The organism is Shimia sp. R9_2, from assembly GCF_017743735.1.
Classification (GTDB): Bacteria; Pseudomonadota; Alphaproteobacteria; order Rhodobacterales; family Rhodobacteraceae; genus Shimia.
This window is the reverse complement of the sequence record NZ_JAGHRO010000002.1, coordinates 791,008-847,282: the sequence shown is the minus strand read 5'-3', so window position 1 is coordinate 847,282 and position 56,275 is coordinate 791,008. Positions and strand designations below refer to the sequence as shown.

57 protein-coding genes, 1 pseudogene and 1 riboswitch (2 of these 59 running past the window's edge) are annotated in these 56,275 nt (G+C 59.5%); of the genes and pseudogenes, 37 read left to right on the top strand and 21 right to left on the bottom strand.

Features of this window, described 5'->3' with window-relative positions; genetic code table 11:
• The 7 genes in view from J7400_RS08630 to J7400_RS08600 are tightly spaced (at most 24 nt apart) and all read left to right on the top strand, a layout consistent with a single transcriptional unit that may run on beyond the window.
• Positions 1-1,394, top strand: partial view of a GMC family oxidoreductase gene (locus J7400_RS08630; protein ID WP_209061967.1) — the 3' portion only. It extends 100 nt beyond the left edge of the window; the window shows 1,394 of its 1,494 coding nt (coding positions 101-1,494); its start codon lies beyond the left edge, outside the window; it ends in the stop codon at positions 1,392-1,394.
• The gene (locus tag J7400_RS08625) at positions 1,391-2,149 is read left to right on the top strand and encodes a 3-ketoacyl-ACP reductase (protein WP_209061966.1); all 759 of its coding nucleotides are present in this window, start codon (positions 1,391-1,393) and stop codon (positions 2,147-2,149) included. The genes J7400_RS08630 and J7400_RS08625 overlap by 4 nt, the downstream gene beginning before the upstream one ends.
• Positions 2,150-2,158: 9 nt before the next feature.
• Positions 2,159-3,751 (top strand): GMC family oxidoreductase N-terminal domain-containing protein, encoded by a 1,593-nt coding sequence (locus J7400_RS08620; protein ID WP_209061964.1) that lies wholly within the window; start codon positions 2,159-2,161, stop codon positions 3,749-3,751.
• Entirely contained in the window at positions 3,748-4,056 is a 309-nt protein-coding gene (locus J7400_RS08615; RefSeq protein ID WP_209061962.1) for a Dabb family protein, read from the top strand. The genes J7400_RS08620 and J7400_RS08615 overlap by 4 nt, the downstream gene beginning before the upstream one ends.
• 24 nt (positions 4,057-4,080) lie before the next feature.
• Entirely contained in the window at positions 4,081-5,241 is a 1,161-nt protein-coding gene (locus tag J7400_RS08610; protein ID WP_209061960.1) for a dihydrodipicolinate synthase family protein, read from the top strand.
• Between the two features lie 12 nt (positions 5,242-5,253).
• Complete coding sequence (locus J7400_RS08605) at positions 5,254-6,261, top strand: LacI family DNA-binding transcriptional regulator (protein WP_209061958.1); 1,008 nt, start codon at positions 5,254-5,256, stop codon at positions 6,259-6,261.
• A 3-nt stretch (positions 6,262-6,264) separates the two neighbouring features.
• A complete protein-coding gene (locus J7400_RS08600; RefSeq protein ID WP_348540149.1) occupies positions 6,265-7,512 on the top strand; it encodes a glycerate kinase in 1,248 nt (415 codons plus the stop codon).
• A gap of 38 nt (positions 7,513-7,550) precedes the next feature.
• Here the strand turns inward: J7400_RS08600 and J7400_RS08595 are convergent, their stop codons facing one another.
• Positions 7,551-8,906 carry a hypothetical protein gene (locus tag J7400_RS08595; RefSeq protein WP_209061954.1) on the bottom strand — a complete coding sequence of 452 codons (1,356 nt, stop codon included), beginning with the start codon at positions 8,904-8,906 and terminating at the stop codon, positions 7,551-7,553.
• Between the two features lie 347 nt (positions 8,907-9,253).
• Between J7400_RS08595 and J7400_RS08590 the strand changes: the two genes are divergently transcribed.
• From J7400_RS08590 to folD, 17 genes are all read left to right on the top strand, one after another.
• A complete protein-coding gene (locus J7400_RS08590) occupies positions 9,254-9,940 on the top strand; it encodes a D-lyxose/D-mannose family sugar isomerase (RefSeq protein WP_209061952.1) in 687 nt (228 codons plus the stop codon).
• Positions 9,941-9,949: 9 nt separating this feature from the next.
• A complete protein-coding gene (locus J7400_RS08585; RefSeq protein WP_209061950.1) occupies positions 9,950-10,879 on the top strand; it encodes a carbohydrate kinase in 930 nt (309 codons plus the stop codon).
• A gap of 162 nt (positions 10,880-11,041) precedes the next feature.
• Positions 11,042-11,668, top strand: a complete 627-nt coding sequence (locus J7400_RS08580; RefSeq protein WP_209061948.1) for a hypothetical protein — start codon at positions 11,042-11,044, stop codon at positions 11,666-11,668.
• 74 nt (positions 11,669-11,742) lie between these two features.
• Positions 11,743-12,129 (top strand): tol-pal system-associated acyl-CoA thioesterase, encoded by a 387-nt coding sequence (ybgC, locus tag J7400_RS08575; protein WP_209061946.1) that lies wholly within the window; start codon positions 11,743-11,745, stop codon positions 12,127-12,129.
• A gap of 112 nt (positions 12,130-12,241) precedes the next feature.
• Positions 12,242-12,919, top strand: a complete 678-nt coding sequence (tolQ, locus tag J7400_RS08570; protein ID WP_209061944.1) for a protein TolQ — start codon at positions 12,242-12,244, stop codon at positions 12,917-12,919.
• Between the two features lie 3 nt (positions 12,920-12,922).
• A complete protein-coding gene (gene tolR / locus J7400_RS08565; RefSeq protein WP_209061942.1) occupies positions 12,923-13,423 on the top strand; it encodes a protein TolR in 501 nt (166 codons plus the stop codon).
• Between the two features lie 9 nt (positions 13,424-13,432).
• Complete coding sequence (locus tag J7400_RS08560) at positions 13,433-14,536, top strand: energy transducer TonB (protein WP_209061940.1); 1,104 nt, start codon at positions 13,433-13,435, stop codon at positions 14,534-14,536.
• Entirely contained in the window at positions 14,533-15,858 is a 1,326-nt protein-coding gene (tolB, locus tag J7400_RS08555) for a Tol-Pal system beta propeller repeat protein TolB (RefSeq protein ID WP_209061938.1), read from the top strand. Before J7400_RS08560 ends, tolB begins: the two co-directional genes overlap by 4 nt.
• 113 nt (positions 15,859-15,971) lie before the next feature.
• The gene (pal, locus tag J7400_RS08550; RefSeq protein ID WP_209061936.1) at positions 15,972-16,481 is read left to right on the top strand and encodes a peptidoglycan-associated lipoprotein Pal; all 510 of its coding nucleotides are present in this window, start codon (positions 15,972-15,974) and stop codon (positions 16,479-16,481) included.
• A gap of 6 nt (positions 16,482-16,487) precedes the next feature.
• Entirely contained in the window at positions 16,488-17,327 is an 840-nt protein-coding gene (locus J7400_RS08545; RefSeq protein ID WP_209061934.1) for a tetratricopeptide repeat protein, read from the top strand.
• Positions 17,318-18,532: a tRNA lysidine(34) synthetase TilS gene (gene tilS, locus J7400_RS08540; RefSeq protein ID WP_348540144.1), complete on the top strand. Its 1,215-nt coding sequence runs from the start codon at positions 17,318-17,320 to the stop codon at positions 18,530-18,532. The genes J7400_RS08545 and tilS overlap by 10 nt, the downstream gene beginning before the upstream one ends.
• Before the next feature lie 124 nt (positions 18,533-18,656).
• The gene (ftsH, locus tag J7400_RS08535) at positions 18,657-20,576 is read left to right on the top strand and encodes an ATP-dependent zinc metalloprotease FtsH (RefSeq protein WP_209061932.1); all 1,920 of its coding nucleotides are present in this window, start codon (positions 18,657-18,659) and stop codon (positions 20,574-20,576) included.
• A gap of 204 nt (positions 20,577-20,780) precedes the next feature.
• Positions 20,781-21,380 (top strand): MOSC domain-containing protein, encoded by a 600-nt coding sequence (locus J7400_RS08530; protein ID WP_209061930.1) that lies wholly within the window; start codon positions 20,781-20,783, stop codon positions 21,378-21,380.
• Positions 21,381-21,563: 183 nt separating this feature from the next.
• Positions 21,564-23,240 (top strand): formate--tetrahydrofolate ligase, encoded by a 1,677-nt coding sequence (locus J7400_RS08525; protein ID WP_209061928.1) that lies wholly within the window; start codon positions 21,564-21,566, stop codon positions 23,238-23,240.
• A 62-nt stretch (positions 23,241-23,302) separates the two neighbouring features.
• Complete coding sequence (locus tag J7400_RS08520; RefSeq protein WP_209061926.1) at positions 23,303-23,599, top strand: chorismate mutase; 297 nt, start codon at positions 23,303-23,305, stop codon at positions 23,597-23,599.
• 11 nt (positions 23,600-23,610) lie between these two features.
• A complete protein-coding gene (locus J7400_RS08515) occupies positions 23,611-24,504 on the top strand; it encodes a bifunctional 5,10-methylenetetrahydrofolate dehydrogenase/5,10-methenyltetrahydrofolate cyclohydrolase (protein ID WP_209061923.1) in 894 nt (297 codons plus the stop codon).
• Positions 24,505-24,516: 12 nt separating this feature from the next.
• Positions 24,517-25,419 (top strand): bifunctional methylenetetrahydrofolate dehydrogenase/methenyltetrahydrofolate cyclohydrolase FolD, encoded by a 903-nt coding sequence (gene folD, locus J7400_RS08510; protein ID WP_209061921.1) that lies wholly within the window; start codon positions 24,517-24,519, stop codon positions 25,417-25,419.
• Between the two features lie 47 nt (positions 25,420-25,466).
• Here folD and J7400_RS08505 read toward each other — a convergent pair.
• The 15 genes and pseudogenes from J7400_RS08505 to J7400_RS08435 form a co-directional block, all read right to left on the bottom strand.
• A pseudogene (locus J7400_RS08505) lies at positions 25,467-25,895 on the bottom strand (PaaI family thioesterase).
• 55 nt (positions 25,896-25,950) lie between these two features.
• Positions 25,951-26,613, bottom strand: coding sequence for a ligase-associated DNA damage response endonuclease PdeM (gene pdeM / locus J7400_RS08500; RefSeq protein WP_209061919.1), 663 nt, complete (start codon positions 26,611-26,613; stop codon positions 25,951-25,953).
• Positions 26,614-26,690: 77 nt separating this feature from the next.
• A complete protein-coding gene (locus J7400_RS08495; RefSeq protein ID WP_209061917.1) occupies positions 26,691-29,108 on the bottom strand; it encodes a ligase-associated DNA damage response DEXH box helicase in 2,418 nt (805 codons plus the stop codon).
• 6 nt (positions 29,109-29,114) lie between these two features.
• Positions 29,115-29,405 carry a metalloregulator ArsR/SmtB family transcription factor gene (locus J7400_RS08490; protein ID WP_209062105.1) on the bottom strand — a complete coding sequence of 97 codons (291 nt, stop codon included), beginning with the start codon at positions 29,403-29,405 and terminating at the stop codon, positions 29,115-29,117.
• A 114-nt stretch (positions 29,406-29,519) separates the two neighbouring features.
• Complete coding sequence (locus J7400_RS08485) at positions 29,520-30,749, bottom strand: mandelate racemase/muconate lactonizing enzyme family protein (protein ID WP_209061915.1); 1,230 nt, start codon at positions 30,747-30,749, stop codon at positions 29,520-29,522.
• 135 nt (positions 30,750-30,884) lie between these two features.
• Positions 30,885-31,256: a hypothetical protein gene (locus J7400_RS08480; RefSeq protein WP_209061913.1), complete on the bottom strand. Its 372-nt coding sequence runs from the start codon at positions 31,254-31,256 to the stop codon at positions 30,885-30,887.
• 24 nt (positions 31,257-31,280) lie between these two features.
• Positions 31,281-32,369: a Zn-dependent alcohol dehydrogenase gene (locus tag J7400_RS08475; RefSeq protein WP_209061911.1), complete on the bottom strand. Its 1,089-nt coding sequence runs from the start codon at positions 32,367-32,369 to the stop codon at positions 31,281-31,283.
• Positions 32,370-32,457: 88 nt separating this feature from the next.
• Positions 32,458-33,660 carry a TCR/Tet family MFS transporter gene (locus J7400_RS08470; protein ID WP_209061909.1) on the bottom strand — a complete coding sequence of 401 codons (1,203 nt, stop codon included), beginning with the start codon at positions 33,658-33,660 and terminating at the stop codon, positions 32,458-32,460.
• A 223-nt stretch (positions 33,661-33,883) separates the two neighbouring features.
• Positions 33,884-34,663, bottom strand: a complete 780-nt coding sequence (locus J7400_RS08465) for a hypothetical protein (RefSeq protein WP_209061907.1) — start codon at positions 34,661-34,663, stop codon at positions 33,884-33,886.
• Positions 34,663-35,397 (bottom strand): alpha/beta fold hydrolase, encoded by a 735-nt coding sequence (locus J7400_RS08460; protein WP_209061905.1) that lies wholly within the window; start codon positions 35,395-35,397, stop codon positions 34,663-34,665. The genes J7400_RS08465 and J7400_RS08460 overlap by 1 nt, the downstream gene beginning before the upstream one ends.
• Entirely contained in the window at positions 35,390-36,178 is a 789-nt protein-coding gene (gene pcaD / locus J7400_RS08455; protein WP_209061903.1) for a 3-oxoadipate enol-lactonase, read from the bottom strand. The genes J7400_RS08460 and pcaD overlap by 8 nt, the downstream gene beginning before the upstream one ends.
• A gap of 5 nt (positions 36,179-36,183) precedes the next feature.
• Positions 36,184-37,377, bottom strand: coding sequence for an endonuclease/exonuclease/phosphatase family protein (locus J7400_RS08450; protein WP_209061901.1), 1,194 nt, complete (start codon positions 37,375-37,377; stop codon positions 36,184-36,186).
• Between the two features lie 169 nt (positions 37,378-37,546).
• Positions 37,547-38,521, bottom strand: coding sequence for a threonine/serine dehydratase (locus tag J7400_RS08445; protein ID WP_209061892.1), 975 nt, complete (start codon positions 38,519-38,521; stop codon positions 37,547-37,549).
• The gene (locus J7400_RS08440; protein ID WP_209061890.1) at positions 38,518-39,363 is read right to left on the bottom strand and encodes an alpha/beta hydrolase; all 846 of its coding nucleotides are present in this window, start codon (positions 39,361-39,363) and stop codon (positions 38,518-38,520) included. Before J7400_RS08440 ends, J7400_RS08445 begins: the two co-directional genes overlap by 4 nt.
• Positions 39,363-40,049 (bottom strand): haloacid dehalogenase type II, encoded by a 687-nt coding sequence (locus J7400_RS08435; protein ID WP_209061888.1) that lies wholly within the window; start codon positions 40,047-40,049, stop codon positions 39,363-39,365. Before J7400_RS08435 ends, J7400_RS08440 begins: the two co-directional genes overlap by 1 nt.
• Positions 40,050-40,189: 140 nt before the next feature.
• Between J7400_RS08435 and J7400_RS08430 the strand changes: the two genes are divergently transcribed.
• Entirely contained in the window at positions 40,190-40,618 is a 429-nt protein-coding gene (locus tag J7400_RS08430; RefSeq protein ID WP_209061878.1) for a peptidylprolyl isomerase, read from the top strand.
• A gap of 60 nt (positions 40,619-40,678) precedes the next feature.
• Here the strand turns inward: J7400_RS08430 and J7400_RS08425 are convergent, their stop codons facing one another.
• Positions 40,679-41,005, bottom strand: a complete 327-nt coding sequence (locus J7400_RS08425; RefSeq protein WP_209061876.1) for a hypothetical protein — start codon at positions 41,003-41,005, stop codon at positions 40,679-40,681.
• A 248-nt stretch (positions 41,006-41,253) separates the two neighbouring features.
• Between J7400_RS08425 and J7400_RS08420 the strand changes: the two genes are divergently transcribed.
• Positions 41,254-42,309 carry a nitronate monooxygenase gene (locus tag J7400_RS08420; protein ID WP_209061874.1) on the top strand — a complete coding sequence of 352 codons (1,056 nt, stop codon included), beginning with the start codon at positions 41,254-41,256 and terminating at the stop codon, positions 42,307-42,309.
• On the opposite strand, the gene J7400_RS08415 is transcribed toward J7400_RS08420, so the two are convergent.
• Both J7400_RS08415 and fabB read right to left on the bottom strand, forming a co-directional pair.
• Positions 42,306-43,097 carry an enoyl-ACP reductase gene (locus J7400_RS08415; protein WP_209061872.1) on the bottom strand — a complete coding sequence of 264 codons (792 nt, stop codon included), beginning with the start codon at positions 43,095-43,097 and terminating at the stop codon, positions 42,306-42,308. The genes J7400_RS08420 and J7400_RS08415 overlap by 4 nt on opposite strands.
• Positions 43,098-43,101: 4 nt before the next feature.
• A complete protein-coding gene (fabB, locus tag J7400_RS08410; RefSeq protein WP_209061870.1) occupies positions 43,102-44,331 on the bottom strand; it encodes a beta-ketoacyl-ACP synthase I in 1,230 nt (409 codons plus the stop codon).
• 175 nt (positions 44,332-44,506) lie between these two features.
• Here fabB and J7400_RS08405 point away from each other — a divergent pair, with 175 nt between their 5' ends.
• Complete coding sequence (locus J7400_RS08405) at positions 44,507-45,484, top strand: hypothetical protein (protein WP_209061868.1); 978 nt, start codon at positions 44,507-44,509, stop codon at positions 45,482-45,484.
• Positions 45,485-45,629: 145 nt separating this feature from the next.
• On the opposite strand, the gene fabA is transcribed toward J7400_RS08405, so the two are convergent.
• Positions 45,630-46,139 (bottom strand): bifunctional 3-hydroxydecanoyl-ACP dehydratase/trans-2-decenoyl-ACP isomerase, encoded by a 510-nt coding sequence (gene fabA / locus J7400_RS08400; RefSeq protein ID WP_209061866.1) that lies wholly within the window; start codon positions 46,137-46,139, stop codon positions 45,630-45,632.
• A gap of 190 nt (positions 46,140-46,329) precedes the next feature.
• On the opposite strand from fabA, the gene irrA reads away from it, so the two are divergent.
• The gene (gene irrA / locus J7400_RS08395) at positions 46,330-46,776 is read left to right on the top strand and encodes an iron response transcriptional regulator IrrA (protein WP_247738676.1); all 447 of its coding nucleotides are present in this window, start codon (positions 46,330-46,332) and stop codon (positions 46,774-46,776) included.
• Between the two features lie 134 nt (positions 46,777-46,910).
• Positions 46,911-47,894 (top strand): NADPH:quinone reductase, encoded by a 984-nt coding sequence (locus tag J7400_RS08390; protein WP_209061864.1) that lies wholly within the window; start codon positions 46,911-46,913, stop codon positions 47,892-47,894.
• Between the two features lie 234 nt (positions 47,895-48,128).
• Here the strand turns inward: J7400_RS08390 and J7400_RS08385 are convergent, their stop codons facing one another.
• Complete coding sequence (locus J7400_RS08385; protein ID WP_209061862.1) at positions 48,129-48,998, bottom strand: hypothetical protein; 870 nt, start codon at positions 48,996-48,998, stop codon at positions 48,129-48,131.
• A gap of 143 nt (positions 48,999-49,141) precedes the next feature.
• On the opposite strand from J7400_RS08385, the gene miaB reads away from it, so the two are divergent.
• The 8 genes from miaB to metK form a co-directional block, all read left to right on the top strand.
• On the top strand, positions 49,142-50,482 hold the full coding sequence (miaB, locus tag J7400_RS08380) for a tRNA (N6-isopentenyl adenosine(37)-C2)-methylthiotransferase MiaB (RefSeq protein ID WP_209061860.1): 1,341 nt from the start codon (positions 49,142-49,144) through the stop codon (positions 50,480-50,482).
• Positions 50,483-50,752: 270 nt separating this feature from the next.
• On the top strand, positions 50,753-51,292 hold the full coding sequence (locus tag J7400_RS08375; protein ID WP_247738675.1) for an OmpA family protein: 540 nt from the start codon (positions 50,753-50,755) through the stop codon (positions 51,290-51,292).
• A gap of 11 nt (positions 51,293-51,303) precedes the next feature.
• Positions 51,304-51,603, top strand: coding sequence for a hypothetical protein (locus tag J7400_RS08370; RefSeq protein ID WP_209061849.1), 300 nt, complete (start codon positions 51,304-51,306; stop codon positions 51,601-51,603).
• A gap of 246 nt (positions 51,604-51,849) precedes the next feature.
• Positions 51,850-52,890: a PhoH family protein gene (locus J7400_RS08365; protein ID WP_209061847.1), complete on the top strand. Its 1,041-nt coding sequence runs from the start codon at positions 51,850-51,852 to the stop codon at positions 52,888-52,890.
• Between the two features lie 64 nt (positions 52,891-52,954).
• Positions 52,955-53,461: an rRNA maturation RNase YbeY gene (ybeY, locus tag J7400_RS08360; RefSeq protein WP_209061845.1), complete on the top strand. Its 507-nt coding sequence runs from the start codon at positions 52,955-52,957 to the stop codon at positions 53,459-53,461.
• Between the two features lie 54 nt (positions 53,462-53,515).
• Entirely contained in the window at positions 53,516-54,412 is an 897-nt protein-coding gene (locus J7400_RS08355) for a hemolysin family protein (RefSeq protein WP_209061837.1), read from the top strand.
• Positions 54,405-55,919 carry an apolipoprotein N-acyltransferase gene (lnt, locus tag J7400_RS08350; RefSeq protein ID WP_209061835.1) on the top strand — a complete coding sequence of 505 codons (1,515 nt, stop codon included), beginning with the start codon at positions 54,405-54,407 and terminating at the stop codon, positions 55,917-55,919. Before J7400_RS08355 ends, lnt begins: the two co-directional genes overlap by 8 nt.
• Before the next feature lie 35 nt (positions 55,920-55,954).
• Positions 55,955-56,004: riboswitch (SAM-SAH riboswitch) on the top strand.
• 4 nt (positions 56,005-56,008) lie between these two features.
• A protein-coding gene (gene metK / locus J7400_RS08345) for a methionine adenosyltransferase (protein WP_209061833.1) crosses the window boundary here: on the top strand, positions 56,009-56,275 show its 5' portion. 915 nt of this gene lie beyond the right edge of the window; 267 of the gene's 1,182 nt are visible here — the first part of the coding sequence; it begins with the start codon at positions 56,009-56,011; its stop codon lies beyond the right edge, outside the window.

The window sequence follows — 56,275 nt, the reverse complement described above, 5'->3', positions numbered from 1 at the left end:
GCGAAAGACTGTGCCCGAGCCCGCAAGACCGAGACGCCAAGGCCATCTTTGGTCAGGGGTACTTTCGGCCGGATGAAACCTGGCTGGATGGCGCGGGCTGCGCCTTCTCGCCGGGGAACTACTACAATGTGGGTGGCAATTCGAAGTTTTATGGCGCGGTGATGCTGCGCTATCGGGAGGCAGATTTCCGCCCCATTGTGCACATGGAAGGCACCACGCCGGGATGGCCGATTTCTTATGCGGATCTGGCGAAAGACTATGCCGCAGCCGAAGCGCTTTTTGAGGTGCGCGGGGCGGCAGATGAAGATCCAACGGATCCGGCGCGCTCAGGTAAGCTGCCCTATGGAGCGGTGCCGGACGAAGCTGACATTGCCGATTTGCGCCGCCGCCTGAAAGGCGTCGGGTTGAAGCCGGCTTCGTTGCCGTTGGCGGTGGATATTGAGACTTGGCTGGCCCATGGGCAGACCACTTGGGATGCCTATCCCAATACCTGCGCGGGCAAGCAGGACGGTGAGACCGTGCTGATGAAGGCCAGCGCTAAGGGGCGTATTGCGCTTTGGACGGGTTGTGATGTGCAGCGACTGGAGATCGGCACGGACGGCCGCGTTTCAGCCGTACACTATCGGCAGGAGGGCAGAGACAAGCGGATCGCCGCGCCGTTGGTTGTGCTGGCGGCAGGTGCCGTGCGCTCGGCGGCGCTGTTGCTTTCGTCTGCCAACGACAATTGTCCCACTGGCGTGGCGAACCGATCTGATCAAGTTGGACGTAATTTTATGAACCACAATTGCAGTGCGGTCTTGGCATTGCATCCGCTGCGCCGCAACCGGTCGATCTATCAGAAGACGTTGATGGTGAATGACTACTACCATGATGACGGGGAAGGGGGGGCGCCTCTGGGCAATGTGCAGTTGCTTGGCAAAATCACTGGGCCGATTTTGTCGGCGACGTCGGGGCTGCCCAATCTTCTTGCCAATTGGATCGCCACGCGGAGCTTTGATTTCTATGCGATGAGTGAAGATCTGCCGCGTTCTGATAGCCGCGTCACGGTCAAGAATGGGCAGATCAGTCTGGTGTGGCAACGCTCCAACTGGGCGGCACATGAGGCTTTGGTGAAGCAATTGAAAGCGAAACTGCGGCAAGCAGGGTTTCCCGTGGTGTTGAGCCGCGCTTTTGACCGGTCTAACCCATCCCACCAATGCGGCACAGCCCGCATGGGCACTGACCCGGCGAAATCCGTTGTGGACAGCTTTGGGCGCAGCCATGACCATCCCAATCTCTTTATCACGGATGCCTCCATTCTGCCGACCTCTGCGGCGGTGAACCCGGCGCTGACGATTGCGGCCCTTGCCCTGCGTGCCGGTCGGTATATCGCGGAAACGGAGTTTGCGGCATGAGTGGCCTTGCGCTGATAACAGGTGGTCAACAGGGTATCGGACTTGGCATTGCTCAAGCGTTGCAGGGGGCGGGCTTTCGCATCGCTATTGCGTCTCTGCCTGAACCGGATGCGCCTGCAGTGCAGGCTGGACTTGCGGCGCTTGATGGAGAGGCTGTTTATTTCCCTCATGATGTCAGTGACATCGCGGCCATCCCGCGACTGCTTGATCAGGTGGAGGTGGCGCTGGGACCGGTCACCGCATTCGTGAACAATGCGGGCGTTGGGGCTCCCGTGCGCGGTGACTTGCTCGATTTGCAGCCAGAGAATTGGGATTTTGTGCAGAACATCAACCTGCGCGGGGCGTTCTTTCTCGCGCAAGAGGTTGCGCGCCGCATGGTGACACAAGGCGGAGAAAGCTATCGCTCGATCAGTTTTGTCACCTCGGTAAGTGCCGAAATGGCCTCTCCTGAGCGGGCCGAATACTGCGTGTCCAAAGCGGGGGCGTCGATGGTCGTGAAGTTGTTTGCGGCCCGTTTGGCGGCAGAGAACATCGGCGTTTTTGAGATACGCCCAGGCGTGATTGCCACGGAAATGACGGCGGGCGTGAAAGACAAATACGACGCGCGGATCGCAGATGGGCTGATCCCGGCGGCGCGCTGGGGCAAGCCTGCAGATGTCGGCCAAGCGGTGGTGCCGCTGGCGACGGGGCAGATGGCATATTGCAGCGGATCGGTGATCGCCGTGGATGGCGGTCTGTCGATTGCGCGGCTTTGAGGAACGGACATGAAGACGGACTTTGATTTCATCGTTGTGGGCGGCGGCTCCGCCGGGTCGGTGATTGCTGCGCGGTTGAGTGAGGTGGCAGACGTGTCGGTGCTGCTGCTTGAAGCAGGCAGGACGGATCGCCATCCGTTTTTTCACCTGCCAGCCGGATTTGCCAAGATGACCAAGGGCATTGGCAGCTGGGGATGGACGACCGTTCCTCAGAAACACATGAAAAATAAAGTGTTTCCCTACACGCAGGCCAAAGTGATTGGTGGCGGGTCTGCCATCAATGCGCAGATCTATACCCGGGGTGCGGCGCAGGATTATGACGATTGGCGTCAGATGGGATGCGAGGGCTGGGGCTATGACGATGTGCTGCCTTACTTCCGAAAGTCTGAGGACAACGACACCCACAACAACAAGTTTCACGGGCAAGGTGGCCCGCTTGGCGTAAGCCAGCCCGCCGCGCCGCTGCCGATCTGTGATGCGTTTATCGCGGCGGGTGGTGAAATGGGTATCCCGGCAGCGGGTGACATGAATGGCGAGAAACAGGATGGGGTGGGCTACTACCAGCTGACACAGCGCAATGCGCGGCGCTCTTCTGCTGCGATGGCCTTTCTGGCGCCCAATCGCAATCGGCCGAATTTGACAGTGCGCACCGGGGTTCAGGTGCGCCGGCTGTCGGTCGAAAAGACGCGGGTGACCGGTGTCGAGTTGATGGATGGCACCAAGCTGCGCGCGGCGCGCGAGGTTGTTCTGTCTTCAGGTGCCATAGGGTCGCCGCGATTGTTGCAGCTGTCAGGGATAGGAGCGGCAGATGCGCTGTCTGATTTGGGTATTGAGGTGCAGCTCGACCAACCAAACGTGGGCGCGAATTTGCAGGATCATCTTGATCTCTATGCGATTTGCGAGGTGAGCGGACCACACACCTATGATCGCTTTGCCAAGCTGCATATGTCTGCCTTCGCTGGGCTGCAGTATCTGTTTGCGCGCAAAGGGCCGGTAGCGAGCAGCCTGTTTGAGACCGGTGGATTTTGGTACGCCGATGAAAACGCGCGCTCACCTGATATTCAGATGCATCTCGGGCTGGGCACAGGCATTGAGGCGGGTGTGGCGGCTATGCCAAACGGCGGTGTAACGCTGAACGCTTGTTTTCTGCGGCCCCGCTCGCGCGGATCGGTGCGCCTGCAGAGCGCTGATCCGACCGATGCACCGTTGATCGATCCGAATTACCTGGCCGACCCTTATGACCGGGAAATGTCGCTGCGCGGTTTGCAGCTGGTGCGAGACATCCTCGCGCAGGATGCGCTCAAGCCATATATTCTGGCGGAGCGTTTGCCGGGGCCGGAGGTGCGTACCGAGCAGGACGCGTTTGAATTCATCTGTCAGCATTCCAAAACCAGCCACCATTGTGCGGGCACGTGCCGCATGGGGCCGGATGAGGCGGCTGTGGTGGATATTCGTCTGCGATTTAACGGGCTGGAGGGGCTGCGTGTGGCGGATGCCTCGATCATGCCAACCGTCAACTCATCCAACACCAATGCACCATCCATCATGATCGGCGAGAAGGCCGCCGATATGATCAAAGAAGATCAAGGGCTTACAACATGATCAAACATATCGTTCTGACCCGGTTCCGCTCCGACGTGTCTGAGGACACCATTTCGGAGATCTATGCGGGGCTTGCAGGTGTGACTGTGCGGCTTGAAGGGGCCTCAGGCTTTCATGGAGGCCGGTCAACCAGCCCGGAGAAGATTGAACGTGGCTACATGCACGGTTTCACCATCGATTTCGACAGCTTTGAGGATCTGGCAGCTTATTCCGAAGATGAAGAACACAAGCGTTGGGGCGCGGAGATTGTTGCGCACGCTGAGGGCGGGCTCGATGGGGTGCTGGTGCTGGATGTGGAGGCCTGAGCCGATGATCGGAGGAGTGATGTCATGCTAAAGCTGCCAACGCAGGATGGGAGCATTGAGGATTATCGTCTGCACGGAAAACCGCTTGTGCCGCGTGCGCCCAAAGTTGCGCTGACCCGCACGGCCTTTGCAGCGGCGCATGTGGTGCCAGATCCGGTCGCGGAGCGAGATCCCTGGACAGGCCGTCCGGCGGTGGATTGGGACACCACTTTGGCGTTTCGCCAAGGTCTCTGGGATCAGGGACTCGGTCTGGCGGAGGCCATGGATACGGCGCAGCGTGGCATGGGCGTTGACTGGGCCACTGCACGTGAGTTGATCGAGCGCACAATGGTGGCAGCCAAGGCGCATTCGCAAAAGCCGCGCGTGGCCTGCGGTGCCGGGACCGACCATTGTGAGCTGTCTGAGCTGACCACTTCGGAGGCCATCACCGCCGCTTACGAGCATCAGGCAGAAGTCATTGAGGCGGCCGGCGGGCAGTTGATTTTGATGGCGACCCGGGCGTTGCCGGCAATCGGTGCGGACAAAGAGGTTTATCACAAGGTTTATCGCCGCCTGATCGATGGGGCTGCGCAGCCTGTCATCCTGCATTGGCTGGGAGACATGTTTGATCCCGCGCTCAAAGGCTACTGGGGCTGTGACTCTGTTGAGGCTGCCAGTGACTTTGTTCTGGAGCTGATTGGCGAAAATCACAGCCAGGTTGATGGCATTAAGATCTCTCTGCTGGATCAGGCGCATGAGGAGGCCTTTCGGGCGCGGCTGCCTGAAGGCGTGCGTCTGTATACAGGGGATGATTTCAACTACGCACCACTGATTGAGGGGGATGGCACACATCACTCCCATGCGCTGTTGGGGATTTTTGCCGCCATCGCTCCGGCGGCCAGTCAGGCGCTTGAGGCTTTGGCGATGGGCGACATGCACCGTTACCATGCTTTGTTGGCACCGACAGTTCCTTTGTCCCGCGAAATCTTCCGAGCACCAACGCGATTTTACAAGGCCGGCATCGCCTATCTTGCCTGGCTCAATGGCGCGCAGAGCCATTTCATTATGCCGGGTGGGTTTCAGGGGAGCAGAGATATCACGCATTATGCAGAGGTGTTTCGCCTGGCCGATGCTGCAGGGCTGCTTTCGCAGCCGGAATTGGCGGAAACCCGCATGAAAGCCTTGCTTTCCCTGCATGGTATCTGACACCTAGCGGCCATGGAGCGCAGACCGACGATCAAAGATGTGGCCCGCGAGGCTGGGGTGTCAAAATCCACCGTCAGCCTCGTGTTGCAGGGCAGCAGTTTGGTGAAGTCCGAAACGCGTGAGCACGTGCAAAAGGTGATGGCCGAGATCGGTTATGTTTATAACCGTGCCGCGGCGAAACTGCGTTCCGGTTCAACCGGTCTGATTGGTCTCGTGATCAATGATCTGCGCAACCCGTTTTTTTCTGAGCTTGCAGCCTCCTTGCAGCGCAGTCTGAGTCAGCAGGACTATGCGGCTGTGGTTGCCAATACCGAAGAAGATCCAGCCCTGCAGCAAAAGATGATCAATGCGTTGATCGAGCACGGTGTGTCTGCCTTTGTGATCTGCCCCACCTATGACGACAGTGGGCAGGCCTTGGAGCCGATCGCGCGGGCAGGGCTACCTGCGATGCAGGTGTTTCGGCGCGTGGATAATCGCTTGGATCAGTTTCCCTTTGCCGCTCCGGACTATGCCGAAGGCGGGCGGCTGGCGACCGAGCATTTGCTTGCGCAGGGGGCGAAACGGATTGCGTTTGTCGGCGGGCTTGACGGGCGGCCTGTCACGCAGGAGCGCGTGTCAGGATATCTCAAAGTGATGGAAGAGCGTGGCCAGCAGCCGGTGGTCTTGACCGGGGCTGCCACAAGACAGTTTGGACGCGAACAGGCACAGGTGCTCAAAGAACGGTTTCCCGAGGTTGATGGGGTCATTTGCTTCAATGACTTGGTCGCGCTTGGGCTCGTCGCATCTGCCTCAGCGCAGGGACGTGTGATTGGAGCGGGATTAAGGGTTGTCGGCGTCGATGACATCGAAGAATGTGCGCATAGTGCACCGCCGCTGAGCTCGGTGAGCTGCCGTATCCCCGAATTTGCCACCCATATCAGCGATGCGCTGCTGGGGTGGCTGACCCAAGGTCCGGCGCCTGCGCCTGACGTGCGCACACCCGTGTCACTGATGGTGCGGGCCTCCAGTGGAGAGAGCTAAGTGATTGATGACCCGAATGACTTCCTGAGAGCGCTTTTTGCCAAAGCTGTGGCTGTTGCCGATCCTATGGCGGCGCTGCCGGACGCATTGCCCTCCAAACCGTCAGGTCGGTTGATTGTTGTAGGTGCTGGCAAGGCGAGCGCGCGGATGGCGGAGGCTTTGGAAGCGGCGTGGGGTCCCTGCGAAGGGCTGGTGATCACGCGCTACGGATATGAGCGCCCTTGTGCAGGCATTCGGATCGCCTCGGCCGCCCATCCGGTGCCAGATACCGCCGGGGAAGCGGCGACGCTTGAAATGCTGGAGCTGATGCGTGGACTTGGCGCCGAGGACACGGTGATCTGTTTGGTTTCGGGAGGTGCGTCCTCGCTCTTAACAGCGCCTGTTCCGGGTGTGACCTTGGACGAGTTGAAACAGGTAAACGCGGATTTGCTGGCGTCAGGTGCGCCAATTTCAGCGATGAACGCGCTGCGCAAGCATTTGTGCCAAGCCAAAGGTGGTCAGTTGGCCGCGGCGGCATATCCTGCCAAGGTAGTGTCTTTCCTGATCTCGGATGTGCCGGGCGATGAGCCGGGCATGATCGGTTCTGGCCCCACGGTTGGAGAACCCTCGGATTTGGATGCCGCACTGGCAGCGGTTGCGCCCTTTGGTGTGACTTTGCCCAAACATGTTGAGGCGGCGGCACGTGCGCATGCTGGCGTTGTGGCGCTGGATGATGCGCGTCTTTCGACCACGGAAAATGTGCTCTTTGCCTCGCCGATGCAGTCGCTTCTGGCAGCCAAGGCGGTGGCGGAAGACGCCGGTTGTACAGTGGAGATTTTGGGCGATGCCTTGGAAGGCGAAGCGCGTGGGATTGCCGCAGAGCATGCTATTCTGGCGAAAGAGCGAGCCGCGACAGTCACGGAGCCTTTGCTTTTGTTGTCTGGTGGGGAGCTTACGGTGACGCGACGGGGTGACGGCGTGGGTGGCCCAAATGCGGAATATGCGCTGGCACTTGCCGCAGCTTTGGATGGCGCGCCACAGATTCACGCGCTGGCTTGTGACACGGATGGTGTCGATGGGGCAGCGGAGGTGGCCGGGGCGGTCATTTCGCCGAGCACTTTGACAGAGGCAGAGGCGCGTGGTGTTGATGTGGCAGAGGCCTTGGCGATCAATGATGCGCATGGGTTCTTTGCCAAGCTGGATACACAGGTTGTGCCGGGCCCGACATTGACCAACGTGAATGATTTCAGGGCGATTTTGATCACCCCGTAATGTAAATGCGCCGCAGAGAGGTCTTCGGCGCTTTCTGTTTACTTGAGGTAGTCCAGCCAAGGGCTTTGTTCAGCAATCATATGATCCACCAAGGCTCCCATGCCTTTGGATTTGGTCACTACCGGATCAACGAGCAGAGCCTGCACCACGAGATCCCGACTGCCTTGCAGGATGGCTTCGGCGGTCATGTCGTGGATGCCAATCTGGTTGGACAGAAGGCCGCGCACACCGGCTGGGATATCGATCGAAATGCCGTGCAGCCCGTTGGTGTCGATCATCGCCGGAACTTCAACGCAGATCCACTTTGGCAAGTTGGTGATGAAGCCCTTGTTTGGGATGTTGACGGCGGCCTCTTCGTAGGCTGGCGCGCCTAGCAGGGCTTCCATGATGGGGACCACGCGCTCTTTCAGAACAGGTTCGATCACCGGGTCTGTTTTGCCGAGGAAGTTGCGGTAGTAGGTGTAGAAATCCAAAATGCCCTGATGGTCAGAGCAGTCATGTGCCCACTGGATGTATTCGCCAAAGTGGCTGTCATAGGTGATTGGCAGCGCGCCGAATTTCTCAAGGATTTCGGCAAACAACCAGCGGTCAGACCATGGGCGAACAGTGTCGATCATGCTCAGGTCGATGTCCATCCAACCCTCTGTTTCAATCGACGTGCCGGTTTTGCGCGAAGCTTGCAGAATCTCTGAGTAGCCTGGCATTTCACCGAAGTAGTCTTCAGCCTTGGCGCGGACATCCTCATAGGCGTCCGAGCCATCTTTGACATAGGTGCAATCCGTCATCACCGAGAAGTGGTTTAGTCCACCTGCTCGATAGGCAATGTCAGCGCGTTCAACGCTCAATAGCGGCGCGAGGTGACGCTCCAGAGACGCGATTTCGTGGCACATGCCCACAAAGGTGAGCTCTGGGAATTTTCGGTGCACTGTCGTGCAGATCCGGCTCATGGGGTTGGAATAGTTGAACACCGTGGCGTCAGGACAGATGTCCATAACCTGCTGGCAGATGTCGAGAATTGGCGGGATGATGCGCAGGCTGTGAAACAGACCGCCGGGGCCGCCGTTTTCACCGTAGACCTGTTGAATGCCGTATTGTTGCGGGATCTTCCAGTCCATGTCCCAAAGGGCAAAACGGTCGCCAACCTCGATAGAGATGACGACAAAACGTGCGCCTTTGAGCGCTGCGGGAAGATCTGTGGTTGCGGTGAGCGCATGCTTGAGATTGTTGGCGGCGACATAGTCCTCAGCTATTTTCAGCGTGCGTTGGGCAGCGTCCAGATTGATGTCATGCAAGACAATCTCGGCTTGCTCCAAATGAGTGCTTTGGAAAATATCGCCCAGCATCCCGGTGCCAAATTGCAGGCTGCCCGCCCCCACGAGTACGATTTTGGTCATGCGTTTATGTCCTTTGAGATGCCTCAGGAGGCTTGGGTTGGTTTTGCAATATGAGAAATGCCAGCGTGACCTTTCGGGAAAGCCCAGTTGGTCGCACAGGCTGGTCGGCGAATGGCCGTTATCGGTAACATGTGCGGCGAAATTGGTTTCGGCAAGCGTGTTTTTGAACGCGCATGCTGCGAAACAAGTTTCGGGCGGGTTTGGAGCGGAGTGAAGCATGCAAGCGCGTGATTTCAGTTGCCACAAGGGCGGCCTTTTGCCATAGCATATTGAGAAATGTTAGCGCTAATGGTCAGCTTTCTTGGGGCATCCCATGCGTAAGAGGCCAGTTTGCGAGGGAGATTGCGATGAAACGCTCAACCATCAATGAGATCATGGCTGCTGCGGACGAGATGATCCGTTCTTATGGTTTCAAGCTGCCACCATTTGCCTATTGGACGCCAGAAGAGTTCGTGGCGCGCAAGCAGGCTGCCAAAGCGCTGGTTGATGCGCGCTGCGGGTGGGACATCACCGACTACGGCGCTGGCAATTTTGATGAAATGGGCTTGTTCCTCTTCACGCTCCGCAATGGCCGGTTGGCTGATCTTCAGCGTGGTGGTGGCATGTGCTACGCGGAGAAGCTCCTGATTTCACGTCAGGATCAACTGTCTCCGATGCACACGCATGTGATCAAGGCCGAGGACATTATCAATCGTGGTGGGGCGACCATGGTGGTGGAGCTTTATGGCTCTGATGATGAAGGGAACTTTGCCGAAGATCGCGGTGGTATGATCATGTGTGACGGTATCGCGCGCGAGTTTGCACCGGGTGAGAAGCTTAAGTTTGCGCCCGGGGAAAGCCTCACGCTGATGCCCGGCGATTGGCATGCCTTCTGGGGCGAAGGGGGCGATGTTCTGATTGGAGAGGTCTCGACGGTGAACGACGATGAGACTGACAATATCTTTCGTGAGCCGATTGGGCGGTTTGCTGATATCGAGGAAGATGTGGATCCGACGCATCTGCTTGTGAGCGACTATGCAAAGTGGCTTGGGTGAGGAAACACCATGATCCTGTGTTGCGGAGAAGCGCTGATTGATATGATCCCGGAAGCGACGGTGGGCGGAGCGGAAGGTTTTGTGCCACATGTCGGAGGCGCGGTGTTTAACACAGCGGTTGGGCTGGGGCGTCTTGGCGCTGATGTCGGGCTTTTGAGCGGTATCTCGGAGGATCGATTTGGCGCGCAACTGATTGCGCGGCTTGAACAAAGCAAAGTTGCAACAGGCGCTGTTGCGCGCTTGGATCGCCCGACAACGATGGCCTTTGTGCACCTCGAAGACGGCCATGCCACCTATGATTTTTATGATGAAAATACGGCAGGCAGGATGATCGCATCTGAGGATGTTGCGCCGGTTTCGGACAATGTGCGGGCGCTCTTCTTTGGGGGCATCAGCCTCGCGGTTGAGCCTTGTGCTGATACATATGCAGATGTTTTGGAGCGTGAGGGCCAAAGCCGTGCGGTGATGATTGATCCCAATATCCGCCCGGGGTTCATCCGTGATGAGGCAACCTATCGCGCTCGTTTGGCCAAGATGTTTGCCAAAGCGGATGTGGTTAAAGTCTCTGATGAAGACTTGGCGTGGTTGATGCCAGAGCTTGCCGATATGGATGCGCGCGCCGCGCAGCTTCTGACGCAAGGGCCAGCCTTCGTGATTGTCACTTGTGGCGGCGATGGCGCGCGCGGGTATTTGGCTTCTGGGGAAGTGCTGTCTGTGGCGGCGGAAAAAGCCAACGTGGTGGACACCGTGGGCGCGGGCGACACATTCAACAGCGGTGTACTCGCGAAGCTCTCGGAAATGGGTGTCTTAGGCAAAGACCGGGTGCGGGCAGTCACGGCTGCCGAAGCTCAGGCGGCGATGGCATTCGGCGCTAAAGTCGCGGCCGTGACGGTGGCCCGTGCTGGGGCCAATCCGCCTTGGGCAGAAGAGCTAAGTTAGTGCTCGTCTAGCTTCAGAGCCAACACGCCATGTGGACGGCAAGACCGCAGGAGGCGGCGTTGGTATCTTCTGAGTACACGGCGCGAGATAGAAGGCGTGGTGAGCTCTTGTCTTCCGCGGGGTTGCGCGGCATGAAGCGGTGATGGTTTCAGGAGGCTGAAAATGACACCGCAGGATGTTGAAACGCTCTTTACCCGTGCCGATGGCAGCTATGGTTTTGCTCGCTGGGGACGCCCGATTGCCCCCGTGGTGTTCGGTGTGGAAGACGCGACCCTGCGCACAGTCAAAGGCGCTCTGGAGGCAGTGGCCACGCTGGTTGGCCATCAAATGGCGGAGACAGATCCGGAACTTGGCAGCAACCTGATGATGTTCTTCTTCCGCGAGTGGGAAGAACTGTTGGCTGTGCCGGATCTGGATCGCCTGATCCCCGATTTGCCAGCTTTGGTTGCGCGTTTGCGGGCGGCAGATGCGACTCAGTACCGCGCATTTCGTTTTGACAACGACGGGGCTATTCAGGCGGCCTTTGTGTTTTTGCGCATGAGCGGCGAAATGGCGAAACTGCCTGCAGAGGCGCTCGCGCTTGGGGAAGCGGTGCAAACCATCGTGACCTGGGGGCCCGCAGCCTTTGCCGAGACATCACCGTTGGCGGTCGTGCCAGAGAGCGGAGCCACAGTGCTTCGTCCTGAGGTGGCGGCGGTGATTGCCGCAGCCTATGACCGGATGATGCCGGCAGCAGCCGAAGATCCAAGTCATGCCCTGCGCCTCTTTGCTCGGTTGCGATTGGAATAGGCACCGCTTTGTTCCGCTTGCATTGAACACGTCTGCGGCCTACCCATAGAGCAGCCGAATTTGGAGTAAGTTCAATGATCTACACCCTGCCAGTCCGCATCTACTACGAAGACACCGACATGGCGGGGATTGTCTATTATGCCAACTACCTGAAATTCATCGAGCGCGGGCGCAGCGAGTGGGTGCGCGAGATTGGGCTTGATCAAAAAGAGATGAAAGACGAAGGCATCGTCTTTGTCGTGCGTCGAGTCGAAGCGGATTATCTGGGGTCTGCTGTTTTGGATGACGAGCTGACCGTTGAGACCGAAGTGCGGAGCGTGACCGGCGTGCGCCTGACAATGGATCAGCGGGTGAAACGAGGCGAAGAGCTTCTGTTTCAGGCTGTGGTGACCGTGGTTTGCATGAATGAGGCAGGGCAACCGGTGCGTTTGCCGGCAAATATTCGCCAAATGATCCACTAGGGCGCGCAATTTTTCGCGATTGACGCCAATTCATTAGATTTCCCAGTGGAAACCCGCTAGGTTTGCTCTCAAACAAGGCTCCAAAAGAGGGCCTCAGAAAAGAGCAGGCAAAATGGAACACGCAGCAGTCGATTTTTCGATGTGGGCGCTTTTCGCGCGCGCAACCCTCACCGTAAAGCTGGTCATGGTGATGCTTATTGTAGCGTCGTTCTGGTCTTGGTCGGTGATCATTCAAAAGCACATCATGTATCGCAAAGCCCGCCGCGAGGCGGCGCGGTTTGATCGTGCGTTCTGGTCCGGCGAGCCGCTGGATCAGCTCTTTGAAGAACTCGGGCCTGAGCCAAGTGGGCGGTCTGAGCGTGTGTTTGCCTCAGGCATGGTGGAATGGCAGCGCAGCCACCGGCAGGATGGCGGGTTGATTGCGAATGCCACAAGCCGGATTGACCGGTCGATGGATGTGGCGATTGCCAAGGAAGCCGATGAGCTGCAGCATGGCTTGCCGATCCTCGCCACGGTGGGTTCCACTGCGCCTTTTGTCGGGCTGTTTGGGACGGTCTGGGGCATCATGAACGCCTTTATTGAGATCGCGGCTCAACAGAACACCAATCTCGCTGTGGTCGCGCCGGGCATTGCAGAGGCGCTGTTGGCCACGGGCCTTGGCTTGTTGGCGGCGATTCCGGCCGTGATCTTCTATAACAAGCTCAGTGCGGACAGCGATCGGATCGTTTCAGGCTATGAAGCCTTTGCTGATGAGTTTGCCACCATCCTTAGCCGCCAGCTGGACGCGTAAAAGATGGGCGCGGGTGTGATGAAATCAGGCGGAGGAGGCGGCAAACGCCGCCGCCGCAATCGCCGCAGCAGCCAGCCGATGAGCGAAATCAACGTGACGCCGTTTGTGGATGTCATGTTGGTGTTGCTGATCATCTTTATGGTGGCGGCCCCGCTGCTGACTGTGGGCGTGCCGGTGGAGCTGCCAAAGACAGCAGCCAATCCGCTTCCCGGTGAACAGGAAGAGCCTTTGACCGTGACCATCGACAAGGATCTTGGCATCACCATTATGACGACGCCCGTAGCGGCGGAAGAACTGGTCCCCAAGCTTCGCGCGGTTGCTGCCGAACGCAGCTCTGAACGGGTTTATCTGCGCGCAGATGGCGCTATTCCTTATGAGGCTGTGGTGCAGGTGATGGGCGCGCTCAATGCGGGTGGTTTCAGTGATGTCGGGCTTGTAACCGATGTTGGCGGGCCGACGCTCAGCGGTGCGGAGCCCTCAGCGGCCGCTGGTACGGACAACTAGGACGCAGGCGTGCATATCGGCCACTATATCTCCGGCATCGTCCACACCGGTTTGATTGGTTGGGTGTTGTTTGGCGGGGTTCTGAACCCTGATCCACCTCCGGTGGAGGTGACGGATGTGTCAGTGATTTCCTCTGCGGAGTTTGACGCCTTGGTGCGCTCTCAGGAGTCGCCGGATACGGTGACGGAAGTTGCCTTGCCCACGCCACCTGAAGAGTTGGAGCCGACACCGGAGCTGACATCTCAAGCGGACGACACGCCTGAGCAGGTGACGCCGCCTGAGGCGCTGCCCACAGAGCCGGATGTGACACCTGAGCTGACAGAGGTCACGCCACCAGCGCCAATTGAGCCGGACGATGTTGCGCAAGAGGCGCCTGAGTTGCCGACGCCGGAGAGTGACAGCGCGGTGATCATCCCCGATGCACCTGTCCGTCCGGCCGCCCCGCAGGCAGAACGGGTGGCGCCGGAACCTGTGGCCCCGCCGGAGCCTGAAACAGCCATTGCGGATACATTGCAGGAAGCGACACAGCCGGACGAAAGTGCTGAGGTGCAGGACGAGGTGCAAGAAGAGACAGCGCCAGAAGCCGCCAGCACTGAAATAGCGACGGAACCCAAACAAGAAGAACTCGCCAGCGCAGCGCCAAGCCGATCGTTACGTCCACGTGTGCGCCCAACGGCGCAGCCAACACCAGCGGCCGAAGCTCCGGCAGCTGAGGCAACCGATGACGCCATTGCCGCGGCATTGGCAGAAGCCAGCGCGTCTGAGGCAGCAGAGACCACCGCTGCGCCTTCCGGTCCGCCCTTGAGCCAAGGGGAACGAGATGGTCTGCGAGTTGCCGTGCAGCAATGCTGGGTCGTGGATGTAGGCTCGCGCGCTGCAGATGTGACGGTGGTTGTCGGTCTTTCCTTGGACCGCAACGGCAAAGTGCAGGGCGACATTAAGTTGCTGAGCGCAGAGGGCGGCGATGACGCTGCCACACGCACGGCTTTTCAGGCCGCAAGACGCGCGGTTTTGCGCTGTCAGAAAGACGGATATGACTTGCCAGTGGAAAAATATGACCATTGGCGAGATGTTGAGATTACATTTAACCCAGATAATATGAGGCGCCGATGAGCAGACTTTTTGCCACAGTGATGATCGGGGTGATGGCCCTGACCCCTTGGGCGCATAAGGCAGAAGCCCAAAGCACCCCTCTGCGCATCGAAATCACGGACGGGGTGATCGAGCCTCTGCCTTACGCGGTGCCAGATTTTGTTGCGGAAACGCAGGGCTCCAATCAGGTGTCACGCGATATCAGCCAGGTGATCGCCGCAGATCTGAATGGCACGGGGCTGTTCCGGCAAATCCCGGCCAACGCGCATATCTCCAGCATCACCAACTTTGACAGTCCGGTGCAATACGCCGACTGGAAAGCCATCAACGCTCAGGCCTTGATCTCCGGGGGCGTCTCTGTGAGCGGCAATCAGCTTGAGGTGCGCTTCCGTGTATATGATGTGTTTGCAGGGACCGAGCTGGGCAGCGGCCTGCGGTTCAAAGGCACCCTCGACGGCTGGCGGCGCATGGCCCACAAAGTGGCGGATGAAGTCTATGCGCGCATCACCGGTGAAGGTGGATACTTTGACAGCCGCGTGGTGTTTGTAAGCGAGACAGGCCCCAAGAGTGACCGCAAAAAACGACTGGCGGTGATGGACTATGACGGCGCCAATCTACAGTTTTTGACCGACAGCCGCGCGATTGTGTTGGCACCACGGTTCTCTCCGAAAGGAGACCGCGTGCTCTACACGAGCTACGAAACGGGCTTCCCGCAGGTGTATGTTCTGGATGTTGGCTCTGTGCAGCGCCGGGTGCTGTCCAATGAGAGCGGCACCATGAGCTTCGCGCCGCGTTTTTCGCCAGATGGCTCAAGTGTTGTTATGTCCGTGACCGAAGGCGGCAACACTGACCTCTACAAAATGAATATCGCGAGCGGGCAGCGCCAGCGTTTGACGTCGACCCCGTCGATTGAAACCGCACCGAGTTACAGCCCCGATGGCAGCAAGATTGTGTTTGAGAGCGACCGTTCCGGCACACAGCAGCTCTACATCATGAACGCCAATGGTGGCGAGGCGACGCGTATCAGCTTTGGCAAAGGGCGTTATGGCACGCCTGTCTGGAGCCCGCGCGGCGACCTAATTGCGTTCACCAAGCAGAACAAGGGACGTTTCCATATTGGCGTCATGCGCACCGATGGCAGCGAGGAGCGCCTGCTGACGGCTTCTTTCTTGGATGAGGGGCCAACATGGTCGCCCAATGGACGTGTGATTATGTTTACACGCGAGACCAAAGGCTCCGGCGGTGTGTCGGCGCTCTATTCGGTGGATGTGTCCGGACGGAACCTGAAGCCGGTAAGCGTAACGGGGGGCGGTTCTGACCCAAGCTGGTCGCCACTCCAATAACGCTTGAGCGAGCAAAGCACGGCGGCGTTTTCTAAAACGCAGGCTTGTGATACACGAATGGCACAACAGGCAAGAGACGAAAGAACTTTCGGGATAAAAGGCGAGGCGATTTCATGAAAACTTGGACAAAAGCGGCGTTTTTGGTGGCCGCGGTGGCGCTTGGCGCTTGTACGGATGCCGATCGGTTTGGTGGCGGATCTGGTGGTTTTGGCGCGGATGGCACTGGCGGCGTAGCGGGAAGCAGCGCGGACCCGACCTCCATCGCCTATTTCCAGGAAGCTGTCGGAGATCGTGTACTCTTTGCTGTCGACCAGTCTACCCTGAGTGAGCAGGGCCGCCTGACGGTTCTGTCGCAGGCAAACTGGCTGCTTGAGAACACAGACTATGTGGCGGTTGTGGAAGGTCACGCCGATGAACAGGGCACGCGTGAATACAACCTCGCGCTTGGTGCGCGGCGCGCAAGCGCGGTGAAAGAACTGCTGGTGTCTCAGGGTGTTGCCTCCAATCGCGTGCGTACTGTGAGCTACGGCAAAGAGCGCCCGATCGAAGTTTGTTCGCAGGAAAGCTGCTACGCGCAGAACCGTCGCGCGGTGACCGTGTTGACGGCAAATGTTTCGGGATAAGTCACGATGCGAGCGCAGGTATTTGCAGGACTAAGCGCACTTGCGCTTGTATTGGCTCCGGTGATGGGCAGCACGCAGACGCGTGAGGAAACTCTGGCGGATGTGCGCCAACAACTTTCGGTGCTCTACGTCGAAATTCAACAGCTCAAACGAGAGCTTTCAACAACCGGTGCGCCGGGCACTGTAGTGGCGGGGGCCTCTACGTTGGAACGGGTCGATGTGATTGAGCAGCAGCTTCAGGTGCTGACCAACAAAACCGAAGAACTGCAATATCGCGTAGCGCGCATTGTGGAAGATGGCACCAATCGCATTGGGGATCTGGAGTTTCGTCTTGTGGAGCTTGAAGGTGGAGACCTGAGTCAGCTTGGAGAAACCACCACGCTGGGTGGGGATATCGAGGCTGTGCCCGATGTCACCGAAGGTGAAGATGATGGATCGGGTGATGGTGAGCCGACAGAGCTGGCTGTAGGGGAAGAAACGGATTTCAATCGCGCGATGACTGCTTTGGACAACGCAGAGTATGCGTCTGCGGCAGATCAGTTCGCGTCATTTGTACAGACCTATCCGGGGAGCCCGCTTGAATCTGAAGCGCATTTGCGGCGCGGGCAGGCGCTTGAAGGCACAGAAGACAAAACCGGCGCTGCGCGTGCGTTCTTGGAAGCCTATTCGGGTGCGCCTGTGGCGGGCACAGCCCCAGAAGCGCTGTTTCGCCTCGGAAAATCCCTTGGCGCGCTTGGTCAGGTCAACGAGGCCTGTGTGACGCTGAACGAAGTTGGTGTGCGCTTCCCGGGTGGTGTGTTTGTCTCTGAGGCGCAGGCCGAGATGGCCAACCTGCAGTGCCACTGATTGCGCCAATTGATGCCTTGTCAAAGGCGCTTGATACGGCTTTCGGACAGGAACTCCCTGTAAAGATCGGCGTCGCCGTCAGCGGTGGCGGAGACTCCATGGCGCTTCTGGATTTGCTGCGCGCATGGGCCAAAGCAGAAGTTTTTGTCGCGAGCGTAAATCACGGGCTTCGGCCTGAGGCGCGGGATGAGGTTGCCTTGGTCGCAGAGTACACGGCGTGCCATGGGCTGCACCACAGTGTTCTAAATTGGCAGTGGGATCAGCGAGGCAATTTGCAGCAAGCGGCACGAGAGGGGCGACGCACGGCTTTGCGCAAATGGGCTGAAGAGTGCGGGTTGACCTGCGTTGCTCTGGGGCACACCGCTGATGATCAGGCGGAAACGTTTCTGATGCGGCTTGCGCGTGGATCGGGTGTGGATGGGCTTTCTGCCATGGAGCTGACACGTCATGACGGAGAATTGACGTGGTTGCGCCCTCTCTTGAACGTGCGCCGTCAGGCACTTCGTGATCATCTGCGACAGGCTAATGTGTCTTGGGCGGATGATCCCAGCAACGAAGATCCAACGTTTGATCGCGTCAAAGCGCGGCAAATGATGGAGACATTGGAGCCATTGGGCCTAAGCGTTGAGCGCCTGGCCCAAACCGCTGATCATATGAGAGAACAGCGGGCGCTGGCGGTTTGGGCCGCAGAGCGCGCCTCAAAGGATTTGGTGTCACGGGATGCAGGCGACGTGATTTTTGATCACGCAGGGCTAATGGGCCTGCCTGGCGCTTTGAAGTCGAGATTGCTCGCCGATGCTTTGGGGACGGTGTCCGGAAATCCGTATCGGCCGCGTTTCAAGACGCTTTCGGGTGTTTGGAACATTGAGGTCCCCAAGCCCTTGCACGGATGTTTGGTGATCCCGAAAGCCGGACAGCTGCGTATCACCCGTGAATGGCAGGCTGTAAAAGGCTTGCGCACCTCGACAGACTGCCTCTGGGATGAACGCTGGAGATTGACCTCAGTTGCAGACAATAGCGAGCCGGGCCTTGAAATTGCGGCGCTTGGCGAGGCGGGGCTGGCAGACGTTCCAGATTGGCGCGACACCGGGCGACCACGCCAGAGCCTGCTGTCTTCACCTGCGATCTGGCAGGGTTCAAAACTGATCGCGGCCCCCATCGCAGGCCTTTCTAACGGATGGGATGCGCAGGTTTTGGCGCTTTAGTTACAAAATGGCGCGACTTGCGAGTGTGTTTGCCAAATATCGCATTGATAACGAGGTAGCGATCTCTATTTAACTGTATACGCGCCCGTGATAGGGAACGGGCGTACTTAAAGGGAGACTTGCCTTGGGCAATGCGCGAAATGTAGCTTTCTGGGTCGTGCTTTTTCTGCTGATCCTTGCCTTGTTCAATCTGTTCAGCGGTGACAGCAGCACTCTGCAAAGCCGGGAAATCAGCTATTCTGACTTTGTTGCGTCTGTGCAAAGTGACCAGGTGGCCAGCGTGACGCTTGATGGCGAGAAAGTGCGCTATGCCACGAAAGATGGCTCCAACTATGTGGCAGTGATGCCTGCGGATGCCGAAGTCACGGGCCTGCTGATCGAGCAGGGTATTCCGGTGCGCGCTGAAAGTCAGGAAACCTCTGGGTTCCAAGCCTTCCTGATCAGTCTTCTGCCCTTCCTGCTTTTGATCGGCGTCTGGGTCTATTTCATGAACCGCATGCAGGGCGGTGGCAAAGGTGGCGCAATGGGCTTTGGCAAATCCAAAGCCAAGATGCTGACGGAAAAGCAGGGCCGCGTGACCTTTGACGATGTGGCCGGCATTGATGAAGCGAAGGAAGAGCTCGAAGAGATTGTTGAGTTCTTGCGCAACCCTCAGAAATTCTCTCGTCTTGGCGGCAAGATTCCAAAAGGTGCGCTGCTTGTTGGCCCTCCCGGCACCGGTAAAACACTGCTCGCGCGTGCCATTGCAGGCGAAGCGGGTGTGCCTTTCTTCACCATCTCCGGTTCTGACTTCGTTGAGATGTTTGTGGGTGTTGGTGCGTCACGTGTGCGCGACATGTTTGAGCAGGCCAAGAAAAACGCGCCTTGTATCGTGTTTATCGACGAGATCGACGCGGTCGGTCGCCATCGTGGCGCGGGCTACGGCGGTGGCAACGACGAGCGTGAGCAGACCCTCAACCAGCTGCTTGTTGAAATGGACGGCTTTGAAGCCAACGAAGGCGTGATCATTCTGGCGGCAACCAACCGACGGGACGTGCTCGACCCTGCGCTTCTGCGTCCGGGCCGCTTTGACCGCAACGTGACCGTGGGCAACCCGGACATCAAAGGTCGTGAGAAAATCCTTGGCGTGCACGCCCGTAAAACGCCGCTTGGCCCTGACGTTGATCTGCGCATCATTGCGCGTGGTACGCCGGGCTTCTCTGGTGCGGATCTTGCCAACCTCGTGAACGAAGCTGCGCTGATGGCGGCACGTGTTGGCCGTCGCTTTGTGACCATGGAGGATTTTGAATCCGCCAAAGACAAAGTGATGATGGGCGCGGAGCGCCGCTCTATGGTGCTGACGCAGGACCAGAAAGAGAAAACAGCTTATCATGAAGCCGGTCACGCACTGGTGGGTCTCAAGTTGCCAGAATGTGATCCGGTCTATAAGGCAACCATCATTCCGCGCGGTGGTGCGCTGGGTATGGTGGTGAGCCTGCCGGAGATGGATCGTCTGAACTGGCACAAGGCTGAATGTGAGCAGAAGCTTGCTATGACCATGGCCGGCAAAGCGGCTGAGATCATCAAATACGGCGAAGACCATGTGTCCAACGGCCCTGCGGGCGACATTCAGCAGGCAAGCCAGTTGGCGCGCGCGATGGTCATGCGTTGGGGTATGTCGGAGAAGGTCGGCAACATCGACTATGCCGAAGCGCATGAGGGCTATCAGGGCAACACTGGCGGCTTCTCTGTCTCCGCGCATACAAAAGAGCTGATCGAGGAAGAGGTGAAACGCCTGATCCAGGATGGCTATGACAAAGCGCACCAGCTGCTCACCGACTTCAACGATGAATGGGAGCGTCTGGCGCAAGGGCTTCTGGAATATGAAACCCTGACCGGCGATGAAATCAAACGCGTGATGGATGGCGAGCCGCCACAATCGGGCGATGATGACAGCAATGACGCAGATGAGGGCAACGCGCCAAGCGTCACTGCGATCCCTAAAACCAAACCGCGCAGCAAACCAAGCGGTGATGGTGGGATGGAGCCGGAGCCGTCGGCCTGATCTGACCTTACTTACAAGATATGACCCCGGAGCGATGAAACGCTCCGGGGTTTTTCGTTTTGTGCGCTCTATTGTCTGCTCAGTTAGGGGTAGGCCATAGACGAGTCGCGTCACCCAAATTGATGTTTGCCATCAAAGCTCGTCGTTTGTTGTGGTACCCGCCTGTTGTTAGAGTCGCCGGACAGATACTCAGGAGACGACCCAATGCCCGCGCTCAAACCCACCTCTTTTGAAGCAGAGATCACCTGGTTGGGGCGCGTTGCTCCTGCTGGAAAAGATTTGCGTGCGACTGCTGCGGAAACACTTACATTGTCGATTGGTGGCGCGGTCGGCGAGGCGCACTCAGGCGTGACGCGGAAATCCTGTGTGCGAGTGAAGGCGCTTTATGAGAAAGGCACAGAGATTGCCAATGTGCGCCAATTGTCAGTGCTGTCACACGAAGAGCTGGATCTGATTGCGCAAGAAATGGGGCTGGAGACAGTGGACCCGGCGTGGCTCGGTGCCTCTATCGTGGTCAAAGGCATTCCGGATTTCACCCATGTGCCTCCTAATGCGCGGCTTCAGGGGCCGGATGGCGCGACCATTACGGTTGATATGGAGAATCGCCCCTGCGTGCTGCCGGGGCGCGTGATCGAAGGTCACCATCCGGGGCATGGCCCGAAATTCAAGGCAGCGGCAGAAGGGCGTCGGGGCGTGACCGCCTGGGTCGAGCGGGAAGGGCATTTTGCGGTGGGTGACAAACTGCGGCTGTTTGTGCCTGATCAGCCTGTTTGGGCGCATTTGGAGGCCGCGCGGGCGGATTGACCGCCGCATCGCAGCGTGTGGCGGTCCGTTGAAGCCTATATTGACGTAACGTTTCCTAAAAGAAACCGCCGCCACGATCGCCGACGCAACAAGCGCGGGAAATGTCGGAATTGCATCCCTCGGGCGACGTTGTGAGCGCTAGAAGTGGGGCAGAACGTCAACATCCTTGTGACAGGGACCGCCATGAGTTTCAAAACCGACATCGAAATCGCCCGTGAAGCCAATAAGAAACCGATTCAGGAAATCGGTGCAAAGCTGGGCATCAGCTCTGATGACCTGCTGCCATATGGCCACGACAAAGCCAAAGTCAGCCAGCAGTTCATCAACTCCGTCAAAGACAAAGAAGACGGCAAACTAATTCTGGTGACTGCCATCAACCCGACACCTGCGGGCGAAGGCAAAACCACCACCACCGTGGGTCTGGGCGACGGCCTGAACAAGATCGGCAAAAACGCCATGATCTGTATCCGCGAAGCGTCTCTCGGCCCGAACTTCGGCATGAAAGGCGGCGCAGCGGGCGGCGGCATGGCACAGGTTGTGCCTATGGAAGAAATGAACCTGCACTTCACAGGTGACTTCCACGCCATCACCTCTGCACACTCCCTGCTGTCGGCGATGATCGACAACCACATCTACTGGGGCAATGAGTGCGAAATCGACATCCGTCGTGTTGCATGGCGTCGTGTGGTCGACATGAACGACCGCGCTCTGCGTCAGATCACAGCCTCCCTGGGCGGCGTGTCCAACGGCTTCCCACGTGAAACCGGCTTTGACATCACCGTGGCTTCCGAAGTTATGGCGATCCTCTGCCTGGCAAACGATCTGGAAGACCTGGAAAAGCGCCTGGGCGATATCATCGTGGCTTACCGTCGCGACAAGACCCCGGTTTACTGCCGCGACATCAAAGCAGAAGGCGCAATGACCGTCCTGCTGAAAGACGCGATGCAGCCAAACCTCGTGCAGACTCTGGAAAACAACCCAGCGTTTGTGCACGGCGGCCCATTCGCCAACATCGCGCACGGCTGTAACTCTGTGATCGCAACCAAGACCGCTCTGAAAGTGGCGGACTACGTTGTGACCGAAGCGGGCTTCGGTGCCGACCTCGGTGCTGAGAAGTTCATGAACATCAAGTGCCGCAAAGCAGGCATCGCGCCTTCCGCGGTTGTTCTGGTGGCCACCGTGCGCGCCATGAAGATGAACGGCGGCGTTGCCAAAGCTGATCTGGGTGCAGAAAACGTTGAAGCTGTTCAAAATGGCTGCGCCAACCTTGGCCGTCACATCGAGAACGTGAAGTCCTTCGGCGTGCCGGTTGTTGTGGGCATCAACCACTTTGTGACCGACACCGACGCAGAAGTGCAGGCCGTCAAAGACTACTGCGCAGAGCACGGTGTGGAAGCGGTACTGTCCCGTCACTGGGAACTGGGCTCTGAGGGCTCCGCGCCGCTGGCAGAGAAAGTTGTGGAAATCGTGGAAGGTGGCTCCGCCAACTTCGCACCGATCTACCCAGATGACATGCCGCTGTTTGAGAAGATCGAAACCATCGCCAAGCGTATCTACCGCGCGGACGAAGTTCTGGCGGACAACAAAATCCGCAACCAGCTGCGCGAGTGGGAAGAAGCGGGCTACGGCAACCTGCCGGTCTGTATGGCAAAAACCCAGTACTCCTTCTCCACGGATCCGTCCCTGCGCGGCGCGCCAACAGGCCACTCCGTGCCTGTGCGTGAGGTGCGTCTGTCTGCCGGTGCTGGCTTCATCGTGGTTGTCTGCGGTGAGATCATGACCATGCCGGGTCTGCCCCGCAAGCCTGCGTCGGAAAGCATCCGTCTGAACGACGAAGGCTTGATCGAAGGCCTGTTCTGATCCGGATTGCGGTTTGGGCATAGGCAGGGTAGGGCATGCGCGACACGTTCTGGAGAACAGCGATGCTTGCCCCTGCCGATTGCCCCGACATGCCAACTTTGCGAGAGCAAATCGATATGCTGGACCGCACATTGGTCCAGCTATTGGCCAAACGGGCGACCTACATCGACCGGGCGGTTGAGATCAAACAGGGGGTCGGTCTGCCGGCCTCCATTCCGGCCCGCATCGAAGATGTGGTGGCCAAAGTCCGCGCCACAGCCGAGGCCGAGGAACTGGATCCAGACCTCATTGAAACCTTGTGGCGTCAATTGATTGATTGGTCGATTGCGCGCGAGGCGCAGACCATAGAATTCGAATAGCGGAGCACGACATGCGCGCAGCAGTGATTGATGGGAAAGAGATTGCAGCGACGCTGCGCTCAGAGGTCAGGGCAGAGGCGCAAACGCTGAGCGAACTGGGGTGGGCCCCACGCTTGGTGTCGATCTGCGTTGGCGATACAGCCGCCGCCGAGATCTACGTCCGCAATCAGCAGAAACAAGCCGAGAGCGCAGGTGTTCAGTTTGAGGCACGCAGCTATCCGGCAGAGACCTCGTTGGAGCAGCTCATTGGCATCCTGCAGGGGCTCAACCATGATCCACGCGTGAATGGGATCATCATCCAGCGCCCATTGCCAGAGCATATTCCGGTGAAAGCGCTGCAGAAAACGGTGCATCCACTGAAGGATGTTGAAGGCATGCACCCGGCCTCTATTGGCAACATCGTTTACAACGATCTGGCGCTTGGCCCCTGTACGGCGGTGGCCGCGGTGGAGATCCTGAAAACCCTGCCTTTGCAGATGGAAGGTCTGAACGTCACCGTGATCGGCCACAGCGAGATCGTGGGCAAGCCAATTGCCTTCTTGATGATGGGCCTTGGTGCAACAGTCACCGTGTGCCACCACATGACACGCTCGGTTGCCATGCATAGCCGTGCCGCAGATGCGGTGTTTGTTGCGGTGGGTAAGCCAGGTCTGGTGACCGGCGACATGATCAAGCCGGGCGCAGCTGTGATTGATATCGGCATCAACCGTGTGGAGACGCCGGACGGCCCGCGCACGGTTGGGGATGCAGATTTTGCCAGCTGTTCAGAGGTGGCAGGCTGGATCACACCGGTGCCCGGCGGCGTCGGCCCTGTGACGGTGGCCACACTGATGAAAAACGCCGTGTTGGCGACACGGATGCAAATGGATCATTACCGGGCGTCTTATGCCCGGGCGGATGCGTAAGGGGAGACCAAGATGACTGCGCAAGTGATTGACGGAAAGGCCTTTGCGGCCACTGTGCGCGAGAAAGTGGCGGGCCATGTGGCACGCCTGAAAGAGGAGCATGGGATCACCCCGGGCCTCGCGGTTGTGCTGGTGGGCGAGGATCCTGCAAGCCAGGTGTATGTGCGCTCAAAGGGCAAGCAGACCGTGGAGTCGGGCATGAACAGCTTTGAGCACAAGCTTGACGCAGACACGTCTGAGGCCGATCTTCTGGCGCTGATCGATCAGCTCAACAACGATGAGACCGTACACGGCATTCTGGTGCAGTTGCCGCTGCCTGGTCATCTGAACGAAGATCTGGTGATCAACTCCATCGCGCCGGAAAAAGACGTGGATGGCTTCCACATTTCCAACGTGGGTCTGCTGGGCACTGGTCAGAAATCCATGGTGCCTTGCACCCCGCTGGGCTGCCTGATGATGCTGCGTGATCATCACGGGTCGATCTCCGGCATGAATGCTGTGGTGATTGGTCGTTCCAACATTGTTGGCAAGCCTATGGCACAGCTTTTGCTGGGGGACAGCTGCACCGTGACCATCGCGCACAGCCGCACCAAAGATCTGCCCGGTGTGGTCAAACAGGCCGATATCGTTGTGGCCGCTGTTGGCCGCCCTGAAATGGTGCCGGGCGACTGGATCAAAGAAGGCGCAACCGTAATTGATGTGGGCATCAACCGCATCGACGCCCCGGAAAAGGGCGAAGGCAAAACCCGCCTTGTGGGCGACGTTCACTATGAAAGCGCTGCCAAAGTGGCCGGTGCGATCACACCGGTTCCCGGTGGCGTTGGTCCGATGACCATTGCTTGCCTGCTGGCCAATACCGTGACCGCGTGTTGCCGCGCAAACGGTTTGGAAGAGCCTGAAGGGCTGACAGTGTAAGCCTTTGGCGATACGAGATTTTGAGGCGGTCCTTCGGGCCGCCTTTTCTATTTGGGCAGGGTCGGCACCATCGTGCCCGTGAGCAGAGCAATTTGCGTGCGCAGGCCCTTGTCTAAAGCAAACACTTCGGCTTGCACGATCACCAGACGGCGGCCGGGTTTGACCACGCGACCAATCGCTTCAAGGTGGTCCCCCTGCGCAGGGGCCAGCAGGTGAATTTTCATTTCGCTTGTGAGAACCTCTGCCTCTTAAGGCATCATGGAAAGCGCCGCATAGCCCGCTGAGCTATCGCCCAGCCCAAAGGTCAGCGCGGCGTGGCCGAAACCATGCTGTTGCGTGCAAGTGGGCAGAATAGGCGCGCTGAGCGTCACCGTGCCTGCATCCAGGTTGGTCAGCTCTGCACCCAGAGTTGTCATCATGGCCTGCTTGGCAAAGCTGTGGTGGATTTTCTGCGCGATTGGTTCTGATGGTGGCATTTGTTTTCCTCTCCCACAGGCAGAAGAGGGTAGACAAACCCGAGCGTCAACCTTTTCAGCGCGGCACGGTGACGAGCCGAGGCGTGTGACCCGTGATCACCGCCATCGCCTCTGGCCGCATCAACTCTGAAAGCGCCTTGTTGTCGCTGCGCAAACCTCCGGTATAGGTACCAAAGGCGGGCAGGATGATGCGGTCGCTGTCAAAGAGAAAGGCAGGACGTGAGATTTTGCGCAGTCGGGTCTGGACCGTGACCTTAGGGTGGTAATGCCCTGAGATCTCGCCACTTTGTCCAGTCTGCGCGAAATGGCGAAACGTCAAAGGCGGCAAAGGGAGCTCTGACAAATGTGCGCCGCCTAGATCGACGGGGCCGGGATCGTGGTTGCCCTCAATCCAGACCCAACGCCTGCCAGCTTGCAATCGTGCGATCCAGAGGCGTTCATCCTCTGAAAGCGCACGGGCAGCTTCTACATCGTCAAAACTGTCGCCCAGACACACCACGGTGCTGGCCTCTGTCGCTTCAAGGGCCTCTTCCAAACGCAAAAGCGTATCGCGTGTTTCATAGGGCGGAATGGCAGGTCCGCCGCGCCGCAAAACGCGTTCTGATTTGCCCAGATGCAGGTCAGAGACCACCAATAGCCGCTGATCTTCCCACCACAATGCGCCGGATCCCAGCGCGGAAAGCGTGCAGCCTGCAAGAGTGATCGAAACGCCGTTCATGGTACGTTCTTATGGGCTGAAGATAGCCAGATCAATGGGTATCTCTTTGCTTCTTCGACGCTTTGCACAAGTTCCGTTCAAACGCTGGCGAGGCCACTGTCTTGCATAAGCGCTGCGGTTTCTTCTGCGAGCAGGCGCTCTTCGGCGCTGCCACTCTGCACGGGGACTTTGCCCACTTCCAAAAGCAGAGGCGCGGCGAGGGGCGTGACATGCGGTGCGCGCACGTGGTCGATCCGGTCTCCGACTTGGGACAACATCGCCTCGATCCGCGCAAAGTCGACGAGCCCGCGCATGGCCTCCATCCGCGTGACCTCCATCAACAAATGATCTGGGTCGTATTTTAGCAGGGTGTCGTAGAGGATGTCTGAGCTGAAGGTGGCTTGGCGCCCGGACTTTTTTGCACCCAGTGTGTTGCGTTCGATCAACCCTGCAATCGTGGCTGAGGCTCTGAACGTGCGTTTCATCAGCGCGTTGCCCGCCAGCCAACCGTCCAGACCGTCGCGCAACACGTTGAGATCAAACAGAGGTTTGGGTTCTATCACCTCATCCAGCCCCCAGATCAGAGTGGCATAGTCTGAGGCGACAAACCCCATAGGTGCGAGGTCCAAGTCTTCCATGCGTTTGGTGAGAAGCAATCCGAGTGTTTGCTGCGCATTGCGCCCGGCAAACCCATAGACGCACATGTTCTGCCGCCCGTCCCGTTCAAAGGTTTCGACCAATAACCGGTCAGGTTCCGGCAGCTGAGAGATCTCCCCTTGCAGCCGCAGCCAGTCGGCGGTGTGCTCTGGCAGGTCCGGCCAATGCGCTTGTTGTAAATAGCGCAGGGTGCGTTGTGAGAGCTGTGTGGATGTTGAGAATTTGGTGCCGGAGAAAACGGCCACGCGCGGCTTGCGTGCGGCATTGCGCGAGACTTGCACCGTCATGTCGCGCAGGCCCTCATAGCGCACGATCTGCCCGCCGATGAGGAAGGTGTCTCCTGCGGAAAGTGTCGCGGCAAAAGCTTCCTCGACCTCTCCAAGCGGCTTGCCACCCCGATTGCGTTTCAACTGCACCTTCAGGGTGTCGCTGTCCTGAATGGTGCCTGCGTTCATACGGATGCGCGCGGCGGCGCGGGGATCGCGCAGCTGCCACAGTCCATCAGGGCGCTGTTGCAATCTTTGCCAACGATCATAAGCCTTTAGCGCATAGCCGCCCGTGGCACAGAAATCGAGGCAGGCGTCAAAATCTGTACGGGTCAGGTCTGTGTATGCGCCTACACTGGCGACCTCAACGAAGAGGGCGTCAGCCGCAAACGGGCCAGAGGCCGCCGTGAGCAATATGTGTTGGCACAGCACGTCGCGCGGACCGGGACCGCGGGGATCGCCATCTAAGTCGCCTGCACGGGCTGCTTCCAGCGCATTGACGCACTCCACCACCTCCCAGCGGTTGGCTGGCACCAGAAGCGCCTTGGAAGGCGCGTTGTAGCGGTGGTTAGCGCGCCCTATACGCTGGATCAGGCGTTTGACGTTTTTGGGGGCACCGACCTGGATCACAAGGTCCACATCGCCCCAGTCGATACCCAGATCCAGGCTGCCGGTGCAGACAATGGCGCGCAGGTCGCCGCGCACCATGGCGGCCTCAACCTTCTCCCGCTGCGCGCGGTCGAGGCTGCCATGATGGATGCCGATTGGCAGGCCCTCATCATTGGCAAGCCACAGATTATGAAAGAAAATCTCTGCCTGTGCGCGGGTGTTGTGAAAGATCAGCGTGGTCTTATGTGCTTTGACTTGCTCAAGCACTGCGGGGATGGCGTAGGCGGCCCCGCCGCCGGACCAAGGCGGGGCCTCCTCGGTTGTGAGCACGGCGATGTCCGGCGCGGGGCCAGGGTCTGCATAGAGGATGTCGCAAGGGGCAGGATTTCGCGCGAGCAGGCGGGCGATTTCCTCGGGGTGGTCGACGGTTGCGGACAGGCCGACGCGACGCAGATCCGGGCAGAGCGCTTGCAAACGGGAGAGGGCTAGGAAGAGTTGATCCCCGCGTTTGCTTTCTGCAAGTGCATGAATTTCATCAACAACTACGCGCTTTAATCCCGCAAAAATGCGCGGGGCATCTTCGTAAGATGTCAGGAGCGCAAGGCTTTCGGGGGTGGTCAGCAGAATGTGGGGCGGGTCGACCCGCTGGCGTTTCTTCACGGTTTGTGAGGTGTCGCCGGTGCGATCCTCTATGCGAATCTGAAGACCGATCTCATCGACGGGGGCGCGGAGATTGCGCTTAATGTCGGCGGCTAAGGCCTTGAGAGGAGAGACATAAAGTGTGTGGAGCCCCGCGTGATCACTGCGCGCGAGGTCTGCGAGAGTGGGCAGAAAACCGGCGAGGGTCTTGCCGCCACCTGTGGGAGCGATCAGCAGTGTGCAGGGGGCGTCAGCGCGCTCCAGCATGGCGCGCTGGTGGGGATGGGGTTGCCAGCCGCGCGCTGCAAACCAATCCTCAAGGGCGGTTGGAAGCGCTTCAACCAATCAGATCTACTCCGGCTTGGGGGCGCAAAAGATGTTGTAAAGCAACGATATAACCTGAGAGGTGTTTGAATCCGCCAGACTGTAGAAGATGGTTTTACCCTCGCGCCGGGTGGCCACCAAGCCCTCTTCGCGCAGGCGGGCGAGCATTTGGCTGACCGCCGCTTGGCGCACTTCCAACAGGGCTTCCAATTCGCCGACCGATTTTTCTCCACCCTCCAGATGACACAGAATCATAAGACGCCCGGAGTGGGCCAGGGTTTTGAGGTAAGTCGCTGCAGCATCGGCGTTTTTCGCCATTTCGGACTGCGGCGCGGTGGGGTCTTGAAGGGTCACGTCTGTTGGTTCCGGTATGGCAGAAAGTTCGTTGTCCACTTCTCATATAACATGTGTAGCATCCGGTTGCGAGATGGCTCAGACTTTTGGTGGTGCGCCTCCTTCGAAGCTGTTCCCATTGACATAGTCGCACGGCGCGTCCTGCATCTGGAGATGTAAGCCTTTGCCATCAAAGGGATTTGCGCGGGCCAGAGCCTCGTCCACGTCGATGCCAAGGCCGGGTGCGGTTGGCGGGGTTACATATCCGCCTTCAACTTTGAGAGTAGATTTGATCAACGCATCGTGGAACGGCGTTTCGATGGTTTCGATCATCAACAGGTTGGGAATGGAGGCGGCCAGATGAATATTGGCGACCCATTCTATCGGCCCGGCATAAAGATGCGGTGCCATTTGGGCGTTGTAACACTCTGCAATTGCAGCAACTTTTTTCATTTCCCAGATGCCGCCCGCGCGGCCCAGAGCGGGTTGCAGGATCTCGGCGCCGCCGGTGCGCAGGACGGTGGCGAACTCGGTTTTTGTGGTCAGGCGTTCACCGGTGGCGACGGGAATGCGGACGTTGCGGGCCACCCGTGCCATGTCTTCGATGTTGTCGGGCGGCGTGGGTTCTTCGAACCAGAGCGGGCTGTAAGGTTCCAGCGCCTGGCCCAGTCGAATGGCGCCTGCGGTGTTGAATTGGCCATGGGTGCCAAAGAGCAAATCCGCTTTGTTTCCAACGGCTTCACGGATCGCTTTGCAAAAGGCCACGGACATGGAGATGTCGCTCATCGCGGGCATGTGGCCACCGCGCATGGTATAGGGGCCAGCGGGGTCGAACTTGACGGCGGTGTAGCCTTGATCCACGGCGGCCAGAGCACTTTCGGCGGCCATCTCTGGTGAGGTCCAGAATTCAGAAATCTTATGATTTTCAAGAGGGTAGAGATATGTGTAGGCGCGCAGGCGTTCGTTCATCAAACCGCCCAGCAGTGCATAGACAGGGCGGTCGCGGTCTTTGCCGAGGATGTCCCAGCAGGCGATTTCCAGACCGGAAAACGCGCCCATCACTGTCAGGTCGGGGCGCTGGGTGAAGCCTGAGGAATAGGTGCGGCGGAACAATCGTTCAATGTTTTCAGGGCTTTCGACCAAAAAGTAGCGTTCAAACACATCGCGGATGACATGGGTCATCGCGTCGGGGCCAACGGAGGAGGCATAGCATTCGCCCCAGCCGATGATGCCGGTGTCTGTGGTGAGCTTCACCAAAATCCAGTAGCGCCCGCCCCATCCGGGGGCTGGGGGGGCGGTGATGATCACGTCCAGATCGGTGAGTTTCATGGCGCAGCTCCTCAATGCAACGGGCAAAATTAACCATAAAATTGCACGTCGGTATCGTGTCTGTATCGCGACTGTATTGCGACGGTGCGAATTTTGGCGAGCAAAAAACCTTACCGCACCGTGCGTTGCGTGGATTTACAGCCCTTTGGCGGCGGCGAAAGCCTCCAGTTCCTGCTCGATCTCCTGCACCGCCTCCAGCGTACTGAAGAAGGAGAGATCCGGGGCGTTCACATCATCCATGAAGGCTTCGATTTCCAGATGGATCGGCTGACGGTCGAGATCGCAGGTCAGCTTCCAGCGCCGGGTTTCCTCGACCGCCATTTCCTGCAGATCCTGCTGCACCAGCTGGGCCACGCCTTCGGGAAAGACAAACCGGGGGTTGTTGGCGAGCTGGATGAGGAAGGGGGTGACTTCCTCGGTGTCAAAATTCATGGAGGTCTGCGAGGAGATCGGTGCTGGCGGTTTGGGCGCCGAAGGTTTGAAAAGATCGGTGACAAATTTCAACACAGGGGGTCTCCTCGCAGTGAGTGGTCAGTCGTCAAACACAATCACATTGCGCTTGGCGCTGCCGGTTTTGGTGTCCGCAATGGCTTCGTTGATCTGATCTAACGTCCAACGGCCAGAGATCAACTCATCAAGTTTCAATCTGCCCTGCTGATAGAGATCGACCATCCATGGGATGTCGCGCTTGATCACCACATCGCCCATCTTGGAGCCTTGCATGCCCTGACCGATGGCGGCGAGGATCACCGGCTCATAGCTCGACCTCTCACCGGAATGCGGCATGCCGACCATGATGACTTTGCCACCCGGAGCGAGGTAGCGGGGGGCCTGATCATAGGCCGGGATCGCGCCCACGGTGACGATCACCGCATCTGCGCCGCGGCCCATGGCGCGGATCGCTTGCACAAAAGGTTTTTTGTCGGTGGCTAGCACGCCGTCGGTGGCACCAAACTCTTTGGCGATTTCGAGTTTCTCTTCGCTCATGTCCACGGCGACGATGCGGCGGGCACCGGCAATGCGCGCGCCCTGAATGGCGTTGAGGCCAACGCCGCCTGCGCCGATCACCACCACATCCTGACCGGCCCGGATCTGAGCGGCATTGACCACAGCACCGACGCCGGTGATCACGCCGCAGGCGATGAGGCTGGCGGCCTCCATGGGAATGTCATCGGAGATTTTCACCACTTGGGACTGATCCACCACCACCTTTTCGGCAAAGGCGCCACAGGCCATGGCCTGATGCAGCGTGCCGCCATCGGCGGTGGTGAGCGGACCTTTGTCGCCATCATAAGGCGTGCCGCAGATGGTGGGCTTGCCTTCGGCGCAGCTTGGGCAGCTGCCACAGGCACGGATCAGGGTGACCACCACCGGGTCGCCTTCAGCCAGGCCCACCACGCCATCGCCAACAGAGGTCACATGACCCGCCGCTTCGTGCCCGTAGACAGCGGGCAAGCTGCCGCCCCATGCGCCTTCGGCAAAGGAGATGTCGGAATGGCAAACGGCCACAGCTTTGAGGGTGACCTCAATCTCGCCCATTTGCGGTGCGCGCAAAGTGATGTCTTCGACCACTAGGGGCTCGCCAAACGCATGGCAAACGGCGGCTTTGACTGTGCTCATGTGGATCTTTCCTCCTCCGGTCCCTGTCACTCTGGCAGCTTAGAGGTGATCGGTTGGTCAGTTCCAGACAAAGCACGTCGTTTTCAGGTTAAGTTCCCCTACGTGAGTTCATGAAGACACCAAGGGAGAGGACCATGAGCACGGCGGCCAGCAGGAAGGGCGCGCCGGGCAGGTAGAGCGGGGCGTGATCGGCGGAAAAATAGGCAAATGCCTGCGTCATCACCAAAGGCGCAAGCACATGCGCCAGTGAGGTCAGGGACGAGGAAATGCCCTGCAGCTCGCCCTGCGCATCATCGGCAACGCGGCGGCTCATGATGCCTTGCAGCGCGGGCAGACCCACAGAGGCGAGCGCGGCGATGGGGATGCCCATCAGGAGCAGCATGCCGGTGGGGACAAAGCCGATATAGATCAGCGCAAAGACCTCCAGCGCGAGGCCGATGATCACGGCGCGGCGGTTGCCAAACCATTTGATGGTGGGGGCAATCAGCGCCGCCTGCACGATGGCGTAGCAGAGCCCGTAGGTGGAAAGAGAGAGGCCAATCATGCCCTCTTCCCAGGCAAAGCGCTCGGTCACGAAATAGGCCCAGATGGCGGGGTAGACGGCGGCGGCCACCTGATAGAGGAAAAACACCACCAGCAGTTTGGTCATCGTGGGCAGGTGGTTGAGTGCATAAAGCGCGCCCAGCGGGTTGGCGCGGCGCCATTCAAAGGTACGGCGGTTGGCGGCGCTGACGGTTTCTTTGAGGACCATGTAGCCGAGGAGGGCGTTGCCGCCCGCAAGCAGGGCGGCGGCCCAGAAGGGCGCACGGGTGCCGAACTGTCCAAGGATGCCGCCCATGGCGGGGCCAAGCACAAAGCCGATGCCCACACCTGCGCCGACGATGCCAAAGGCGCGGGCCTTGTCCTGCGCGCTTGAGATGTCGGCCATATAGGCCATGGCGGTGGCATAGGTGGCAGCGGTGATGCCGGCGACGATGCGGCCGATCACCAGAACCCAGATGTTTTGCGCCAGCGCCATGATCACATAGTCAGCGGACATCACGGTCAGCGATATCAACAGGACCGGGCGGCGGCCAAAGCGATCGGACAGGTTGCCCAGAAGCGGGCCGCAGAGAAACTGCATGAAGGCAAAGACCGTGGAGAGCACGCCGCCCCAGATCGCCGCCGCGCCGAGATCGCCTCCGGTGACCTCTCGGATGAGATCAGGCATGACCGGCAGGATGAGCCCGATGCCCATGGCATCAATGATGACGGTGGCGAGGATCAACAAAACGGGAAGCCGGTTTTTCATAGGTCTGCTGTCTGTCCTGCGGATGGCCGGGGCCGGGTTTCTGGTGTGAGTACGCAGGGAGCGAGCCTCTGGATGTGCCGCTCTTTGACGTGCCTCCCCACAGCTCCAAAAGTTGCGGGCAGGCTGGCGCAAGCCTTTGAAGGGTGCAATGTTTCCCTTACGGCACCTTTGGCGCGAGTGGGGTTTTTCTTACTCTTTCGGCCCTAGTGGCACTCCGGTCTCGTCAGGTGTTGGGCGCGGCCATCAAGAGGAGCGACAGGCTGCCCAGAGCGATCTGTGGCAGATGCAGGGTTTCGGCCATGGCGGCGTGGGGCTCGAGCGCGCTGAGCTGCAGGGTGCCGTTGAGGGTTTGCAGCTGTTGCAGCAGGGCTGCTGTGGCTGTGCAGTGGGGCATCTGAGTGGCGGCGGCCTGCGCGGCGGCAGTGAGCCATTGCGAGATGCTGCGCGTGCTCTGCTGGACATCTCCCGTTGCCCCCAGCGAGAGGGCTTTGGCGATCTCATCGCCGAGCTCCGCATCCTTGGCAAACGCCGCGTGGATGCTCTCTGCGCGCAGCGCGGGCAATTCCGCCAGGGCGGCCACGGTTTGATTGGTTTCGGGCAGGGCCTTGAGGGCGGTTTCCGCGAGGCCCAACAGTTGGCGCAGGCGCAGCATCAGGGCGGTGTCTGCGATGTCTTGCGGGTCTGCGTTTTGACCGATGAAGCGGCTGTGCTCCGGCGCTTCCATGGCTTTGTCAAAGGCGGCAATCAGCGCAGGCACGTAGGTTTGATCGGTGGCGAGACCGTCAGACAGGCCCGCGGGATCCACCTGCACCTCCATCGCGCTGCGGTGGATGAAAAAGCCGCTGTCTTCGGGAATGTCGCCACGGGTGGCCTGAACCTTGGCCAATGTGCCAAGCACCAGCAGGGCGGCGCGCAGCTCGGCGCTATGTGTAAAAAGACGCCCGGCCTCGCCCACAGGGAAGCGCTTGGTGAACATCGGGCTGTCAAAAACGGAGGCGGTCATCAGTTGGCTTTCAGAATGCGGTCGATCAGCGCGGCGAGGCCTGCGGGATCGGCGAAAAACGGAGAATGGCTTGTGGGCATCTCATAAACATCTGTGCTGGGCCAGTCCTGCGTCATTGTGACCTGAAATTCGGGCGGAATGGTCTGATCATCAAGGCAGCGGATGTAGCTGCGGGGCATGGCGCGGTGGCCTTCGCCAAGAGTGATCGGATCAGACTGCGCGCGGATCGACTGGAGGCATAGGTTGGCGTTGGCAAAATCCTCGGTGCCTGCGGGGCAGTCGTGATAGAAGGCCGCGCGGGTTTGTGCGGGGTCAATGGTGTAGCTGGCGCCGTCTGCGGATTTGACGACGGCTTTCATCAAAGGCTGGCGCGGCGCGGCGCGGCGCATGTCAGCGAGGGCGTGGCCGTCCCAAGGGGTGTAGGCACAGAGGTAGATCAGGCGCGCGATCTGTGTCGGTGCCATGTCGGCGGCGCGGGTGATCGGGAAGCCGCCCCAGCTGTGCCCCAGCACCACGGTGTTGTCGCCAAGCGCATCCACAACAGCCTGCGCGCAGCTTTCCAGTGTCACCTCGGAGACGGGTGTTTGATCCTCGCCATGCGACGGTAGGTCGATGGCGCGGGGATGGTGGCCAAGCGCCTCCAGCGCGGGGATGAGGTCTCGCCAGCACCATGCGCCGTGGCAGGAGCCGTGTACCAGAAGAATGTCAGCGCCAGAGGAAGAGGTGTCAGACATGGCCGGTTTCTTTCATGAAGTCGGTGAGGAGTTGGGCGTATTCGACGGGCTTTTCCACACAGGGCAGATGGCCTGCGCGGCGCAAAAGCTCCATACGCGCGCCGGGGATCAGCTCGACGGTTTCGCGCACCAGATCGGGGGGCGTTGTTTTGTCCTCCGGCCCCGCGATACCAAGCGTTGGCAGGCGCAGCCCGGAGGTGGGCGTATAGAAGTCTGTGCCCTTTATGGCCGCGCAGCAGCCGATATAGCCCTCTGCCGGGGCGGCCGCCAACATCGCTTGCCAATGGGCCATTTCGGGACGTGCCTGAAAATCGCGGCCAAACCAGCGGGTCATGATCTCCGGCGCGATGGCGGGGAGCCCTTTGGTCTGAACCGCCTCGATGCGCTCATCCCACATCTTGGGGGAGCCGATCTTGGCGGCGGTATTGGAGATCACCATGGCGCGCACCAGATCGAGCCGTTTGACCGCCAAACCCTGCGCAATCATGCCGCCGATGGAGAGGCCGACCACCAGCGCGTCTTTGACATTCAGATGATCAAGCAACGCCTCGGTGTCTTTGACCAATTGGCCCATGGCGTAGGGCGCGGGCGGCACGTCGGTCTGCCCATGGCCGCGCATGTCGGCGCGCAGGATGCGCAGACCGCTGGACAGATGCTGCAGGACCGGATCCCAGAGCTGCAGGGTGCTGCCCAATGAGTTGATAAACACCACTGGCGCGCCGGTTGGGTCTCCTTCGTCGCGGTAGTGGATTTGAATGCCGTTGAGCGTGGCAAAAGGCATAGCTGTTAGTCCTTCAGGCGCATGTGGGCCATGATCTGCCCGTGATCAGACGCGAGCTTGTTGTAGGGCGCTTCGGCGTGGCTGCCATCGGTGAGATGGTCGTTCAGAACGCTGAAGTATTCCATATCGCCCAAGCGCTCGGGGTTGTCCGGGTGGAAATGGCGCGAAAGGTAGATTTGGTCAATGCTTTCATAGACCCCGCCAAAGGCTGTTGTGTAGACCATGTCGCGCAGGGATTTGCGGGTGAAAAGCGCCTCGGCTGAGGTGAGGCGCACCGCGCCAACGGCTTCCTGAATGGCGTCGTTTTCGCCGCGCGTGTAGCGGTCGTTGGCGTGTTTGGCGTCATGGCGCAGCATCCAGCTGTAGTTGCGGAAGGGCACCTCGCCGGAGATGATTTCCGAGCTGACCGCATGTTCGCCATCGTTGAAATCCCCGAGCACCATGACAGGGCGGCCAAGGTTCAACTCTTCGACAATGGCGCGGCGTAAAACCCAAGCCTCGGCCATGCGGCGCAGGCTGGCGCGGATCGCCCCCATGGCGCGGCCAAGTGGGTCATAGGTGGTGAGATCAGCCTCAGGCGCGGCACCGGTTTCGGGATCGCGTGGGAACTCCCCCAGCTTGGATTTGAGGTGGCAGTTGAAGACGGTGATGATCTGATCGCCCACCGGTATGCGCGCCTTCAGGATCGGGCGTGAGGTGCGGGTGAGCGTGAAATGGCCAGCCTCGCCACCGCCCAAGGCCGCAAAAGGGATTCTGATCGGTTCGGAAAGTTCCTGAATGATCTCAGGCGGTTCCGCAAAGCCGAAGCGGGACAGGATGGCGACGCCGGGGCGGCGGTTGCCGGGTTCTCCTGTGTCATTCACGTTGGGGGCCACAAACAGGCCCTCGGTGCCATAAGGCGTGTAGCCCAGTTTGCGGAAGATCGCCTTGCGGTGATAGCGCTTGGAGCGGTCGGGGATGACGGCCTCATTAGAGGCGGCCCCGATGCGGTCGGCCTCTGCCACCACATCGCGCAGCGCGCTTTCCTCAAAGATTTCCTGAAACCCGATGATGTCGGCGTCCATGGAGAAAAGCTGGGAGGCGGTCCAGTCTTCTTTCCAAGCGTATTCCTCTGGGGTGTAGGATTGGAAGGTGTAGTATTCCTGATCCGGGCCGATGAGGTTTTTGACGTTGAAAGAGGCGATGGTGAATTGGGTCATCAAATAGGTCTCTTAAATGACCGAGACGCGTAGCGGCTCGGATCGCGCCCGGCCCCGCCCCCAAGGGCGGGCGCGATTTCGCAACTTCAGCCAAGATAGCGGCGTTTGGGGAGCGGGCAAGTCATGTCATGCTGTGGGCCGCCCTTCGGAGGCGGGCGCGATCCTTGTGTTAGGCGTATTTGGCAAGAGCATCCGCGAACACATCCGCGTCCACATTGCCGCCGGTGCAGACGGCCATAACCGCTTCCCCGTCGATCTGATCGCCATGAAACAGCGCGGCGGCCAAGGCGACGGCGCCTCCCGGTTCCACGATGATTTTCAGACGTTTGAACGCGAGGGCCATGGCGTGCAGGGCTTCGTCTTCGGTGACGACAAGGCCGGGGCCGCAGAGGCGGGACATGATCGGGAAGGTGATCTCGCCCGGGCTTGGCGTGATGATCGCGTCACAAAGCGAGCCGGAGAGGCGGGTGTTGCTTTCAATGTCCCCTGAGGCAAGCGAGCGGGCCACATCGTCAAACTCTTCAGGCTCGGCGGTGCGCACGCGCATCTCAGGCGCTTCGGCCTCAAGCGCCAGCGCGATGCCGGAGGTTAGCCCGCCGCCGCCGCAACAGACTAGAACGTCGCCCGACGCCACGCCCAGTTCCGCAGCCTGCTCTGCGATCTCAAGCCCGGTGGTGCCCTGACCGGCGATCACCTGCGGATCGTCATAGGGGCGGATCAGGGTCAGGCCGCGTTCTTGGGCAATGGTGCCGCCGACTTCTTCGCGGTTTTCACCACCCGCGCGGTCATAAAGCACCACCTCGGCGCCAAGCGCGCGGGTGTTGTCGATTTTGAGCTGCGGCGCGTCTCTGGGCATGACAATCACTGCGGGCGCGTCATGGGCTGCCGCCGCCATCGCGACGCCTTGGGCGTGGTTGCCGGAGGAATAGGCGATGATGCCGCGTTTGCGGGTTGCCTCATCCAATGCGGAGACCGCCGACCAGCCGCCGCGAAACTTGAACGATCCGGTGTGCTGCAGGCATTCCGGTTTTATCAGAACGCGGCGGCCTGCGATCTCATCCAGAAAGGGGGAGGTCAGCATGGGGGTGCGCCGCGCGTGGCCGTTCAGGCGCTTTTGGGCGGCGCGGATCATGTCGATGTTCATTTGGTTTCACGCTCTTTGAGGTTGGCAATCCATTGGTGCAGTACAGTGAGGCTTTCAGGTTCGTCCAAGAAGGGCACATGGGCGCGGTCAGCGACCTCTGCGGAGAGCATGGGCGCGCGGGCCTGCATCTCTTCAACGGTGTCGCGGCTGAGGATGTCGCTGTTTTCCCCGCGCAGCACCGCGAGGGGCAGGCCCGCGAGCTTGTCAAACTGGGGCCACATGTCGCTTGCAGGGGCTTTGGGATCAAACTCCGCCAGCACGGCATTGCGCAGTTTGGGGTCGTAGTTGATCGCAAGGCCGGTTTCGGTTTCGACAAAGTGGTGCTCGGCTTCTTCCGCCCAACGGCTGGCCGGAACATTGTGAAAGGCCGGCAGGCGCTGGGCGAGGGCTTCTGCGGCCTCCGCGCGGGTTTTCCAGACCGGGTTGCGACCGATGAAAACAAGGATGACCTCAAGCCCTTCGGTTTCGATCACCGGGCCAACGTCGTTGAAGCAGACTCCGGTGATGCGATGCGCGGCCATTTCTGTCAGCAACAGCGCGATGAGGCCTCCGCGAGAGGTGCCAAGAATGGCGGTTGTCTCAAGGCCGAGGTGGTCAAGCAGCTCCAGCGCGTCCAGGGCTTCGCGCGGCAGGCTGTAGGTGCTGAAATCCTCGGCCCAGTCCGACTGCCCGCGGCCGCGGTAATCCATGCGGATCACACGGGCATCAGTCAGATGTGGCAGCACATAGTCAAAATCGGTGGCGTTGCGGGTGAGGCCGGAGAGGCAGAGCACAGCGGGGCCGTTGCCGCCGGTGTCGTCAAAGTAGATCGACAGGCCATCAGACGTGGTGAAATGGGGCATCAGGGGCTCGCAAGATCGGGGATGGTGGTCAGGTCGGACAGAATATGAGCCGGTTGCCAGGGCAGGCGGTCCACCGGTTCGCCTGCGCGGTTGACCCAGGCGGTGGTGAAGCCGTAGCCGGTGGCGCAGCCTGCGTCCCAGCCATTGGAGGAAACAAAGAGCACCTCGTCTTTGGCGCAGTTGAACCGCTTGCCAACAAGGTCATAGACGGAGGCGGCGGGTTTGAAGATGCCCACATCTTCGACGCTGAGCACATCATCCAGAAATTCGCCAACCTGCGCCGACTGCACCGCGCCGTTGAGCATGTCAGGCGAGCCATTGGACAGGATTGCGGTGTTGAAACCGGCGGCCTTCAGTTTGGCCAGCATGGCGGGCACTTCGGGGTAGGCCGAAAGCTCCCAGTAAAGCGCCAGAAGGCGCTCGCGCAGCTTAGCATCGCCCTGCAGGCCCGAGGACTCCAGCGCCCAGTCCAGACCGTTTTGGGTGACTTCCCAGAAATCGGTGTGGGCATCTGCCACGGCGCGCAGCCATGTGTATTGCAGCTGTTTGAGACGCCAGTTGTTTGCGACATCCATCCAATGCGCCGCAAAAGCCTCTCGTCCCGGTTCGCTTGCGGCTTCCCGCGCGGCGGCGGCGACGTCAAAAAGCGTGCCGTAAGCGTCAAAAACACAAGTTGTGATGGCCATGTGATCCTCCCATTTAAAGTGCAGACTGGCAGGTTTGACGCAGGGCGAAAAGGCCTGTTTGCCAATTAACACCAAGGTCTATAGGGTGCGCCTTTAAAGCCGACGCTTTGGTCGGGACATGCTGACAGATGGGACATTTTATGACCGCAGCGAAATCGGGCGACACCGTCCGCATCCACTACACTGGCACCCTGAGTGACGGGTCTGTTTTTGACAGCTCTGAAGGGCGCGATCCGCTGGAGTTCACCCTTGGCTCCGGTCAGGTGATCGCGGGCTTTGACAGCGCCGTGGATGGTATGAGTGTGGGTGACAAGAAAGTCGCAGAGATCCCGGCGGATCAGGCCTATGGCCCGCGTCATGACGAAGCCGTACAGGATGTGCCGCGTGAGCAGATCCCGGCAGAGATCCCGCTGGAAATCGGCCTGCAGCTGCAGATGCAATCCCCGACAGGTCAGGTTGTGCCTGTGACCGTGGTTGAGATCACCGAAGAGATCGTGAAGTTGGATGCCAACCACATGCTGGCGGGCAAAGATCTGACCTTTGCGATCGAGCTGGTCTCGATCAACTGAACCTGTGCTCAGTAGAATTCAGCGAAGAGCCCGTCTTTTATGGCGGGCTTTTTTGTTGCCTTAACGATGCAGGCAGGCGACGGAGTTGGGCTCTTTCGCGGGGCAACATTGAAAATTGCCTTGCTGCGTCAGCGGCCCACCTGCCTTGGCCGGGCAGGAAGAGGCCCATTGCAGCTTGGACAAATTGGCATGGGCGATGCTTTCGGAAAACGGTTCCGATTTGCCGGTGGAGGAGGTGAGCAGCGCCCAGAACACGATGCCCAAACTGAGGCCGACAAACAGCGGCTCAAGCTTTTTCAAACGCGGGGTGTCGCTGAGGATATTCGCGGCCAGAAAGACCATGAATGCCACGCCAGTGATGGCCAATAAGAGTGTATAAAGCTGCATTTTAAAGAACGTCCGGGCAAAGACAAAATGAAGCCCTCTATATTGCGCCCAAAACCGGGGTTCCAAGGGGACGCGTTATGCTGTTTGGGGCGTCCCGTTATGTAAAATTTGAAAGGCTTTACACCTTGTCAAATGAGAGAAGGCACGCGGCATTGTCGGGTGAGCCGTGTCAAAAGATCCGCGCGGTGACGTTTCACGGGTTTTCTTTTGGCTGCGCTGCAGTAGCGTGAGGGCAAGGAGGAGTGCTCATGGATTTGGTCACGCGGTTGGGGCTTAAGTGGCCCCTGTTTCAGGCCCCGATGGCGGGGGTGTCCACGCCGGAAATGGCGGCAGCGGTCAGCAATGCGGGCGGTTTGGGCGCGCTGGGGCTTGGTTCAGCCGGTGTGGAGGTGGCACGGGCGATGCTGCGGCAGGCGCGGGCCCTGACGGAGCGCCCGATCAATGCCAATGTGTTCTGTCATGCGCCCGCTGTGCGCGATGCGGATGTGGAAGCGGCCTGGCTTGATGCGCTTGCGCCGACCTTTGCTGGTTTTGAAGCCAAGCCGCCGGACGCGCTGCATGAAATCTATCAGAGCTTCGCCGTGGATCGGGCCATGTGTGAGATGTTTCTGGAGGAAAAGCCCGGTGTGGTGAGCCTGCACTTCGGTCTGCCGGATGAGGGTTGGATCAAAGAGCTGCAGGCGGCGGGCAATCTGGTTTTCGCCAGCGCCACCAGTGTGGCCGAAGCCTTGGCCTGTCAGGCGGCGGGCGTGGATGCGGTTGTGGCGCAGGGCATCGAGGCGGGTGGGCACCGAGGCGTGTTTGATCCGGATGCGGAAGATGCGGCGCTGCCAACGCTGGCGCTTGTGCGGCAGTTGGCAGGGGCGGTTGAGGTGCCGGTCATTGCCGCCGGTGGCCTGATGGATGGTGCGGATGTGGCGCGGGCCTTGGCGGCGGGCGCCACTGTGGCGCAGCTTGGCACTGCGTTTCTGGACAGCGCGGAATCGGCGGCAGATGCGGGATACCGCGCAGCGCTCAGGGATGAGGCGTTGCGGCCTCCGGTGCTGACGCCGGTGCTGTCTGGGCGTCCGGCGCGGTGTTTGCAGAACAAATATGTGGCGCTGGGGGAACAGCTCGGCGCGCGCTTGCCGGATTATCCGGTGGCCTATGATGTGGCCAAAGCGCTGAACGCGGCGGCGAAATCGGCGGGCGAAGCGGGCTTTGGCGCGCAATGGGCTGGTGCCGGTGTGGCCCGTGTGCGCCAAGGCGGTGCGGCAGAGATCCTGCAGGCCATTGGTGCGGAGCTGGAGGCGGCCTCGGCCTAGAGGTTTTCCGTCAGCGGCATGCCCAGCACGTGAAAGCCGCCATCCACACGCAGCACTTCGCCGGTGGTGCAGGCGCCTGCGTCAGAGGCTAGATAGACGGCGGTGCCGCCCACGGCATCAAGCGTTGCATTGGCGCGCAGCGGGGCGTTCTGCTCGGCGTGTTTGAAGGTGGCGCGTGCGCCGCCGATGGCGGCCCCAGCCAGGGTTTTCATCGGCCCCGGCGAGATCGCGTTGACGCGGATGCCGTCAGGGCCAAGATCATTGGCCAGATAGCGCGCGGCGCTTTCAAGGGCAGCTTTGGCGACACCCATGACGTTGTAGAATGGGGTCACGCGGTTTGCGCCCTGATAGGTCAGGGTCAGGATGGTGCCGCCGTTTTCCGCCATCATCGGATGGGCGCGGCGGGCGACTTCGATCAGGGAATAGCAGGAAATATCCAGCGAATTCTTGAAGTTGTCCCGTGTGGTGTCAACAAAGCGCCCGGTCAGCTCGTTGCGGTCTGAATAGGCAATCGCATGCACCACAAAGTCGATGGTGGGCCATGCGTCTGCCAGTTGGGCAAAGGCCGCATCGAGCGAGGCATCATCGGTCACATCCACGTCGAGCAGCAGATCGCTGCCGACACTTTCGACAAGCGGTTTGACCCGCTTGCCAAAGGCGTTGCCTTGGTAGGTGAAGGCGAGCTCGGCTCCGGCCTCATGCATGGCGCGGGCGATGCCCCATGCAATCGAGCGCTCGTTTGCGACGCCCATAATCAGGCCGCGCTTGCCCGCCAACACACCTGTCATGGCGTTACCCTTTGTATTTGCTGAGAACCATGGAGCCGTTGGTGCCGCCAAAGCCGAAGCTGTTGGTCATCACGCTATCAAGGCCCGCGTTCTCCACCAAAGAGGTCGCCACTTCGCCCGGCTCGATGCCGGTGGCCAGTGTGTCCACGTTGATCGACGGGGCGATGAAATCCTGATCGAGCATCAGAAGGCAGAAGATTGCCTCCAGCGCGCCTGCCGCGCCCTGTGCGTGGCCGGTCATGGATTTGGTGGAGGAGATCGGTGGCACATTGCCTGCGCCAAAGACGCGGCGGGCGGCCTCGACTTCTCCCACATCCCCCACAGGCGTGGAGGTGCCGTGTGCGTTGATGTAATCCACTTTGCGCCCCTCAGGCAGGGTGGACAGCGCCAAACGCATGGCGCGCTCGCCGCCTTCGCCGGATGGGGCCACCATGTCGTGACCATCCGAGGTCGCGGCAAAACCGGTCACTTCGGCGTAGATTTTTGCGCCGCGGGCCAGTGCGTGCTCCAGATCTTCGAGCACCACAATGCCGCCACCGCCGGAGATCACAAAACCGTCGCGGTCTTCATCAAAGGCGCGGGAGGCTTTTTCAGGCGTGTCATTATACTTGCTGCTCATCGCGCCCATGGCATCAAACAGACAGGACAGGGTCCAGTCGAGCTCTTCACCGCCGCCGGCAAACATCACATCCTGCTTGCCCATCATGATCTGCTCTGCGGCGTTGCCGATGCAGTGCAGCGAGGTCGAGCAGGCGGAGGTGATGGAGTAGTTGATGCCTTTGATCTTAAAAGCGGTGGCGAGGTTCGCCGAAATGGTCGAGCTCATGCATTTTGGCACGGCAAAAGGCCCGATGCGCTTGGTCGCACCGGTTTTCTCCACGGTTTGATGCGCAACCAGCATGGAGGATGTCGAAGGGCCGCCGGAGCCAGCCACAAGACCGGTACGCTCGTTCACAACCTGATCTTCGGCGAGGCCGGAATCGGCAATCGCTTGGCTCATGGCGATATGGGCATAAGCGGCACCGGGGCCCATGAAGCGCAGGGTGCGCTTGTCCACATGTTCCTTGGGGTCGATGTCAATATGACCGGCGATCTGGCTGCGGAAGCCGTGCTCACTCATTTCCGGGCTGGCAGAGATGCCAGATTTGCCCGCTTTCAGCGAGGCGGTGACTTCTTCGGCATTGGTGCCGATCGAGGAAACGATACCCAGTCCGGTAACGACGACGCGACGCATGTGCGCTCTCCCTTAGTTTGCTGTTGTCTTACTAGGCATTGAGAGGGCAGGGCGCAAGGTGGGTTGGGGATGAGACATGCACACACTCTAGACAATGGGTGGGCTTCAATTCGAGCTTGCAGCCTTGGATGCGTCACATCATGGTGCAATCAATTCTTGGTTGATAGGCGGCATTATGAAACTGTTTTTTGTCATAGCTTGGATATCCGTGGTGGGGATTTGCAGCGCTTCTGCTGAAGTGGTTGATGGCGCAAATGCTGCTGACTTTGAGCGCGCGAAGACTATGTGGCTGCAGGGGAGTGATCTGGATGCGCTGCAAACCCTTGCAGAGTTATCCCGAGGAGGGAATGTTGCTGCAAAGATTTTGTTGTCCAGAATTGCGCAGACACCACATTTGAGTGGGCATGTTTCCGAGAAGCTAGACCGCAAAGAGCGTGTGTCGTTGTTTCGGGAGCCTAAGGGATTGTCAGGACGTGATTGGCTAAAAAGTGCCTCCAATGAAAGCGACTTGGCTGCCGCCATGTGGGCGTTTCAATCTTCGGCTGCCAGCGCATCGAATCCCGTCCAGTATCTTGAGGAATTGATTGCACATGGCGAATACAAGATGGCGCTCTTATACATGAAACCGCTTCTGTTCGGCGAACATGGGTTTTCGGTCGCGCAGCTACTTGTGAGCCACGAAGCAGATTTTGGTGCTGCAGGACGTTACGTTTTAGGGCAGTTTTTGGTAGATACGGCATCAAAAAGCGCAGGTTCAACGGAGTACAGTGTGCAGCAAGCTGATTTTGCTCATGGTCTCAGTTTGCAATCTAACCAGAACACTCTTGCGAGTATTGGATCTTTTCCAATTGGTGAAGCCGGGATAACGCTCCCAGAAGATCCACAGTTGCGCTCTGAGATCGCCGATGCAGTTGGCGCGTTGCCAGAATTTGAGCCTTTGGTCAATTTTTGTCAGCAAACCTGTGCGCCGCATGACTTACAGTATTGTCTCGCGAGCGGAGCGTATGCTGCCCCCAAGGGGGTCTTGTTTCCATTTCCGTTCGCAAGCCCAGCTCAGTCTCTGGTTTCCGATGAGGAGTATATTCAGTCGGGTCGGGTGATGCTGGACGTAGGGCGGATTTTGGAAATCGGGCAGTGGTCTGGGTGTAGGTAACAGGCTGTCGCGGACAAGGAGCAAGTGTCTCTTTAAGCATAGGTCTAGTCATGAGGGCTTGAACACGCCCCTTCGCAAAAGCACTCTTCCGCCAACAAAAAAGGCCCCGCAGGGCCTCTTCCTTTTCCTCACATGTCGCTGCAGATCAGCTCTCGCTGAGCGCAACCTTCATGTCTTTGACTTCGTAGATCACTTCGCCGTCGGCTTCGACGATGCCGTCGGCCACGCCCATGGTCAGGCGGCGGGTTTGGACGGCTTTGGTGAAGTCGATCTTATAAGTCAGCATCTTACGGTCCGGGCGCACCATGCCTTTGAGTTTCACTTCACCCACACCCAGCGCGTAGCCGCGGCCGGTCCAGCCGCGCCAGCCGAGGTTGAAACCGGTCAGCTGCCACAGGCCATCGAGACCCAGACAGCCGGGCATGATCGGGTTGTTGGGGAAGTGGCAGTCAAAGAACCAGAGGTCGGGCGTGATGTCGAATTCTGCCAGAATGTGGCCTTTGCCATGGGCGCCGCCGTCGCTGGAAACCTCGGTGATGCGGTCCATCATCAGCATGGGCGGGGCAGGGAGCTGTGCGTTGCCGGGACCAAAGAGCTCGCCACGGGCGCATTTCAGCAGATCGTCTTTGTCAAAGCTCGTTGGGTAGTCGGCCATTCTGGGAGTCCCTTGTCCATCTATCTTGATTTGGACCCCTCTAGCACTTGCTCCTATACTCCTGCAAGGCGGCTCTCGTGCCGCAAAAGAAGCACTTTGGAGGTGCGACATCTGGTGTTGCGACTCATTTTCAATTGAAACTGCCCCTAAGGCTGCGCTAAACATGACGCGCACAAGCAGGATTTGACCCATGAGCACGACAGACGGCACACAGGCACATATCTCCGATGACCCCACCCGCGTGGGGACTAAGTGGCTGGCCTCCGGTGGTCTGCGCCCGACCCGGCAGCGGGTGGCGTTGGCAGCGCTGTTGGTGGGCGATGGCAATGACCGGCATGTGACGGCCGAGAGCCTTTATGCCTCTGTGCAGGATTCCGGGGATCGCGTGTCTCTGGCGACGGTCTACAACACCCTGCGCGCGTTCTGTGATGCGGGGCTGATGCAGGAAATCACCGTGGATGGTGCCAAAAGCTATTTTGACACCAACACCGGCGATCACCCGCATTTCTTCTGGGAAGATGACCGTATTCTGACCGACGCGCCCTCTGAAGAGCTGAAGATCGCGCGCCTGCCCGATGCGCCTGAGGGTGCCGAGATCTCCAAGATCGACGTGGTGATCCGTCTGCGCCGCACCTGAGCGGCGACCCAGCCAAGTTCCTTTCTCCTATTGTGACGTGGCGACGCGCGGCGGCGCCCTGTGATTGTGCGCGGCTCATGCCTGTGACAGCATGAGTGTGGCTCAGATTGGGGCGGACCACGAAGGAGAGGGCAATGAAGGCAGTGACTTGGCGCAGTTTTGGCGCGGCGCAGGATGTTTTGCAGGTTGAGGATTTGCCCAAGCCGACCCCGGCAGAGGGCGAGGTTCTGGTGCGCGTGGCGTTTTCCGGTGCGAATCCCTCGGATGCCAAGGCGCGCAGCGGTACACGTCCGGGTGTGACCAAGCCGCCCTTTGAGGTCATTGTGCCCCATAGCGACGGCTCCGGCGTGATCGAGGCGGTGGGCGCGGGCGTGGATGCGGCCTGTGTGGGCGAGCGGGTCTGGATCTGGAATGGCCAGTGGCAACGCCCGTTTGGCACCTGTGCGGATTATGTCGCCCTGCCAGCAGATCAGGCGGTGGCTTTGCCGGATTGTGTTTCCCTTGAAGTTGGGGCGGTGCTGGGCATTCCCGGGCTGACGGCGGCGCAGACGGTGTTTGGAGACGGAGATGTCACCGGACAGACGGTGCTGGTGGCTGGCGGCGGTGGCGCTGTGGGCTATCTGGCGGTGCAGCTTGCGGTTTGGGGCGGGGCCACGGTGATTGCCACCTGCGGCGCGCGCGATGTGGATCGGGTCCGGGCGGCAGGGGCCACCCATGTGTTTGATTACGCGAGTCCGACTTTGGCGGAGGATATTCTGGGCGCCAGCGGCGGGGGCGTGGACCGTGCTGTGGAGGTGGAGCTCGGGCCAAACCTGCCGCTGCTTGCCGAGGTCATGAAGCCGCTTGGCACCATTGCGGCTTATGGATCGGCAAAGGACATGGCGCCTGAGATGCCTTTTGGCCCAATGCTGTTCAAAGCGCTGAAGCTTGATATCACCCTGATTTATATCCTGCCAAAAGCGGCCCGCGATGCGGCGATAGCGCGCCTGCATGAGGCGCTGGAGGCGGGGGCGCTGACCTTGGAGGCTCCGAACGTCTTTATGCCGGAAGAGGCGGGTGCCGCGCATGATCTGGTTGAAGCGGGCGGACGCAAAGGTGCGGTTTTGGTGGGATTCTAGTGCATCGCCCAACAAATCTGCAACGGCTGTATCTGGTCACATAGGTCAGCCCCCGGCCCTGGGTGGGGGTGAAGCCCCCTCCCTTGGGGAGGGTCGGGGTCTGGTCGGCTTTGCCTCCTTAGAATTGGTTGAGACCGTGTGATCCATGATTTCAGGACGATGCTCTAAGTCAGTTCTCTGGTTGGGCGACTGTGGCCGGGGGCAGGGCCCCCAAAGCCCCAAAGAGTCAGGCCCTTAGAACCACTGCCCCGGTTCCATCAGGCCGAGGTCGAGCAATTGGCGGGAGTGCCACTCAAAGCGCACGGAGTTGTGCCAGCTGAACTGTTGAATGTCGAAAGTTGAACCGGGGTTGGACTTCAGCGCCTTGGCGGTGCGGAACGAGCAGACGGCGGCGGTCAGGTTGTTGTGCCAGGGGCAGGCGTAGGTGTTGTATTCCTGATCGTTGAAGGTGAAATCCTCGTTCAGGGTCAGGTCCGGCTTGCTGCGGAAGATCGAAATTCGGTCGATTTTGCGGCGGTTGGCGGGGATGTGCTCCTCAAAGCGCCAGCGCAGGCCGCCAAAGAAATCGAGTTGCCGCTCTCTGGGGTGATTGTGGTTGTCCGCGTCCAGCCGTGCCAGCGCATAATATCCGGAGCGGTCCAGCTGTGCGGTGTCCAGCGCCACGGCATTTGGTGTCTGGTAGAGGTCGGCGGCGTAGAGATCGATCACATAGGTGAGCATCGCGTCGCGGCGTTCCTCGGTGTGAAAAGTCAGCATTTCGCCAATGCCGCGTGTCTCACAGAAGGGGAAGAACAGATATTCGGCGTTAAAGCAGTAGTAGATCCAGATGTCTGGCGCGGCCTTGGTGATCGCATTGACCGTCTCGCGCATCGGCGGGCCGGAGGGCCTGTCCATGGTCACGCGCTGACAGCAGTCCACGAGATCCGCTGCCATCTCAAAAGACGCGGGCATGAAGGCGATGACGGCTTTGAAACCGAGCGACAGATGGTGGCGCAGGGTGCTGTCCACCTCCACGTCATCTTCGGCAAAGATCAGCGCCACCGGTCCCTTGGCGAGATGCTCTTGGCCGGTTTGCAGGAACTGCTCCAGCGAGTCGTATGTCATACGCTGCCCCACATGCGATTTTTGCCCGTTCTTTCATACTCTTGTTCCCGTCAAAATCAGGTAAAAGCCTCCGCATTGCAAGCACCCCTCATTTTGATGTAGGGAAACGCCTTGAAACCGCGAGACGCGACAGGATGTGAGCCATGGCCGAGAACACTGCAGCTGAGAAAAAGAAGCTCTTCATCAAGACCTACGGGTGTCAGATGAATGTTTATGACAGCGAGCGGATGGCCGAAGCCATGGGCGGCGCTGGCTATGAGACCACCGACAGTGCGGATGATGCGGATATGATCCTGCTCAACACCTGTCACATCCGGGAAAAGGCGGCCGAGAAGGTCTATTCCGAGTTGGGCCGCTTCAAGGGGCTGAAGGCGGAAAAGCCCAACCTGAAGATCGGCGTGGCGGGCTGTGTGGCCCAGGCTGAGGGCGAAGAGATCATGCGCCGCCAGCCGTTGGTGGATCTGGTTGTGGGGCCGCAGGCCTATCACCGCCTGCCGGAGATGGAGGCCAAAACCCAAGAGGGGGTGAAGGCGCTCGACACCGATTTCCCGGAAGAAGACAAATTCGAAAAGCTCAAAGGCCGCTCCAAAGCCAAGCGCGCGCCCACCGCATTTTTGACCGTGCAGGAAGGCTGCGACAAATTCTGTGCCTTCTGCGTGGTGCCTTACACCCGTGGGGCCGAAGTGAGCCGCCCGGTGGATCGCGTGCTGACCGAGGCGCGTGATCTGGTGGAGCGCGGCGTGCGTGAGATCACCCTGCTGGGGCAGAATGTGAATGCCTATCACGGTGCATATGGCGGCGGCGATATGACCCTCGCGGGGCTGATCTGGGAGCTCGATAAGATCGACGGGCTGGAGCGCATCCGCTTTACCACTTCTCACCCCAACGACATGATGGATGACCTGATCGAGGCCCATGGCACCTGCGAAAAGCTGATGCCTTACCTGCACTTACCGGTGCAATCGGGCTCCAACAAGATCCTCAAACGCATGAACCGCAGCCATGACCGTGACAGCTATTTGCGGCTGATCGAGCGCATCCGCGCGGCGCGGCCCGACCTGCTTTTGTCCGGTGATTTTATCGTGGGCTTCCCGGAGGAGACCGAAGAGGATTTTCAGGACACCCTAGATTTGATCAAAGAGGTCAAATACGGGCAGGCCTACAGCTTCAAATACTCCACACGTCCGGGCACTCCGGCGGCGGAGCGTCCGCTGGTGGATGAGGCTGAGGCCAATGACCGCCTGCAACGCCTGCAGGCCCTGCTTGGCACCCAGCAGCGCGAAATTCAGGACAGCATGGTGGGGCGCGAAGTGAGCGTGCTTTATGAAAAGCCCGGTCGCCTTGAAGGGCAGATGGTGGGCAAGTCCGACTATCTGCACGCGGTCTATGTGCAGGACCCCAAAGGCCGGGTCGGGGACATCAAACGTGTGAGAATCGTTGAGAGCAGTGCGAATTCGCTTGGTGCGGTGTTGCTGAGCGATTGATCGCACTCTGGAAACATTTCTATACACGGTAAAATATTGGTCACGGCGTCTCATATCGGGTGGGGCGCCGTCGTCACATTCTGACCATAATTTTGTGATCTGCGTGCGAAAATGCTGCATTTTTTCTTCACTTAGGGGGCTTTTCACGGCATCTTAAGTTAATTGTGAAAGCCTTGATTTAGAACGTGTTTCAACTGAACCGGGGCCTTCGGGGGATATGGAGAGGTAATCGCAGTGGCGAAAAATTCCAAAAATATGGCGCGGGCAATTATGACAAGCGCGGCAGCTGCCTGTGTTGCGCTTGTGTCTATTGCTGAACCCGCCGCCGCGCAGAACCAGCGCACCGTCTTGGGGCAGCGTTATGTGCCCACCGTCTGGGTTGATCCGGATGGCTGTGAGCACTGGGTGATGGACGATGGCGTTGAAGGCTACATGACCCCCCACGTGAACCGTCAGGGCATTCCGGTCTGCCGCCGGGGCAATGTCTGTGGCGTGATGAACTCTGACCAGTTCTTTGCCACCGACAAACATTACATCAACGCGGCCAATCGGCAGCGTCTGGCGGAATTCTTCCAGAATGCGACCGCTTCCGCCTTTATCATCACCGGCCACACCGACAGCCGGGCGAGCGATTCCTACAACATGCGCCTGAGCTACAACCGCGCCAATGCGGTGGCCAAAGTGGCCCGTCAGAGCGGTGTGCGCGTTGCGGATGTGCGCGGTTATGGCGAGCGCCAGCCCCGTGCCACCAACAGCACTTCGGCGGGTCAGGCGGAAAACCGTCGCGTCGAAATCATCTGCCTGCGCTAAGGGGAGCGAATATGAAACTGATCAAAGGTGTTCTCCTTCTTGGGCTGGCCGCGAGTGTGTCTGCCTGTGTGGAGCCAAAAATTGACAAGACCGTGGACAATGGCCGCGACTCCGGCCACCTGAGCAACCTTGTTGCCGGTGTCTGGGTGGATCCAAACGGCTGTGACCACTGGATCATTGATGACGGTGTGGAGGGCTATCTGTCCCAGCGTCTTGACCCCTATGGCAAGCCGGTCTGCTCCGGTGCAGCCCCTCCCGGCGTGGCAACCGGACCCTATAAAGAAGGCTCCGGCTTTGGCGATTGGATCTGATCGCTGCAAGCTGACATGATGAAATGGAGCGCCGTCTGCGGATTGCAGGCGGCGTTTTCTTTTTGCGCGAGGGGGTTGGTACCCGCGCTGGCAGGTGGCGGCAGAGCGAGGTGAGCCGGATGCGTTTGGGATTTCAGCGCCTGTGCTGAAATTTGCCTGCGTCATGGAAAATTCATTGGCCTGCGCTTGCACGTGGCCGCGCAACTTGGCACGATAAAGACAGACCCTTCGCTACAGGAGATGTGATTGCCCACCGGCACCAAGTCCCAACCGCCCGCCGCCACCGCACCCAAGCCAACTTCGGTGGAGTTCCCAGACAACCGTTTGTTGATCGAACTCTGCGGTGAATATGATCGCAATCTCGCAGACATTGAGCAAAAGCTTGGGGTGCAGATCCTGCGCCGGGGCAATCAGCTTGATATTCATGGCGAAGAACCTGCTCAGGCGGAGGCCGTTGAGGTGCTGACCGGGCTTTACACGCGTCTTGAGAGCGGAAAATCCGTGGATCCCGGCGATATTGACCGCGAGATTCGCATGGGGCCTTCTGAGGCGGAAACCGGCGCGCGCGATGGTGATCAGCTGGAGATGTTCAAAGGCGGCCCGGTCGAGATCAAGACCCGCAAAAAGCTGATCGAGCCGCGCACAGACGCACAAAAAGCCTATGTGCTGTCGCTGTTTAACAACGAGCTGGCCTTTGGCATCGGTCCTGCGGGCACCGGCAAAACCTATCTCGCCGTGGCTGTCGGTGTGAGCATGTTTATCTCCGGTCAGGTGGACCGGATCATCCTGTCCCGCCCGGCGGTGGAGGCCGGTGAAAAGCTTGGCTATTTGCCCGGTGACATGAAGGACAAGGTCGATCCTTACATGCAGCCGCTTTATGATGCGCTGAATGATTTTCTGCCCGGCAAGCAGCTCGCCAAGTTGATCGAGGAAAAGAAGATCGAGATCGCGCCGCTGGCGTTTATGCGCGGGCGCACGCTGTCTAATGCTTTTGTGGTGCTCGATGAGGCGCAGAACGCCACCACTATGCAAATGAAGATGTTCCTCACCCGCCTGGGCGAAGGCTCGCGTATGGTGATCACCGGCGACCGCAGCCAGATTGACCTGCCGCGCGGCGTGCCGTCTGGCCTGAAAGATGCCGAGCGTCTGCTCAAAGGCATTCCCAACATCAGCTTCAACTATTTCACGGCTGACGACGTGGTGCGCCATCCGCTGGTCGCGGCCATCATCAAGGCCTATGACGCCGATGCGGTGCGCGCTTTGGCGGAAAAAGAAAAGAAAGCATGAGCGTTTCTCATTCTGAAAATATCCACGGGGGTGCGGGGGCAGTCAGCCCCCGTGCGACGCCTGCATGCTGACCGACACGATCCTGGAAGATCCGCGGTGGGACACGCTCGATTTTGAAACCCTTGCCGAAACCGCCGCGCAGGCGACCTTGGCGCATCTTGCGCTCAAGGCGGAGGATTTCGAAATTGCGGTGCTGGCCTGTGATGACGCGCGCATTGCGGTTTTGAACGCGGATTTTCGCGATAAGGACAAAGCCACCAATGTGCTGAGCTGGCCAAGTGAGGAACGCGGCGCAGAAGATGACGGCGCAGATCCGCTGCCACCGGAACAGAGCCTGCCGGGCATGCCGGAGGAGCTTGGCGACATCGCGATTTCCTATGACACCTGCCTGAAAGAGGCGGATGCGTCGGGCAAATCGCTGGCCGATCACTGCACACATCTTGTGGTTCATGGCGTGTTACATCTTTTGGGCTATGATCACATTCGTGACAAAGATGCCACTTTGATGGAAGGTCACGAGGTGGCCATACTTGGCAAACTGGGTCTGGCGGACCCATATGACGACACTTAAGGGGCGCAAAGCCTCCAGACACAGACCAATGACACCGATCATCGGAAAGGACAGATGGGCGACAGTATAGACGGGTCTTCTAACGCAGCGCCCCGCGCGCAGCCGGAAGGCCAGAGAACCGCGTCAAAAGGCTGGCTTGGCCGCCTCTTTGGCTCAAATGACACCGCAGAACCTGGTGCAGAGCGCCCGGTCGCCCCCTTGGCACCTGCTGGGCAGGTGCATGGCATGGTCAACCTGCGCCGCATGCGCGTTGAGGATGTGGCCGTTCCCAAGGCAGATATCATCGCGGTGCCGAACACCATCACCAAGGCCGAGTTGGTGCAGCTGTTTCGCGACAGCGGCCTGACGCGCCTGCCGGTCTATGACAACACGCTGGACACGCCGGTGGGCTTTGTCCACCTGAAGGATTTTGCGTTGCGCCACGGCTTTAACGGCAATGGCGACGGCGATTTTGACGTGACCCGCGTGCTGCGTCCGCTGCTGTTTGTGCCGCCTTCGATGACCATTGGCGTGCTGCTCACCAAGATGCAGACCGAGCGGCGGCACATGGCGCTGGTGATTGATGAATATGGCGGTGTTGATGGTCTGGTGACCATCGAAGACCTGATTGAACAGGTGATTGGCGACATCGAAGACGAACATGACATCGAGGAGGCGGACCTTTTTGTGGAGGAGAAGCCGGGATGTTATCTGGCGCTTGCGAAAACCCCGCTGGAGGATTTTGAGGCTGCCATTGGCCGCTCGCTGACCCACCACGAAGAGGTGGACCGCGAAGAGATCGACACCTTGGGCGGGCTGGTCTTTATGCTGTCTGGTCATGTGCCGGCGCGCGGCGAGGTTGTGGAAAGCCCTGACGGTGTGGAGTTTGAAGTGGTGGACGCGGATCCACGCCGGATCAAACGCCTGAGGGTCTTTGTGCCAAGCCCGTCGGTGGTTGTGCAGGATGGCTGACACCAACAGCTCGGAGGGGCGGCGCGGCTGGCGCGCTGTGCCCTTCCGAATTGCCGCGGGCGGCGCCATACTTGGCTCCATGGCCGGGCTGGGCCATCCACCGTTTGATCTGTGGTGGGCAACCCTTCTGGCCTTCGCGGCGGTCTTTTACCTGCTGCATGAAGTGCAGCGCGGACGGGAGACCGTCTGGCTCGGTCTGGGGTTTGGCACCGGTTACTTCGCCATGTCCCTGCATTGGATTGTCGAGCCGTTTTTTGTCGACCCATTGCGCCACGGCTGGATGGCCCCTTTTGCCATTGTCTTTATGGCGGTGGGCTTGAGCCTGTTCTGGAGTGCGGCCTTTTGGCTGGCCAAGCGGTTGCATCCTTCGGGCTGGCCGGTTGTGCTGACACTGACCGGGGCGGAGCTGTTGCGAGCCTATGTGTTGACGGGCTTTCCTTGGGGAATGCCGTCTTATGCGCTGGTGGATCGGCTGGCAGGGCAGGGCGCGGCCTTTGTGGGGCCGCATGGGCTGAACCCCATGTTGTTTGCTGTGAGCTTGGCACTGGGGCTGGCGGCGGTGGCAACACGCGGGCGTCTGCCGTTGGCGGCGCTGGGCGTGAGCGGCGCGGTGGCCTTGGCCTGGCCGATGGCTCCAGCAGAGCCTGAGGCACAACCGGAGCAGCCTGTGGTGCGTCTTGTGCAGCCCAATGCCCCGCAGCATCAGAAATGGGATCCGGAATACACCGGCCTTTTCTTTGAACGGCTGGTGCGCGCCACCGCAGCGGGAGAGAAGCGGCCCGATCTTATCGTCTGGCCGGAAACAGCGGTGCCGGTTCTTTTGAATTACGCTGAGGAGACGCTGCAGATCATCAGCCGGTCCGCAGCAGGTGTGCCGGTTGTGCTGGGCATCAATCGTTTTGAAGGCACGCGCATCCACAACGCCGCGATCTTGCTGGATGGCGATGGTGAGGTTGCCGCCACCTACGACAAACATCACCTTGTGCCTTTTGGAGAATATATCCCGCTTGGCAATCTGATGGCGCGCATTGGCATCACCGGTTTTGCAAGTCGCAGCGGGGACGGGTTCTCGCCGGGGCCGGGGCCTGCGCTGATGGATCTGGGAACGCTGGGCAAGGCGCTGATGCTGATCTGCTATGAGGCCGTCTTTCCGCAGGATGTATTTAACGCACCGGAGCGCCCCTCGTTCATTCTGCATCTGACCAATGATGCGTGGTTTGGCTCTTTCTCAGGCCCGTTTCAGCATCTCGCGCAGGCACGGATGCGGGCGATTGAAAGCGGCTTGCCGGTGCTGCGCGCGGCCAACACGGGTGTGAGCGCTGCGATTGATGCGCAGGGGCGCGTTTTGCAGGCGCTGGAGCTCAATACCGAGGGGTATCTGGACGTTGCCTTGCCCGCGCCGCGCCCACGCACGGTTTATGCGCGCACCGGGGATTGGCCGATCATTGCAGTGGTGTTCTTGCTGCTATGCGCGACAAGCTTAACCCTGTGGCGTAAAAGCAATTGACCTGACATTTTTGCTCGGGTAGGGCGGAACTCACTTTGTCGTCACAACGGCTTCCTGACGTGACGATCGACTTTCTAATGGAGCACTTCATGACACGACAGAACTACACGTTTACTTCCGAAAGTGTTTCGGAAGGGCACCCAGACAAGGTCTGTGACCGTATCTCGGACGCCGTACTTGACGCCTTTTTGGCGGAAGAACCGGAGGCCCGAGTGGCCGCAGAGACCTTTGCCACCACCAACCGCGTGGTGATCGGCGGGGAGGTGGGCCTGTCAGATCAGGACAAGCTGCACGACTATATGGGCAAGATCGATGAGATCGCGCGCGCCTGTATCAAGGACATCGGCTATGAGCAG

Bases quoted from the DNA above. Each gene is read 5' to 3' on its own strand.
- J7400_RS08625 (WP_209061966.1), top strand. From the start codon at position 1,391: ATGAGTGGCCTTGCGCTGATAACAGGTGGTCAACAGGGTATCGGACTT.
- J7400_RS08620 (WP_209061964.1), top strand. From the start codon at position 2,159: ATGAAGACGGACTTTGATTTCATCGTTGTGGGCGGCGGCTCCGCCGGG.
- J7400_RS08615 (WP_209061962.1), top strand. From the start codon at position 3,748: ATGATCAAACATATCGTTCTGACCCGGTTCCGCTCCGACGTGTCTGAG.
- J7400_RS08610 (WP_209061960.1), top strand. From the start codon at position 4,081: ATGCTAAAGCTGCCAACGCAGGATGGGAGCATTGAGGATTATCGTCTG.
- J7400_RS08605 (WP_209061958.1), top strand. From the start codon at position 5,254: ATGGAGCGCAGACCGACGATCAAAGATGTGGCCCGCGAGGCTGGGGTG.
- J7400_RS08595 (WP_209061954.1), bottom strand. From the start codon at position 8,906: ATGACCAAAATCGTACTCGTGGGGGCGGGCAGCCTGCAATTTGGCACC.
- J7400_RS08590 (WP_209061952.1), top strand. From the start codon at position 9,254: ATGAAACGCTCAACCATCAATGAGATCATGGCTGCTGCGGACGAGATG.
- J7400_RS08585 (WP_209061950.1), top strand. From the start codon at position 9,950: ATGATCCTGTGTTGCGGAGAAGCGCTGATTGATATGATCCCGGAAGCG.
- J7400_RS08580 (WP_209061948.1), top strand. From the start codon at position 11,042: ATGACACCGCAGGATGTTGAAACGCTCTTTACCCGTGCCGATGGCAGC.
- ybgC (WP_209061946.1), top strand. From the start codon at position 11,743: ATGATCTACACCCTGCCAGTCCGCATCTACTACGAAGACACCGACATG.
- tolQ (WP_209061944.1), top strand. From the start codon at position 12,242: ATGGAACACGCAGCAGTCGATTTTTCGATGTGGGCGCTTTTCGCGCGC.
- tolR (WP_209061942.1), top strand. From the start codon at position 12,923: ATGGGCGCGGGTGTGATGAAATCAGGCGGAGGAGGCGGCAAACGCCGC.
- tolB (WP_209061938.1), top strand. From the start codon at position 14,533: ATGAGCAGACTTTTTGCCACAGTGATGATCGGGGTGATGGCCCTGACC.
- pal (WP_209061936.1), top strand. From the start codon at position 15,972: ATGAAAACTTGGACAAAAGCGGCGTTTTTGGTGGCCGCGGTGGCGCTT.
- J7400_RS08545 (WP_209061934.1), top strand. From the start codon at position 16,488: ATGCGAGCGCAGGTATTTGCAGGACTAAGCGCACTTGCGCTTGTATTG.
- J7400_RS08530 (WP_209061930.1), top strand. From the start codon at position 20,781: ATGCCCGCGCTCAAACCCACCTCTTTTGAAGCAGAGATCACCTGGTTG.
- J7400_RS08525 (WP_209061928.1), top strand. From the start codon at position 21,564: ATGAGTTTCAAAACCGACATCGAAATCGCCCGTGAAGCCAATAAGAAA.
- J7400_RS08520 (WP_209061926.1), top strand. From the start codon at position 23,303: ATGCTTGCCCCTGCCGATTGCCCCGACATGCCAACTTTGCGAGAGCAA.
- J7400_RS08515 (WP_209061923.1), top strand. From the start codon at position 23,611: ATGCGCGCAGCAGTGATTGATGGGAAAGAGATTGCAGCGACGCTGCGC.
- folD (WP_209061921.1), top strand. From the start codon at position 24,517: ATGACTGCGCAAGTGATTGACGGAAAGGCCTTTGCGGCCACTGTGCGC.
- pdeM (WP_209061919.1), bottom strand. From the start codon at position 26,613: ATGAACGGCGTTTCGATCACTCTTGCAGGCTGCACGCTTTCCGCGCTG.
- J7400_RS08490 (WP_209062105.1), bottom strand. From the start codon at position 29,405: ATGGCGAAAAACGCCGATGCTGCAGCGACTTACCTCAAAACCCTGGCC.
- J7400_RS08485 (WP_209061915.1), bottom strand. From the start codon at position 30,749: ATGAAACTCACCGATCTGGACGTGATCATCACCGCCCCCCCAGCCCCC.
- J7400_RS08475 (WP_209061911.1), bottom strand. From the start codon at position 32,369: ATGAGCACAGTCAAAGCCGCCGTTTGCCATGCGTTTGGCGAGCCCCTA.
- J7400_RS08470 (WP_209061909.1), bottom strand. From the start codon at position 33,660: ATGAAAAACCGGCTTCCCGTTTTGTTGATCCTCGCCACCGTCATCATT.
- J7400_RS08465 (WP_209061907.1), bottom strand. From the start codon at position 34,663: ATGACCGCCTCCGTTTTTGACAGCCCGATGTTCACCAAGCGCTTCCCT.
- J7400_RS08460 (WP_209061905.1), bottom strand. From the start codon at position 35,397: ATGTCTGACACCTCTTCCTCTGGCGCTGACATTCTTCTGGTACACGGC.
- pcaD (WP_209061903.1), bottom strand. From the start codon at position 36,178: ATGCCTTTTGCCACGCTCAACGGCATTCAAATCCACTACCGCGACGAA.
- J7400_RS08450 (WP_209061901.1), bottom strand. From the start codon at position 37,377: ATGACCCAATTCACCATCGCCTCTTTCAACGTCAAAAACCTCATCGGC.
- J7400_RS08445 (WP_209061892.1), bottom strand. From the start codon at position 38,521: ATGAACATCGACATGATCCGCGCCGCCCAAAAGCGCCTGAACGGCCAC.
- J7400_RS08440 (WP_209061890.1), bottom strand. From the start codon at position 39,363: ATGCCCCATTTCACCACGTCTGATGGCCTGTCGATCTACTTTGACGAC.
- J7400_RS08435 (WP_209061888.1), bottom strand. From the start codon at position 40,049: ATGGCCATCACAACTTGTGTTTTTGACGCTTACGGCACGCTTTTTGAC.
- J7400_RS08430 (WP_209061878.1), top strand. From the start codon at position 40,190: ATGACCGCAGCGAAATCGGGCGACACCGTCCGCATCCACTACACTGGC.
- J7400_RS08425 (WP_209061876.1), bottom strand. From the start codon at position 41,005: ATGCAGCTTTATACACTCTTATTGGCCATCACTGGCGTGGCATTCATG.
- J7400_RS08420 (WP_209061874.1), top strand. From the start codon at position 41,254: ATGGATTTGGTCACGCGGTTGGGGCTTAAGTGGCCCCTGTTTCAGGCC.
- J7400_RS08415 (WP_209061872.1), bottom strand. From the start codon at position 43,097: ATGACAGGTGTGTTGGCGGGCAAGCGCGGCCTGATTATGGGCGTCGCA.
- fabB (WP_209061870.1), bottom strand. From the start codon at position 44,331: ATGCGTCGCGTCGTCGTTACCGGACTGGGTATCGTTTCCTCGATCGGC.
- J7400_RS08405 (WP_209061868.1), top strand. From the start codon at position 44,507: ATGAAACTGTTTTTTGTCATAGCTTGGATATCCGTGGTGGGGATTTGC.
- fabA (WP_209061866.1), bottom strand. From the start codon at position 46,139: ATGGCCGACTACCCAACGAGCTTTGACAAAGACGATCTGCTGAAATGC.
- irrA (WP_247738676.1), top strand. From the start codon at position 46,330: ATGAGCACGACAGACGGCACACAGGCACATATCTCCGATGACCCCACC.
- J7400_RS08390 (WP_209061864.1), top strand. From the start codon at position 46,911: ATGAAGGCAGTGACTTGGCGCAGTTTTGGCGCGGCGCAGGATGTTTTG.
- J7400_RS08385 (WP_209061862.1), bottom strand. From the start codon at position 48,998: ATGACATACGACTCGCTGGAGCAGTTCCTGCAAACCGGCCAAGAGCAT.
- miaB (WP_209061860.1), top strand. From the start codon at position 49,142: ATGGCCGAGAACACTGCAGCTGAGAAAAAGAAGCTCTTCATCAAGACC.
- J7400_RS08375 (WP_247738675.1), top strand. From the start codon at position 50,753: ATGACAAGCGCGGCAGCTGCCTGTGTTGCGCTTGTGTCTATTGCTGAA.
- J7400_RS08370 (WP_209061849.1), top strand. From the start codon at position 51,304: ATGAAACTGATCAAAGGTGTTCTCCTTCTTGGGCTGGCCGCGAGTGTG.
- ybeY (WP_209061845.1), top strand. From the start codon at position 52,955: ATGCTGACCGACACGATCCTGGAAGATCCGCGGTGGGACACGCTCGAT.
- J7400_RS08355 (WP_209061837.1), top strand. From the start codon at position 53,516: ATGGGCGACAGTATAGACGGGTCTTCTAACGCAGCGCCCCGCGCGCAG.
- lnt (WP_209061835.1), top strand. From the start codon at position 54,405: ATGGCTGACACCAACAGCTCGGAGGGGCGGCGCGGCTGGCGCGCTGTG.